Below are 57,671 nucleotides of genomic sequence, written 5' to 3'. Positions count from 1 at the left end.
CGGCAATCTGTTCGCCTCGGTGAATGCGACTTTGCAGGCTTCGCTTGCCGAAACGCACAACCAGAACTACGGCATGTCGATGGCGATCGTCGCGGGTACGGTGGCGGTCGTGATCTCCGTGCTGATCCTGTTCAGCCGCGAGCGACGCGGTATCGACATGACGCAAACCGCCAAACACGTGGCTGCATAAGCGCGCAAGCCAACGATCGAGGCCGTGCCGGGCGAACAGCCTGCACGGCCTTGTTTTTTTGCACGTCGGCTTCAGCCGCCCTGATTCAGCCACGCTGAGAACAGGGAAACTCCGTCTGCCGATCTGGCACACTCCGGTGCATGATGGTCGCGCCACGCGCGCCGCGACCCAACATCACGCCTGACCGGAGACCCAGAATGAGCGAAACGCCACAACCGCCCCGGCCCGAAGCCACGATTGCAGAAGACCGCGCGGCCGACCCGGCGCCTTCAGCCAGCAGCGCGAACGCCGCTCCCAACACCGACGGCATCTGGTACGCCGCCTACCCGAACGGCGTACCGCACGAAGTCGACGTCGCGCAGTACGCCTCGCTCGTGCAGTTCTTCGACGATTGCACCGCGCGCTTTCGCGACCGCGTCGCCTACGTAAGCGCCGGCTCGCCGATGACCTATGGCGCGCTCGCCCGCAAGGCCACCGCGTTCGCCTCATGGCTGCAGGTCGCGGGCGTGCGCGCAGGCGATCGCGTGGCGATCATGCTGCCCAATACGCTGCAGTATCCGGTTGCGCTGTTTGGCGCACTCAAGGCCGGTGCGATCGTCGTCAACGTCAATCCGCTCTACACGGCGCGCGAACTCGCGCATCAACTCAAGGACAGCGGCGCGCAGACCATCGTCGTGTTCGAGAGCTTTGCGAAGACACTCGAAGACGCCCTGCCCGGCACGCCGGTCGAGCGCATCGTCATCACGCAACTCGGCGATCTGCTTGGCGAAGGGCTCAATTTCAAAGGCCGTTTCATCAACTTCATGTTGCGGCATGTGAAGAAGATGGTGCCGGCGTACCGGCTACCGCAGGCGCAGCGTCTGATCGACGTGCTCGAACAAGGCGCGCGCGAGCCGCGGGCGCCCGCCATCCCTCAGCGCGACGATCTCGCCTTTCTGCAATACACGGGTGGCACCACCGGCGTGGCCAAGGGCGCGATGCTCACGCACGGCACTATCCTCGCGAATGTGCTGCAGGCGAAAGCGTGGGTCGCGGGTCAGCTCGACAGCGGCGCCGAAACCGTACTCACGCCGCTGCCGCTCTATCACATCTATTCGCTCACCATCAACGCGCTGATTTTCATGGCGCTGGGCGGACGCAATATTCTCATTGCGAATCCGCGCGACACGAAGCGCGTGATGAAGATTCTGCGCAAGGAGACCTTCAGTTGCATCAGCGCGGTCAACACGCTTTACAACGCCTTCCTCGATAACGAGGAATTCCGCCAGCGCGACTTCTCCGGTCTCAAGCTCGCAATGGCGGGCGGCATGGCGACGCAGAAAGCCATCGCCGATCGCTTTAAATCGGTGACCGGCAAGCCGATCGTCGAAGGTTACGGCCTCACGGAATGCTCGCCGATCGTGACGCTCAATCCCGTCGACGTCGCCCATCTCGCCGATTTCGAAGGCTCGATCGGCCTGCCCGCGCCGTCGACCCAGGTGCGCATGCGCCGCGACGACGGCACGTGGGCCGGCATCGGCGAGCCGGGCGAACTGTGCGTGAAAGGCCCGCAGGTGATGCGCGGCTACTGGAATCGTCCCGATGAAACCGCGCGCGTATTCGTCGACGATGGCTGGCTCGCGACCGGCGATATCGGCATCATGGACGCGCGCGGCTACATCCGCTTGATCGATCGCAAGAAGGACATGATTCTGGTGTCGGGCTTCAACGTCTATCCGAACGAGATCGAGGATGTGATCGCCCAGCATCCGGGCGTGCGCGAGGTGGCGGCGATCGGCGTGCCGGACGTCGTGCAGGGCGAGCGCGTGAAGGTCTTTGTCGTGCGGCGCGATCCCGCGCTCACGGAAGACGCGCTGATCCAGTTCTGCCGCCAGCAGCTCACAGGCTACAAGGTGCCGCGCATCGTCGAGTTTCGCGAGTCGCTGCCGCAAAGCAATATCGGCAAGATTTTGCGCCGCGAGTTGCGCGACGAGGAAATCCGCAAAATCGCGAAGGCAACGACTAATAAGGATGCCGAATAATTCGGCGCGTACGCGGACGCAGCCTCACCACTGCGCCGCGTTGCCGCCGAGATCGCCACACACGTCATAGGCAATCTTGCGCAGACGTCCCTCCGAAGCCGGACCGGAAAGCGCATAGCCCATGCGGTCTGTGCTCCAGTAGAAGGTGCGGCGGCCGCCGTCGCGCAGCAGTTGCACCGCATCGCGCTCGCGCCCCGACGCGCTCACGTACAGCGTCAGTCGTTCGCCCGCGCCGTTCTGGTACATGAACTGCGCGGCCGGTCCCGAGCCGCCCGGCAACAGCCGTCCGCCGACGAGCGTATAGCCGTATTCGCCAAGCGGCGGAATCGTCAACGGCCGGCCGAGCCGCTTCGAAAGCCATGCGACCAGATGCGCTTCATCGGCCGCACCGACTTCGACCGGATGACGCACCTCGGGCGAATACACGGCGTAAGCCACATCGGCGCGGCGCGCGAAGCTTTCCGTATCGCTTGCGAGCAGGGTGTTGTCGTGGCTTTCCACGCCCGCGCGATGCGGCGACCACGCCGATGCAAGCTGTGGCGCGACCTGCGGCACGAGCGAGCCCGCCGCCACCGTGAAACCCGCGCCCACCACCGCCCACGCCGCCGCGATACCGGTGCGCCGCCACCACGGATCGCGCCGACGCAACACACGCCAGGCCAGTGGCGCAGCCTCCTCCCCTGCCGCGCTCAGGGCTTGCAGCGCGGCCTTTTGCGCGCGGTAGTCACCAACGCGCCGCGCGGCCGTCTCGTCGTCGAGCAGCCGTGCCGCCATGGCCGCGCGGGCATCGGGCGGCAGTTCGCCATCCACGAAAGCGCCGAGCGCGGCGAGATCGGCTTGCGCATCCGGCACGGCCGATAGCGCGCCGGGTTTGCGTTCGAGTTCGTCGTCGTTCATCGCGTCGCTCCCCCTGATTTGCCGATTGCCTTGTCGACTTCGTTGCCGACTTCCTTGCCCACGATCCTGAGCGTGGCTGCGTGGCGCGCGGTGTCGTGTTGCGTGTCGTGCGTGCCTTGCTGTTCCGCATCCCGGTCGAGCAGCACGCGTAGATGCTCGCGTGCGCGCGAGAGCCGCGACATCACCGTGCCCGTCGGGACGCCAAGCACCGCGGACGCCTCCTGATAACTCAATTCCTCCACGCCCACCAGCAGCAGCACCTCGCGTTGCGCGGACGGCAACTGATAGAGCGCGCGCTGCAGATCGCGCAGCACGAGGCCGTCGACCTCGCCGTGTGGCGCCTCCAGCGTGCGCCACGGCGCGCTTTCGTCGTCCATCGCGATTTCGCGGCGGCCGCGCAACTGGTCGATATAGATGTTGCGCAGGATCGTCAGCAACCACGCGCGCAGATTGCTGTCGGGCCGGAACGAGGACGCGCGGGACAGCGCGCGCTCGGCGGCGTCCTGTACGAGGTCGTCGGCCCAGGCGGCGTCGCCCGTGAGCGTGCGCGCGTAGCGGCGCATGCGCGGCAGTTGCGCCACGACCTGCGCTTCGAATTCCTGTGAGGGGCGCCCGAACACGATGTGCGCCGCTCAGTAGCCGCCGCCCGATCCGCCGCCGGAGCCGCCGCCATAGCGGCCGGAGGAACTGTTCGACGCTCCGCCGCCCGAATTCATGTCGCTGCACGCGGCCAGGCTCACGCCCGAGAGCGCAGCCGACGCAAGAATGAAGAAACAGAGAACACTGCGAACATGCTTCATGACGATCTCCCGCCCGTGCACACGCCACGGCGCGATGCCGCTGCGATTGCCTGGGATAGCGAATTGCCGATGCCTGCCGATACCTGCGGATACCGCCCGCAACGAACGCATCGACATAGTGTTAAACGGGACTTGTGCGGCGCTTATTCCTGAAGATCGTCATTAGCGCGATTTTTTTCTGCATCGGCTCAGGCACGTGCGCGGCCGCACGGTCCGCGAGCGGCGTACTCGGGCAAAGTCAACGCCATGATCGCGATAAAGAACTACGTAACAAACTGCAACACGCGTGTGACTGGCGTGCTGGCGATCGAAGCATGATTTCCGCCGACAATTGCAGACGATTCGCCGGTGTACCGCGGCAAAATCAGCGTGAATCCGGCGCGCAATCCCGCGCGTCATGCACTACCCTGTTGAACGTACGGGCGTCATCTGCGTCCAACTGTCACAGATCGCGCCCCGCTTTCGTGTATTGTTTCAGAACTGCGCAACATTGCGCCGCGCCCGCGAGCTTCGCTGCGGCGCGCGAGATCGACCATTCGGGTATCGCTGTTTTTTCGCTCGTCATGCACGGGGACGCATCGATGCACACCCGCCGGCAATCTGCCGCGCCGGCCGTGAGCCGGTATAGTTCTGCAGTAAAGTACGTCCACGCACGCGCGCTTCGCCGGCACAAGGTAGAATCCCGGCGAGCAAACGTTTCCAATTGAATTGCGGCATTGAGCCGCCCGGCCAGAATTCGTCCATGCCTTCCGCAGAATCGCACCCGCAAAACGACTTCATGAACGCCGCGCGCAAAGAGCGCAAGCGCGTCGAAATCTATCTGGTCAACGGCATTCGCCTGACTGGATGCATCGAGTCGTTCGATCAGTACCTGGTGATGCTGCGCACGCCTGTTGGCCTGCAAGGCATCTACAAACGCGCCATCTCCACCATTCAGCTCGACACCGGCACGCGTCCGGGTCCGCGCACGCCGCGCCCCGCGCACGGCGAGCACACGAGCCGCGGCCCGCACGGCAGCCACGGTGGTCACGGTCCGCGTGAAAACCGCGAATCGCGCGAGCCGCGTGAACCCAGAGAGCCGCGCGAACCGCGCGAGTCGTGGTCGGCGCCCTCTTCATCCTCGTCGCCTTCCTCGCCCGATCGTTCGTCGCCGTCGCAGGACGGCCCGGTGGTCGTCACGCGTCGCCGTCGTCTGTATGGCGCCGTGAACAACGGCGGCAACGGCCAGGACGGCTCGAACAACAGCTAAGCCGGCTGGCGTTCGCCAGCGAGCGGCGCACCCTGCAGCCGCTTGCTGGATCAACGATGCGCGCTGCCCGCGCGCGTCGCTCCTCTCGCGCGTCCCAGCGCGAAAACACCTTGGCATTCAAGGGTTGAGCGTTTGCGTTATGCTGATTGCGACCGACCTCGCAACCGGAGCACGCCATGAGCGCATCCAAACCGAAGTCCCCGCCGCCCGCGCAGGAAGATCCGCTCGACGAAGCGCTCGAGGAAACCTTCCCGGCCAGCGATCCCATCTCGATCGATCCATCGCCCGCGCCCGCCCCGCCCAAGCACGAAGACAAAGCGAAGAAGGGTCACGACACCCATCGACACGGCAAGCATTGAGCCGGCATGGCGCTCGTCGCTTCGTTCATCGCTACGCGAAATGAAAAAAGGCGGCCCGTCGAAGACGTCCGCCTTTCTGCTACACCTGCACAAGCCGATGCTTTAGTGGACCGGCAAACCGCCTTCCACCTGACGCTGCAGATCGCGCACCTGGCGCTGCACGGCGCGCAGTTGATCCTGCGCGGCCGACTTCTCGGCCTGCAACGCGTTAGCCTGATCGCGCGTCTGCTTCTGCTGATCCGCGACGATCGCCTGCTGTTGCTGCGCGACCTGAAGGTCGGCCTGCAGACGGTTCGCGTGATCCTGCGTCAGCGCAATCATGCGGGTCGTGAACGCCTTTTGCGCATCCAGACGCGTGCGGCGGATCTCGACGTCCGACAGTTGCAGCGTCTTCTGCACGAAATCGCGATAGATCAGCTCGGCGCGCGACTCGTCGCTCGTCTTGATGACGCGCCAGAACGTCTTGTTCTGGAACAGCGCCACGTAGTACGTCATTTCCTTGCCGTAGAACAGCAGGCTCGCGCCATACGTGCCGTTGTAAGTCGTGCGCAGCTCATTGAGCTCCGAGCCGCGGATCATCTGCTGCAGCTCCGCCACATTGCCGGCGGCGCTTTGCTGTGCTTCGGCCGGGGTCAGTGCCGTGGGCGTGCCCGGCAGCGGCGCCGCCTGAGCGGCCTGAGCCTGCTGCACGGATGCGCCGGTGTCCTGCGCCGTGCCTTGAGCCGCCGCGTTTGCAGCGCTATCGGGCATCGGTTGCGCACAACCGGATTCAACACCCCCGATCAACAAAAGCGCGGCCAACGCGACTTGTCGAACTCTCCACTTGTAGTCCATGAAGTCCCTGTTTTGAACAGTTCTATTTTTACGATTTTACAAATCGGCACAATTATTACTCACTTTCGCCAGTTGCGGGTTCCTCGTCGAAAATTTGGTACTTACGGATCTTTTCCCACAACACTTTTCGACTAATTCCGAGGAATTGGGCCGTATCTTTGCGACGCCAACCGTTTGCGTCGAGCGCCGAGAGCAAACGGCCCCGTTCGGCCATATCCCATTTGCTACGGTCGACGATGGGTGCGGCGGGCTCGGTCGCGACCGGTTGCGCACCGCCCGAACCGGCCAGCAGACGGCGCAGCCGCGTGGCGTCCCAACTGCCCATCTGGCGCACCGTGACGCCCACCCGTTCGGCCAGGTTGCGCAGTTCGCGCACGTTGCCGGGAAAGCGCATCGCCGCGACCGAATCCGCCAGCCAGTACGGCAGTTCGGGCAGCGCCTCGAGGCGCTCCTCGCCCACCACGGTCGCGACGAAGGCCTTGAAGAGCGCGATCTTGTCGACCGCGCCGCGCTCCTCCAGCGACGGCACGCTCAGCTCGATCACCGCAAGCCGGTAGTAAAGGTCGGCGCGGAAATTGCCGTCCTTCACGTACTGCGGCAGGTGGCGGTTGGACGCCGCGACCAGGCGGAAATCCACCTTCAGCGGCGTGGACGAGCCGATGCGCGTGACCGTGCCGTCCTCCAGCACGCGCAGCAGCTTGACCTGCTGATACAGCGGCAGATCGCCGATTTCGTCGAGGAACAGCGTGCCGCCGTCGGCCTGCTCGAAATAGCCTTTGTGCGCCACCGCCGCGCCCGTAAACGACCCTTTCGCGTGGCCGAAGAACAGCGATTCGAACAGGCCGTCGGGAATCGCGCCGCAGTTGACCGCGACGAACGGCCCGGTGCCGTAGCGGTTGTTCTTGCGATGCAAAAGCTCGGCGATGCGCTCCTTGCCGGTGCCGGTTTCGCCGTGCACGAGCACGGTGGTCTCGCAGTCGGCGAAGGTGTCCACTTCCCTGAGCAGCGAGCGCATGGTGTCGGATTCGGCCACCAGCACATCGGCGCCCGCCGTCTGCGCGGAGTGCGCGCGCAGTTGCACCACGAGTTTGGAGACGAGCCCGCGCAACTCGGCGCAGGTGAAGTCGAGCGGCAGGATATGCGAGTACTCGGCGGGATAGGAGCCCGGATCGTTGTCGCGGGGCGCGGCGCCCACCCAGATCACGGGCATGCCGTGGGTGGCCTGCCAGTCGCGCAGCACCAGCGCGCCGGTATCGATCACGCTCACGCTGACGACTGCGATCGACGCGCGCGCGGCAATGCGCTGCGGCGAGATGGCGGTATCGTCGGCGCGGATCACTTCGACGTCGAGGCTCGCCATGCAGCGGGCGACGCGTTCGACGATATCGGCTTTGCCTTCCCAGACGTAGAGGTCGAGTTCCTCGATGGGGGTGGTGGTTCGCATCGTGTCTTCTTATTTGACGAGTGTTGCGACGCCGCAGGCGAGCGGATAGTCGGTCACGGTCGCGACGCCGAGCTGGACACCGAGCAGTTGCAGCAAGGGGCCGATCAGCACGGTGTCGAGACCGCTGAGTATGGGGGCGAGGACCGTGGACAGCACGGTGGTAACGATCGGCATGACGATGCCGTCGATGAGCGCGCTCACCGGCGCCAGCAGCAGCGAGCTCAGCACGCTACCGAGCCCACCCGACAGCAAGGTCAGTTGCAGGCCGTTCGAGCTCTCGGTCAGTTGGCTGAGCTGCGTGACCGTCGACTGGAGCGTGTTGTTCAGCACCGCGCCAATCTGGTTCGAGTTCACCGAATTGCCGGCCAGCGGGTTGCCGTTGCCGTCGAATACGAGTGTCGATGTCGTGGGACTGACGACCGGCACCTGCAGCGAAGGCGCACTGACGGTCGCGACGTTCGCGCCGAGCAGCGAGATGCTCGCCAGCGTCCAGCGCGAGTTCGTGCCCGAGCACGAGAAGCCGCTCACCTGATTCGCGGTCACGCCCGCCGCCAGCGGCGTGCCGATACACACGTTGGCCAGCCCGGTCTGCACGCCGATGGTCTGCGTGCTCGCGGCCCGGGTGGCCGCGCACTGCGCGGACTGGAGCCACGCCTGACCCTGCCCCACGACCACGTAGAGCGGCAACTGCACGGTGACGTCAAGGAGATAAGGCAGCAGCAGATAGTAGCCAATGCCCTGGCTCGTCGAGATCGTGGCGTTCACGCCCAGCAGAATCTGCGCGGTCGTCGCCATCGTGCGCCACGTGGTCGTGCCAGCGATATAACCGGGTTCGCCCACCGCAATCGTGGGCGGCGAAATCACCTGCAGCGTCAGATTGGCGCTCACCGGCAGCACACCGCTCAGGCCGGTCAGATCGACGTTGAGGGCGATCGGCGACTTGCCCGCCGCCGCGATTTCCGCGCCGACGATCAGCATCTGCAGCACGTTCACCGTCGCATCGGCGGCATATTGGGCGTTGGCGACGCCCAGTTGCAGCAGCGCCTGCGACCCGCTGATCGACGCGAGCGAAATGGCGTTCGACGAGCCTTGCGGGACCAGCGAGGCAATCGCCGTCAGCGCGTTTTGCGCCGCCGAGACGTTGGCCGTGAGCAGGCCGTCCTTCTGCACCGCCTTGAGCAGGATATTGGCGAGCCCGGTCACGGAAGTCTGCGCCGCCAGCAAGCCGTCATAGGTGCCCGCCGAGGTCGCCACGGCGGCCAGATCCGCAATCTTGATGTTGGCGTTGGCAAGACCGTTCCACGACACCGCATCGAGGGTCACCGACGTGCCGCCCAGCAGCGAGCTGAGCATACCGTTGAGCAGATTCACCTGCACGAGCGAAGTGCCCACCTGGAACGAGCCGACCACCGCCGCCTTGGCGGTCGCGCTGGCCGTCAGCGTGCGCTGCGGCCCGACGAAGAAGTACGGCACGACCTTCGTGACCGTCACCTGCACGCCGTTGAGCGGCGACGTGGCGCCGCTCGTGACGAAGGTCATGCCGCCGCTCGCGCTCGAATCCCAGCGGCCGCACTGCACCGCAAGCGTGCTGCTCGTGCCGCTCACGGTAAAGCCGTTGCTGGACGCATTCGCCTTCGCGGTGGCCAGCGGCTGTACGCAGTTGTCATCCATCTGCTGCACGGCGGCCAGCGCCGCGAGATCGGCGACATTCTGCAGCGCGCGTTTGGACAGATAGAGATTCGCCACGTCGATCACGCCGAGCGCCGCCACGGCCACCACGATGCCGATCACCGCGACGATCGCAAACGAGCCGCGCTGGCGTGACCGCTGCCCGCGCGCGAACGACGACGCACGCCGGCGCGACGCCGGGTGCGCGGGCGCCCCGGGCGTGCTCCGGCGAACCAGCCAGCGGAATTGCCAGGCCATCTCAGTACGCGCCGCCACCCGACGAGCCCGAGCTGCTGCTACCCTGAGCGCCGCCGGACTGCATCGTCGATCCGAAGCTGGCCGGAATCGGCGTTTCGAACGACTTCATGTAGCGCTGCCACGCGTAACCCGCTTCGGCGCCGAGCATCGGCTGCGCGGGCGCGGCTGCGGCGTTGCTGCGCTGGAGTTCGAGCCACGCGTGAGTCGAGTGGCCGATTTCGGTATTCGACACCTTCGCCGCTTCGACCGGCGTGTCTGCCTGTGCTTGCGCCTGCGCCGCCGGGGACATCGCCGCCATCATCGCCACCGCGACGAACATTGCCGCTGCGCCTGCCGTCTTGCCGGAACACACCATGCCGAACGTATTCTCAATGTGGTTTGTTTTCATCATCTCTCCCCGTGTTGCTCGCCGCGCGATGCAGTAGCGCTGTCGCACCGTCACGCGTGCGTCGTCATTGCGCGAAGCGCTCGACCAGACGCGGCTGCACTTCGCTGTTGGGCCAGTTCGCCTGCGCGCTCGCCAGCGCGCGCGGCGCCGGAATGGCCGCGATCTTCGCGACGCGCTGCGCCTGCTTTTCCATCGTTTCGCGTTGCTCGGCGACTTCGCGCGCACGCTGCACGTCGCGCACTTTCTGCGCATCGCTCATGACCGCGGCGCGTGCGACGGCCGGCAAGCCCTGCTGCGTCATCATGGCCTGCGCGTCGGCGTCGCTGCCGCTCGCTTCGAGCAGCAGCGCCACATTGGCGACGATCTTCGCGTTGTGCGAATCCAGTTCGAGTGCCTTGAGCAGCGGCACGCGCGCATGCGCCACATCGCCGTCGCGCAGCAGCGCATAGCCCTGATCGGACAGCGTGGTCGCATCGGTCGGGTCCAGCGCCGACGCCTCGGCCAGTTCCTGCGCCGCCTTGTGGAAGTCGCCCGCAGCGCCCGCCAGCAGACCCAGACCACGATGGCCGCGCGCGGCCAGCGGCGTATCGAGCAACTGCGCGTACGAGAGCGCACTCGCGCTCGCCTGCCCGGTCATGCGCAGGGCGTCGGCGCGCAGCACGATCGAATCGGGCGTCTTGCCGTACTGCCGCTCGAACGCATCGATATGCGCGAGCGAGGCGTAATAGATCCCTTCGGCCTGCATGCGCGCGATCAGGCCGAGGTACATCCCCGGCGTGTCCGGCTTCGCCTCCTTGCTGGAGTCGGCGCGCATCTGCATTTCGGCCTGCGCCTGCGGGCCCACGCCATACCCTTGCTGCGTGCCGCAGGCGGCCAGCGCCATCGCGAGACTCGCGCCCAGCGCAAGGCGAGGCATCCAGGCACGCGCGCGGCGTGTGTGTGTGCGTGTGACCACTGTGAAATTCTTCATGACGATTCCGGCCGTATTCATGGCATTGCGACGTTGGGCCTCAACGATGGATCTGTGACAGCGAATGCAGGACGGCAATCACGCCAGGCCCGGCCGTGACGATCAGCAACGCGGGCAACAGCGTCACCACCATCACGCCGGTCATGCGCACCGTGAGCTTGCCGATGCGCTCGCGCAGCGTCGCCCGGCGCACTTCGCGCAGACGTTCGCCGAACTGTTTGAGCGGTTCCTGCACCGCGCCGCCGTGTTTGTCGACCTGCACCAGCAGGCGGATCACCGCACGCAGGTCTTCGTTTTCGTAGATCGTCGCCATGCGTTGCAGCGATTGCTCGCGCGTACGGCCGGTCACGAACTGGCGCTGCGCGATCTCCATTTCGCTGGCCAGCACCGGCAGCACGAGGCGGAATTCGTTGATCAGCACCTGCAGACTCTGGTCGAGCGACAGCCCGACGCCTTGCAGCAAACGCAGCAGATCGACGAGCATCGGCAATTCGTCGGCGACGGAGTCGAGACGGCGGTGCGCGCGACGGCCAACCACGAACTTCGGCAAAAGAAAGCCAATCAGCAAGCCAAACGCTGCATATGGAATCGCCTTGCTGTCGTGCGCAATGGCGTACGAAGCACCCAGCACGGCAAGCAGCAGCGCACTGGCGATACGAATGACGAAATACAGGCCACGCGAGCGGGCGTCGGCGTAACCGCATTGATCGAGCAGACGCCGGTCTTCCTCGGCGACGATCAGCCGGCCCAGCGAGGTATCGAGCCAACGCACGCCCAGATTGCTGAGCGAATCGACCAGACCGGGTAAGCCGTTGCGCTTGCGGGCGCTAGCCGCCACTTCAGGATTCGCCGATGCGTTGCGCGCCGATCCTGCTGATCCTGCTGATCCTGCTGATCCCGCCGCACCGCCCTGCGCTGCCGCTGCGCCGCCCATGCCGCTAGCCGCGCCGGTGCGTGCGATCGCCTGTTCGAGCGTGCGCGCGCTCTTGCGCGACGCAGCGATCCGCTGGCATGCCAGCACGGCCAGCAACGCACATCCGAGGGCCCCGAGCAGCAAGGCGAGCGTACCGAAAGCCTGCGCGCTCACATCACCCCCCTGATACGGGTGAGGCGATACAGCAGGAACGCGCCGGCGACCTGCAGGCCGACCGCCACATAGACGAGCATGCGCCCCGAGCCGTCGTTCCACATCGCACCGAAATACTTCGGGTTAGTCACGATCAGAAACCCGCCGATAGCGATCGGCAGCAGCGCCAGCACCCAGGCGGAAAGCCGCGTTTCCGCCGACATCGCGACCAGTTCGCGCTGCGCCTGTTCGAGGTCGCGCATGAAGGTCGCCATGCGTTCGAGCATCACGTCCGCGCGGCCGCCGTAACGCACCGACAAACGCAGCACCGCGCCCACGAGTTCGAGTTCGCCGGTTCGATAGACCTGCGAAACCTGGTGCAGCGCGCGGTCGATTTCGACACCCGAGCGCAGCATGCGCGAAACGTGATCGAGACATTCGCGCAGCGGCGCTTCGGTCGTCACGAGCGCGGCCTGGAACGCCGCCGGAACGCTATTACCAAGTACGATCAGCCGCACGATGCCATCGAGAAAGGACGGCAATTGCGCCACGATGCGCGTGCGGCGCCGTTGCATGCGCATCGACAATATGAAGGCGACAAAGACCGTTATCGCCACCAGCATCGCGATGGCAGCCGCCGCGCCGCCGAGAATCAGCGCCCACAACGTCAGCGCGAACGTCACGAAGCCGATGAACGCGAGCGGCTTGCGTGCATCGACGATGCCCGCACGGCTCAAGGTGTGCTGGAACGCGAGCGCCAGACGCAGGCGCCAGCGCTGCAGCGTGGAGACCGGCACCGCTGCCGATGCCGATCCTGCCGATGCCGTCGAGCCCGCACCGCCGCGCGTCGCCACATTGCCGCCGACATAGGCCGCACGCAACGAATCGGCATTCGATGCGCCTTTCGATGCCCCTTTCAAAGCGCCCTTCGCGCCGCCCGCGGCACCACCGGCCGTGGCGCCCGCGAAACCGCCGCTGCTGAATCCTGCGGTGCCCACTACGGCGGTCGCCGCGCCGGGGTTCGCAGCCGCCACGCGGCTATCGACGAAACGCGTCACGCGCTCGCGCGACGTGCGCTGCTGCGCACGCTGCCAGAGCAACAGCCCGGCGCCCGCGCACAACAGCGCGAGCCCCACAGCGAGCGCGATCGCGCTAGACATTGAATCCTCCATCGCGCCCGCCGCCGAAACCGAAGTTCGACGACGCCGACACCGCCTGGCGGAAGCGCGCAAGCTTCGGCGAATGCGGGTGGATGCCGAGCGAATCCCAGCGGTCGACTTCCTCGCCGTCGGGCGTCGTGGCCGGCTCGTAGCGGTACAACTCCTGGGTCGCGATGATGTTGTCGGCGAGACCGGTTACTTCGGTAACCGAAAGAATCCGGCGTCGGCCGTTGGAAAGACGCCCGATCTGCACGATGAAATCGATCGCATTGGCGATCTGGCGGCGCAGGCTGTTTTCCGTGCCCTGAAAACCCGCGAAGCCCGCCAGCATTTCCAGGCGATAAAGGCATTCACGCGGCGACGAAGCATGCACCGTCGCCATCGAACCGTCGTGGCCCGTGTTCATCGCCTGCAGCATTTCCAGCACTTCGCCGCCGCGCACTTCGCCCACGATAATGCGGTCGGGGCGCATCCGCAGCGTATTGCGCAACAGGTCGCGGATCGTCACCACGCCCACGCCGTCGAAACCGCCCGGGCGGCTTTCTAGCCGCACCACATGCGGGTGATTGAGCGAGAGTTCGGCCGTGTCTTCGATCGTCACGACGCGCTCGACATCGGGAATGTAGAACGCCAGCGCGTTGAGCAGCGAGGTCTTGCCCGAGCTGGTGCCGCCCGACACCAGAATATTGCAGCGCGACTGCACGGCCGCTTCGAACAGCGCACCAATCTCCGTGCCAAAGGTGCCGTTGTTGACCAGATCGTCGGGGCGTAGCGGGTCCTTGCGGAACTTGCGGATGGAAACGATCGGCCCCGCCAGCGACAGCGGCTCGATGACCACGTTGATACGGCCGCCATCGGGCAGACGCGCATCGACCATCGGATTCGATTCGTCCAGCCGACGGCCGATGGGCGCAAGAATGCGCCGCACGATCCGCAGCAGATGGGCGTTATCGGAGAAGCGCACCGGAATCTTGGCGAGAATCCCGTGGCGCGACACGTACACGTCGTTATAGCCGTTGATGAGAATGTCTTCGACGGCCGGGTCGGACAGCAGATCCTCGATCGGCCCGAAGCCCGCCAGCTCCTTGGTGAGCGCCTCGGCAATCGCGCGCACCTCGCTTTCGTTGATCGGGATGTGGCGCAGGCGCACGAAGCTGTCAATTTCCAGATCGACGAACTGGTTGATCGCGTGGCGCGACCAGCGGCCGAATTCGGCGCCCAGCTCTTCGATGCGCGTGAGCAGGTGCTCGTGCGCGGCGTTCTTGATGTCCTGGAACTGCTGGCTATGCGCGAACAGCGGCGCGTCGTCGGCAAACTCGATGTTATCCGCCATGGTCTACGAACGCTTCGATGAGTGAGGGAAAAGACCGCGCAACGGGCGCCGCAACGCGTCAAGTTTGTTGGGCGTGCGCGAGCGCATGCCGTCGAGTTGTGCCGCAAGCGCTTCGAGCGCGCGCACGTACGGATCGCGCGGCGAGCTGTCGGCCAGCAACTGGCCGCGATTGGCGGCCTGACACAGCGCCACGCGGCGCGCGGGTAGCGCGCCGGCGAGCTCGATCCCCAGACGCTCGGCGATCTGCGCCGCGCTCAGGTCGATTTCCGCTTCGTACTGGTTGATGACGAGGCGCAGATGATCGTTCTCGACGCCCGCCTCGCGCAGCGTTTCCAGTTGGCGCGACGCCGTGACGATCGAGGCGACGCTCTGGTCGCACACCAGCCAGACCTGGTCCGCCGCCTGCGCCACTTCATGCACGAATTCGCTATTGGTGAAGCCGCCCAGATCGACGATCTGCTGGTCGAAGAACGCACGCAGACGCGTGAGCAACGCCACCGCCGACTGATAGGACACTTCGCGAAACGCACTGAGATCCGATGGCAGCGTGGTCAGCGCAAGCCCGCTCTCGTGACGCGCGAGCGCCGTGTGCACGAAGGTCTGATCGAAGCGATTCAGATTGCGCACTGCATCGACGAAACTGAAACCGTTGCCTGCGTTCAGCAGCAGCGCGCCGTCGCCAGCCGGCAGGCCAAGATCGAGCAAGGCGGCGTGGCGGTTGGTCGGCGCGCCCTTGCGCGCCAGCATGGCGCCCAGGCTCGCGGCCAGCGTCGTCACGCCCATGCCCGAGCGCGCGCCGAGCAGCACCGTGAGACGGCCATGACGGCTCACCGGTTCGACGCGATTGTCGAGAACCTGCTTGACGATTCTTAAGGCATCCTCACCGTCGCCGGCTACATCGACGAAATCGCGCACGCCGGCGCGCAGCGCGGAAAGCGCGCTTTCCGGTTCGCTCAGCGTGCCGAGCGCGACCACCTGCAGACCCGGAAACGCGGCATGCGCGGCGGCGGCGACGGCGCTCGCGACCGCGCCGCGTCCCTGCGAAAAATCCACCAGCAGCAGCGATGGCATGTGCTGGGAAATGCGCTGCGCGACCAGCCCAGGGTCGAGCGCAACCGATTCCACCTTGCCCGCAGAAAAGAGCGTCTGCGCCAACCATCGCGCGTGCGCGTCGTTCGCCGAGGCGAACACGAACGAGTCCGCCACGGTGCGTTCAGTCATCAAGTGCGCTCTCGCATTCATCACTGGCTCCTGTTGAGACGAACCCGGGCGTCAGCACCGAATCCTCTCCTGTGCAACTCAAGGCAAAAATCCCGGCACCGGCTCGCGCGCCGCCGCCCCGCCGATCAGCGCGCGCCATACCGGCGCATTACGCTGTTCGGCCAGCTCGCCCGGCGACGAGGGCAGCTTTGCGCCCTTCGCCATCGGCGACACCAGATGCGGCGTGACCACGATCACCAGTTCTCTCTCGTTCTGCTGATAGCTCAACTGCTTGAAAAACGCGCCGATCACCGGCAGGTCGCCGAGCAGCGGCACCTTGTTCACATTCGAAGCCGTCTCGCGATCGATCAGGCCGCCGATCACGAAACTTTCGCCATCGCCGAGTTCGATCGTCGTCTCCGTGCGGCGCGTGGTGAGCGCGGGCACCGACACGCCGCTGATCGTCACGGCGTTCGTGTAATCGAGCTGGCTCGCCTCCGGCGCCACCTTCAGCGCGATACGTTCGGGCGACAGCACGGTCGGCGTGAGCGACAGCCCAATGCCGTACGGCTTGTATTCGATCGACGTCGACCCCAGCGCCTGCGGCACCGGCACCGGAATCTCGCCGCCTGCGAGGAAGCTCGCGCTCTGGCCTGAAAGCGCCACGAGCGTCGGCTCCGCCAGCACGCGTGCGAGGTTGTTCGTCTCCATCAGGCTCAGGTCGGCGGACAGTCCATGCGAAGCCGACGAAAACACCAGGTTGAATGCCGAGGAAATCGGCAAGCCCGCCGAGATCGACGAACCCGACGAGCCCGTGCTCGACGAACTGACCGACGACGGCGAGAACGTGCCGAACGAAAAACCGTTGTTCTGGCGATAAAAGTTAAAGCCGATTTCCTTCAGGACCGTGCGGCTGAATTCCACGACCCGCACGTCCACCTGCACAACCGCGCGCGTGGCGATCGTCGACGTGTCGAGCACGTTGCCGTCGCCGCTGCCGCCACCGCTCGCATCCTTGCCGCCATTCGCTCCGTTACCGCCGCCACTCTTGCTGCCCTTACCGCTTGCGCCCACCGAGCCCTCGGCCGCATCGACCGCGCGTTGATGGTGCTCCATCGTCGCGGCGCTGCCGGTGATGATCGCCGTGCCGCCCAGCACCTTGACGTCGGGCGTGCCGGGACCGAGCAGCGCGCGCGCCGCATTGGTCGTCACGTTGACGACGAAGGTGCGCTGCACGCCGCTTTCCCACACCATCACATTGGTGGTGCCCGCACCCTTGCCGACCAGCAGCAGACCGCCGCGCCGGTCGCCGCGCACCACCAGCACGTCGGCCACCGACGGGTCGCCCACCGCCACGCGCGTGAGCGCGCCCGTGACCGGCAAGGTGCGCTGCTCGCCCACCGCGATATCGAAGCTCGACGGCAGCGGCTCCGTTGCCGCCGACGCGCCGCGCACAGGCGGCGCAGCCAGCGCGATCGAAGTGGCGAGAGCGAGACCGCCGGCGCAAGCGGACGCGGCCACAGCCACGGCAAAAATCCTCGTAATCGTCATCGTGTTCCTGCTTGTTTTGTCTGCGGCCACGTCATGCGCGGCGCGTTTTTTTCCGCTTACCAGGCGACCGTTTCGGCTCGCCCACCCCGTATCACTTCGAGTCCGCCGCGTGCGGGTGCGCCCGCCTGACGCGGCACGACCGGCGCAACCGGCTTCGGTGCGCTGCCGCCTGCCAGCTGGTCGAGCGCGATCCCCGCTGCGGCGCGCGTCGTGCCTTCCGGCGTGTCTTTCGAAACCACTTTCAGTACGCCCGGCTGCGGACCGAACGCCGTCGGATCGACCTGATCGTCGTCGGTCGGATTGCGCAGCGCGAGGATCAGTTGTCCCTGGCTTTGCGCAAGCGATAGCTGATCGACCTGCGTCACCGGCACGGCGAGCACCGCCGTGCGCGGCACGGCGTTCTGCGCGCCGAAGTTGCTGGTGCGCTGACCGTTGGCCATGCCGTCTTCGGCTTGCGAGCCGAACACCAGCACGCGCGCCTTCGAGATCAGCAGACGCGCCTGGGTGCGGCCCACTTCGCCCGCGCCCGTGCCGCCGCCGTCGCGGCGCAGCGTGAAGAACACGTCGACAAAGTTGCCCGCGTGCAACTGGTTGCCCACCGCGTTGGTTTCATCGACCTTCACGGCCACGGCGCGCTCGCCCGCTGCGAGGCTCGCGGCAAGGCTGGAGGAAAGCTGTTGATCGAGCACCGGCGTATCGGCGGCGATATCGGTCAGCGGCACGCGGCCTGCGACGAGCGCGCTGTCGCCCACCGAGCCGATCGGGTGAATCGGCAGCGGCTGCACGCGCAGCGCGTCGGCGGGAATCGGCTGGCCCGCGCTCAAGGTACGCGTGGCGACCACGACGGGCGTCAGGGCCTGCATGGTGGCCGCGGGCTGCGCGACCGGTTGCGGCGCCGGCGCGCGACGCCACATCATGATTGCGAATATCCCGAGCATGAGCGCGGCAGCGATCAGGAGTCCTGCAGCAATTTTTGTCAGATTGGCCATCAACGATGATTCCAGATGCGTACAGGAAGTGCGGAACGTGCTGCGTGTGGCATAAGGCCGGCAATGTCGGGGACGGGCTTCACAGGATATTTACCGGATCGAGTTGCACCGTGGCCTGGCCCGCGAGCGTGGTCGGCGATATCAATCCCATCAACGGTAACGGCGGCAGCAACGGCTTCGAACTCCACGGATAGGTCAGCGTGATCTGCACACAGTCCATCGCTGTGTTACTGGTACAACCGGCCGGCGCCGTGCTGATGGTCTGCGCGCAGCTCGGCGCCTGCGCCATCCAGCTCACGCTCGCCAGCGCGCGCGTGCAGGCCGCACTGGCCCGACTGGTGAGCGCCGCCGACGTGGTCGTCGCGTACTGGTAGGCGAGCGCCGCACGGGCGCCTTCCGCGGCGGCCGAAGTCAGGCTGTGCTGCACGAGAAACATCATGCTGTACATCACGATCGCGTAGAGGATCACGAAGAACAGCGGAAAAGCGAGCGCGAATTCGATAGCGGCGACTCCGCCCTGCCGATGACGGCCAGCCGCGCGCCCTCGGCGTGCGGCACGTCGATTGCAGCTGTTTTTGCGCAAGCCTTCCTCGCGAGCCTGCTGCGTGAACGCACGCGGACTCATTGCAGGCCTCCAGGCGTCATCTGGATCGCCAGCCACACGAGCGCCGGCACCGTAAGGAATGCGGCATAGGGCGCACCACGCCGTTTTCCCGATGCGCTAGACGTTGCCGACACACCTGACGTAACGGTACGCGAGCGATTTCGTAACATAGTCAGCATGACGAACGAATGAACGAGCGCAACGATGCTTGCAACGACCCACAGATCGACCAGCGCCGGCATCCCGCACCACGCGCCGAGCACCGCAAAGACCTTGACGTCGCCCGCTCCCATCATGCCGAGCACGAAAAACGGCATCAGCGCCGCCAGCCCCACGGCCGCCGCTGCCAGCGCATGAAGAACGCCGAGATGCGCCGGTCCCGCGTGCATGCACGCTGCCGCCAGCGCGGCGCACAAGCCGGCGCCCACGAGCAGGTTCGGCACGCGTCGGGCGCGACAGTCGCAGACAGCGACCGCCACCGCCCACGCCGCGAACACGAGGCTGGAGATCAATGAAGTCATCGCGGATAGACGTGCAGGCACACCGCGCATGCCGGATCAACGGCGCACGTACAGCGCAACTGCTACGTTCAGCTGAATGAATTTGCGCGATCGTCAATAGCAATCACGCCGCGCGCCATTCGTCCGTCCCTGTGTTACGGAACGGAAATCTGCGACGTAATGTAAGTGAATACCGATTCCAGCTTGGTACCCAGACTCGTGACGCTCGCTACGATGACCACGGCAATGAGCCCCGCGATGAGCCCATATTCCAGCGCCGTAACCCCGTCTTCCGACTTGATGAATTGCTTGAACAGCTTGTTCATTTCGGCCCTCTCTCTTTTATAGCGCTCTCACGCTGATCTGCATCGGCGCCTGCGTATGCTATTTGAATAGCGCCGATACATCCGGTCCACGGACTCATGACGGTCCGTCAACAACGATGGCCGAATCGTAAGCATTCCCCTCGGTATTGCCCACGTGCAGCTCTGCTTTGTGTTGTTTTGTGCCAGTGCGTTTTTTATAGCGTAACCCAAAACGTTACGCAATCGTTCGTTACGCAACAGACAGGTCGTAACGTCATTATCGGCATAGCTGTTTTAGCGCTGACTCGGGATAAACCATTACATAACTATTCAGGACTCGAAAACCATTTTTACGCCAAACGTTTAACCGCATAAATGTGTGCGAGCGCCACGATTCATTCACACGCAAGGCGTCTGCCGAGCATGCGATTTCCCAATACGCATAAACGTTGATGTCGTTACCCCCGCCGCGCGTAACACCACGCGCGCCACGTTACGTGACGTAACGCATGCCGCGCCGTTACCCCCCGTTTCGATCCGCTTTATTCGTTTGACGAAACGATCCGTCAAAGGCTTGTCACGCCTTGATTAGACGAAATCCTCAAGACGCGAATGACTCTGTTTTTCAGGTGCGATTTCGAATTGGCACAGCTGTTGCAGTGTAAGAGGCGCAGGTCTGACAAACCGAGCACAAAACACAAGACAACACACACACCATACGAGACGAGGGCACACCATGAACAACCAGCGCATTGCACACGCAGCACGCCTCACGGCCATCGCAGCCACGATCGCCACCCTGCTTTCCCTGACCGCCTGCGGTGGATCGGGATCGCTGAGCAGCGGCACCGGTTCGAGCGGCAGCGGTTCCCTGGAAACCAGCGGCGGCACGAGCGGCACCAGCGGATCGACCAGCAGCGACGGCAGCACCGGCACGAGCGGCAGCACGACCACCGGGGACAGCAGCACCGGCACCACCACCACCGGCGATTCGGGCACCGGCAGCACCACGACCGGCGACAGCGGTTCGGGTAGCGGCTCGGGCGACACCAGCAGCGGCGGCACGGGTACCGGGACCGGCACCGGCACCGCCACTTCGGCCAATGCCGTCGGCCAGGTTGTTGCCAAGACCAGCAGCGTAGTCAGCGATCTGGGCTCGACGGTGACGGGCGTCGGCACCACGATTGCCTCGACCTCGCTGCCCGGCGTCAGTTCGTCGACGACGACGGCCGCAGGCAGCATCGTGCAGAACGTCGGCGACGCAGTCTCGACGCTCGGCACCGGCCTCGCATCGGGTCTTGGCCAGCTCGGCTCGACGAGCGACCCGGTCGGCACCACGCTGTCCAGCACGGGCGGCGTCGTCAGCGACGCAGGCAAGGCGGTCACCAGCACGGGCGCACTCGTCACGAGTCTCGGCAGCGGCACGCTCGCGCCGCTGGCAGCCGTCACGACGCCGCTGGGCACCGCGGTCAGCACGCTCGGCACGGCCGTGACGAACGCCGGCAGCACGCTGACGACCGCGCTCTCGACGGGCCCGGTGCAACAGGTCACGCAAACGCTCAGCTCGGCGATCACGCCGATCACCTCGGTGGTCGCTTCGACGACGCAAACGGTCGGCACGGCCACGGGTCTCGGCACGCCGGTCGCGGGTCTGCTGCAAACGCTCGGTAGCGGCCTGCAGACGGCCGGCTCGCTGGTCGCCTCGTCCAGCACTTCGAACCCGGTCACGACGGGCCTCGGCAACCTCGTCTCCGATACCGGCTCGACGGTCGCGACCGCCGGCAATCTGCTGACGGGCAGCAGCTCGAGCAGCACGAATCCGGTCACCGGCCTCCTGAGCACGCTCACCGGCGGCCTCACGGGCGCAACGAGCAGCTCGACGGGCAGCACCACCACGGTTGGCGTCGGCGCTGGCTTGGGCGTGACGGCCAGCTCGAGCGGCAGCAACCCGCTCGCTCCGGTCACGGGCGCGCTGACGACGGTGACCTCGGCGCTCACCTCGGCCACGGGCGGCAGCACCGGCGCGCTCGCACCGGTTACGAGCCTCGTCTCCGGCGTGGTCGGCACGCTCACGAGCACGGTGAACAGCGTGGGCACGGCAGGCGGTTCGATCGTCGCGGGCGCGGCTGTCGCGGCGGGCACGAAGACCACCAGCACGTCGACTTCGTCCACCTCGACGAGCAGCTCGAGCACGACGCCGGCGCTTTCGCTCAGCTCGCTGACGGGCGGCACCTCGGGCAGCAGCACGACCAGCCCGCTTTCCGGCCTCACGTCGCTCGTAGGCGGCCTGCTCGGCGGCAAGAAGTAAGCGGCCCGCACTCGCCCATCGCACATTACTCAATTCGCATCAACGTCCCCATTCGATCAGGAGACAGCGTCATGTCCAGCCGATTCAACTCGATTACCGCCGCGCGCCGCGCCAGCGAATCGAAGCAAAACGCGAATATCGAAGCCAATATCGAAGACAACAGCGCCCGCGCCGCAGTCGTGCGCACCCTGCGCCTGAGCGCCCTCGCCGCGGCCATCGCCTGCAGCGTCGCGGCCTGCGGCGGCAGCGGCTACACGCCGCCCTCGGCCTCGACGGGCTCGGACGGCAGCACCAGCACGACCGGCTCGACCAGCAGCGGCACCGGCACCAGCGGTTCGACCTCGGGTGGTTCGAGCTCGGGCGGCAGCACCAGCGGCTCGACCGGCACGTCCGGCGTGGTCACCGCCGTCGCCAAGACCACCGACGATCTCGGCAACGCGATCAGCTCGACCACCCTGCCCGGCGGCGTCAGCTCGCAGGTCACCTCGGGCCTCGGCTCGACGGTATCGAGCACCGGTACGGTCGCCAGCGCACTCGCCGACGCCGTCTCGAACGGGCTCGGCCAGACCGGCTCGACGGCCAATCCGGTCGGCACGACCGTCGCCGGTCTCGGCAATGTCGTGAGCGCCACCAGCGGTGTGGTCGAAGGCCTCGGCACGACGGTCAACGGTCTGGGCAGCGGCCCGCTTTCGCCGCTCGCCCCCGTCACCACGCCTGTCGCCAACGTGCTCGACACCACGGCCAGCACCGTCAACGCCACCGGCAAGATGCTCGGCAACGCGCTCTCTTCGGTGCCGGTGCAGGAAATCACGCAGCCGATCAGCACGGCAATCACGCCGATCGTGCTGACCGCCGGCCTCGTCACGCAGCAAGTAGGTACCTCGACGGGCCTGGGCACGCCGGTCTCGGGGCTGCTCGCGCAACTCGGCGGCGCGGTGCAAACGGCCGGCGCGACGATCACCTCGACGGCAAGCACGAGCACGAGCGGCGCGCTCGGACCGCTTTCGCCGGTCGGCGCGGACGTGGGCACGCTCGTCAGCGCACTCGGCAACACTGTCACCAACGCGGGCGGCCTTGTCGATCCGAACGCCGCGAACGGCGCTGCGCCGATTCCCGGTCTGATCACGAGCCTCGTCGGCGGCACCACGGCCGTCGTCGCCAGCGGCACGCCGACCGGCGTTTCCGCCAACGGCCCGCTCGGCCCGCTCAACGCGGTGATTGCGAGCCTCGGCCTCGGCAGCTCGCCGCTCGGCACCATCACGAGCCTGACCGGCACGACCAGCGGCACGAGCGCGCTCACCAGCGGCCTGTCGGGCGTGCCGATCGTCGGCGGCCTGCTTTCGGGTGTGGTGTCGACGGCAGGCTCGGCGACCGGCACGGCAACCAGCGGCACCACGGGCACCACGACCACGAGCGGCGCAGGGGCGCTGCTGCAACCGGTGACGGCGCTCGTCAGCACGGTAACGGGCACGCTCGGTTCGACCACGGGCACGAGTTCTTCAAGCAGTTCTGGCACCACGAGTACATCGGGGGGACTACTGAGCAGCTTGCTCCACAAGCTGCCGTAGCGCGCGCAACAATCATCGGGCAACATGGGCGCTGCGTGGCGCAGGGTCCGGAGAGGGATACCGCGCCGCGTCTGGCCCAGGCATGACAGGGACAGGTCGTACGTAGTACGCAGGAATAAAAAACACAGGCAATCAGGGAGCCACAGATCGCCGCAAAGGCGACAGAAAGAGGCGGCGCGCACCGGATGTTCCAGGGAACCGGTGCGCGTCGTCCGACAAGTCCGAGGGCAGTCCGATGAAAGGCGCAGTCGCAGAATGGGCCGTGCTCGCCGCGTTGGGAGTAATGGCGGGCAGCGGCTTGACGGGGGTGGCAGTAGCACAGCAAAGCAGGCCGGCGTCGGGCGGTAATCCAGCAGCAGGGAACCCGCTCGACGCACTGCCTCAGATCAATGCTCCACAGAAGGCGCCGAATGTCACGGTGCAGGTGGAACAGCAGACGCCGCAGTTGCAGCAGTTACTCGCTACGCATATCACGCCGACCACGTTCAAGGTCGAGGGCGTGAAATCGATTCCATTCGACGAGGTCGCGAAACGCTTCGCGCCGCTCGCCAATCACGACATCACGATCGGCCAGCTCATCGAGACGGCCAACGGCGTGACGAAGCTGTATCAGGAGCGCGGTTATGCGCTCTCGTTCGCGTTCGTGCCCGCGCAGGATTTTGCGGGCGGCGTGGTGCGCATCACCGTGGTCGAAGGTTATGTGAGCGCGGTGAAAGTCACCGGCAAGCCGGGCAAGCTCGAAGACAAGATGCGCGCGATCGCCGCTCATATCGTCGATGACCGGCCGCTGCGCACCGCCACGTTCCAGCGCTATATCAACGTGCTCGGCCTGCTGCCGGGGCTCAAGGTGAAGGCCAACGTGCCGCCGCCCACCAGCACCGACGGCGCGACCACGCTCGAACTGGACGCCACGCAAAAACCCTATGACATCAGCACCGGGATCGATTTCAATCACCCCGGCGTGCAAGGTCTGCTCACGCTGACCGAAAACGGCCTCACGCCCTTCGGCGAGCAGCTGAGTGTTTCAGCGCTGCTGCCCAAGGGACGCGATAACGTGACGTATCTCGCCGCGCACGCATCGGTGCCGATCGCGAGCAACGGCCTCGTGGCGAAAGTGGATGCTTCGCACTACCGAGGAAACCCCACCGACAATCCCGGCTTGCCGAACTACGTCGAGCGCACGGTGATCAGCGACAAGATCACGGGATCATTGTCGTATCCGCTGCTGCTCAGCAATACGCGCAGCGTGGTGGGTACGGTCAGCGCCTACGCGACGCATGACGAAGACCGCTATCACAACACCGTCAACGGGCTGCAGTATGGCTTGACCTCGCAGGTGCGCGTGATCCAGTTGCAGGCCGATTACACCGATGTGCAAACCGGTCAGGTGCGCAAGGCGAGCATTGGCGTGGCGAAGGCGTTCAACATTCTGGGCGCGTCGAAGTCGGCGGATACCAATATTCCGGGGCTTGCGCTGCAAAATCCGGCATCGCTGAATTTCGTGCGCACCAATGCGTCGTTCTCGCAGACCAACGAATGGCCGATGGGCTTTGGCACCACGGTCGCCGCGAACGGCCAGTACAGCCCGGTGTCGTTGCCCACTTCCGAACAGATTTCGTTCGGCGCGCAACGCTTCGCGGCCGGCTATCAGCCAGGCGAAGCATCGGGCGATTCGGGCTGGGCGTATTCGCTCGAATTGAACCGGCCGTTGAAGATCGGCTCCGTGTGGCTGCAGACGATCACGCCGTACGTGTCGTTCGATATGGCGCGCGTTTATCTGCATGCGGGCACGCCCTCGCCTTCGCGGCTTTCGTCGGCGGCGATCGGCTTCCGTCTCACCGACGGGCGCTACTACAGCGTGGATCTCTCCGTTGCAAAGGCGCTCGCCGATGCACCGGTCGAGAGCCCGTCGCGCAGCCCGCGCTTCAACGCGACGTTCTCGTATCAGTTGAACTGATCCGAACCGATCTCACGAGCGGGTATGCGCCGTGCGCCGCGCGGCCGTACCCGCCGACTAGAGTTTCTCCTCGCAAACGCGGGCGGCGCTTTCGCGTATCCTGCCCTGACCGTCGTGCTCACGCGGCCCGACGCGAAGCGGTACATACATAGATAAACATCAGTGGAGGAAGACACATGAAGGCATTCAATCCGGCATTGGCACGCGCAGCGCGTCAGATCGCGCTGGCCGGCGCGCTGCTCGGCGCCGTGGTCGCGGCGCACGCACAAGCAAATTCGCCGGTCGGCGTGTGGCAGACCATCGACGATCATACCGGCCAGCCGAAAGCGCTCGTGCAGATCAGCGACGACGGCAGCGGCGCGCTCTCCGGCAAGGTCATCAAGGGTCTGGGTGCGAACGATCAACCCGATCGCCGCTGCTCCGCCTGTACCGATGCGCGCAAGGATCAACTGATCCTCGGCATGACGATCATCGACGGTATGAAGAAGGCCGGCGACGAATGGGATGGCGGCAACATCCTCGATCCGGAAAACGGCAAGATCTATCGCTGCAAGATGCACACCGAAGACGGCGGCCAGAAACTGGTCGTGCGCGGCTATATGGGCATCTCGCTGCTGGGCCGCTCGCAGACGTGGGTGCGTCAGCAATAACACCGTAAAGCAGACTGCATGGCGCGACTGCACCGCGCAGATAAAAACAACGAGGCCGCCTTGAATGCAAGGCGGCCTCGTTTCATTTCAGGCGGCTATCGAGCGATTGCGCGCGGTATCAAGCCGTATGCCGATACACCGAGCGATAGCCCAGCGACGGCAACACACCTTGCGCCACCGCAGGGCTGAACGGCGAATTGCGCGGCGCCGGCGGCAGACCGTCCTGCACACGCGCCGCGGCTTTTTCCGCGCGGCTCAGATGCTTGCGCATGCGTGCTTCGATGATCTCGCACAGGGCGACGCCTTCTTCGCCGAAAAGCTCGGCCATCACGGTCTTGAGCACGCCTTCGTCGTGCCATGCCTTGAAGCGGCGATGGCAGGTTTGATACGAAGGGTAACGGCGCGGCATGGCCGACCAGGTTGCGCCGCTATACATGACCCACAGGACGCCGTTGAGCACCGAACGGGTGTTGGCGAGTGGCCGGCCGCGCATTTCCGAGCGCGGGCGCAATTCGGGCAGCAGCGGAATGATGCGCTGCCATTCTTCCTCGGTAATATCGCGATGCGGGGTCATGGTCTACTCCTTTGTCAGAACCAGTCCTGACACAAGATATCGACTTGACCGGGCCGCCCATATCAGACGAGTCCGAATCTTGAAAACACGCTTCGAGCACTATTTCGGGATGACAGACCGCTATCGCGCCCCACCCGCCACGCCCGCCAACAATCAGGTCAACGACGTATCGACGATCCGACGCGGCGTTTCCAGATATTCCTTCGACTGCATTTCGACGATACGCGAGACCGTGCGCGTGAATTCGTTCGCCATCGGCCCTTCGGGATAGAGATCCTCGGCCGGCACCGCCGCCGACATCAGCAGCTTGACCTTGTGGTCGTAGAACACGTCGATGAGCCAGGTGAAGCGGCGCGCCTCGGAGGCCATGCGCGGCGACATCTGCGGCACGTCGGAGAGAATGACCGCGTGGAAACGGCTGGCCAGTTCGAGATAGTCGTTCTGCGAGCGCGGGCCGCCGCACAGCGTCGCGAAGTCGAACCACACCACGCCATCGGCTTTTCGCAGCGCCTTCAGTTCGCGCTTTTCGATGCGCAGGATCGGGCTTTCGTCCGGCACCGCAGCCAGATCCGTAAACGAATGACGCAGCGCCTTGTCGGCTGCCGCGCCCAGCGGCGTGTGATAGACCTCGACCTGCGCGAGCGTGCGCTGGCGATAATCGATACCGGCATCGACATTCAGGACATCGAGCTTTTCCTTGATCAACGCGATGGCGGGCAGCATGCGGTCGCGATGCAGGCCATCGGGATACAGCAGATCCGGGTCGTAATTGGAGGTCATCACGAACTGCACGCCGTTCTCGAACAGACGGTCGAGCAGACGATAGAGAATCATCGCGTCCGCGATATCGGAGACGTGGAATTCGTCGAAGCAGATCAGGCGATAGCGCTTCGCAATGCGGCGCGCGAGTTCGTCGAGCGGATCGGACTGGCCTTTGAGTTCTTCGAGTTCGCGATGCACTTCGCGCATGAACTCGTGAAAATGCAGACGCGTCTTGCGCTGCACCGGCACGACCGCATAGAAGCTGTCCATCAGGAAGCTCTTGCCGCGCCCCACGCCGCCCCACATGTACACGCCGCGCGGCAGATCCGGGCGATTGATGAGCTTCCAGAACGCGTTCGAGCGACGCGATTTGTATTCGACCCACTCGTCGTAGCACCGCTGCAGCCGATCGATGGCGACGCGCTGCGCCGCATCCGGTTTATATCCCCGTTTCTGCAGTTCTGATTCGTAGTATTCGGTGACGTTCATTTCGTGGGCCACAAATGAGTAAAGGCGGAGCGGGTTCGAACCCGTCCGCCTCTGTACGTGATGCAAGTACCGCGAGCCGGACGCGGCCTTGCGGCCGTCGCCCTGCCCTGCTGCATTACATGTTGAGCGCGCGCTTGTCGGTAGCGAGTGCGGCTTCGCGCATGACTTCGGACAGCGACGGGTGCGGATGGCAGATGCGGCCGAGGTCTTCGGCGGCAGCCTTGAATTCCATCGCCACCACGGCTTCCGCGATCAGGTCCGATGCGTTCGCCGAGATGATGTGCACGCCGAGCAGCTCGTCGGTCTTCGCGTCGGCGATCATCTTCACAAAGCCGTCGGCCTTGTTAATGCCAAGCGCCCGGCCGTTAGCCATGAACGGGAACTGGCCCGTCTTGATCTCGCGGCCTTCGGCCTTGAGCTGCTGTTCCGTCTTGCCGACCCACGCGATTTCCGGTTCGGTGTAGATCACCCACGGAATGCAGTTGTAGTCGATGTGCGGCTTCTGGCCGTCGATGATTTCGGCAACCAGCACGCCTTCGTCTTCGGCCTTGTGCGCGAGCATCGGACCACGCACCACGTCGCCGATCGCGTACACGTTCGGCACAGCCGTTGCGCAGTGATCGTCGATGTCGATAAAGCCACGCTCGTTGGTCTTCAGACCGATCGCTTCGAGACCGAGGTTATCGGTGTTCGGCACGCGGCCAACCGACACGATCAGGCGGTCGGCTTCGAGCACTTGCGCGTTGCCGTCCTTGTCCGTGTAGTTGATCGTGACGTTCTTGTCGGTGGCCTTGACTTCGCCCACCTTCACGCCGACGTGAATGTCCAGACCCTGCTTCTTGAAAAGCTTGGCCGCTTCCTTCGAGAGCGCCTGGTCAGCCGCGCCGAGGAATTCCGGCAGCGCTTCGAGCACGGTCACTTCCGCGCCCAGACGGCGCCACACCGAACCCAGCTCCAGACCGATCACGCCAGCGCCGATCACGGCCAGCTTCTTCGGCACGGAGTCGAACGAGAGCGCGCCTTCGTTGTCGGCGATGATCTTGTTGTCGACCGGCATGCCCGGCAGATGGCGCGCCTTCGAACCCGTCGCAATGATGACGTTCTTCGCCGTCACGACTTCGGTTTCGCCTTCGCCCGAGACTTCGATCTGCACGCCGGCGTCGTTCTTGCCGGTGAACTTGCCATGGCCCTTGAGCCAGGTGATCTTGTTCTTGCGGAACAGGAATTCGATGCCCTTCGTCATCTTCTCGACGATGGCTTCCTTGCGGCCGAGCATCTTCGACACGTCGATGCTCACGTCGCCGACGCTGATGCCGTGGTCGACCAGGTGATGCTGGGCGTTCTCGAACTCTTCCGACGAAGCGAGCAGCGCCTTCGACGGGATGCAGCCGACGTTCAGGCAAGTGCCGCCGAGCTTCAGCGTGCCGGCCGGGTTCTTCCACTTTTCGATACAGGCAACCGACTTGCCGAGCTGAGCCGCGCGGATCGCCGCGATATAGCCGCCAGGGCCGGCGCCGATCACGACGACGTCAAATTCTTTGGACATGGTCATCCTTTCGATACGTGAGCGCGGCGCGCGGGTTCCGGCTTCCGGAACCCGCGCGCACGCCGCTCAGTGTGAGACTGGATGCGCGAGCAGGACGTGCGCCCCGCTCGCGCTACATCGCATTTACAGGTCGAGCAGCAGGCGCGCCGGATCTTCCAGCGCATCCTTCATGGCGACCAGCGACAGGACGGCTTCGCGGCCGTCGATGATGCGGTGGTCGTACGACATCGCGAGGTAGTTCATCGGACGGATCACGATCTGGCCGTTTTCCACCACAGCGCGTTCCTTGGTCGCGTGCACGCCCAGGATCGCCGACTGCGGCGGGTTGATGATCGGGGTCGAGAGCATCGAGCCGAACACACCGCCGTTCGAGATCGAGAACGTGCCGCCCGTCATTTCTTCGATCGACAGCTTGCCGTCCTTGGCCTTCTGGCCGAATTCGGCAATCTTCTTCTCGATGTCGGCGAGGCTCATCTGGTCTGCGTTGCGCAGGATGGGCACCACCAGACCGCGCGGCGAACCGACAGCGATACCGATGTCGAAGTAGCCGTGATAGACGATGTCGTTACCGTCGATCGAGGCGTTCACGAGCGGGAACTTCTTGAGGGCGTGAACCGCAGCCTTCACGAAGAACGACATGAAGCCCAGCTTCACGCCGTGTTCCTTCTCGAACTTGTCCTTGTACTTGTTGCGCAGGTCCATGACCGGCGCCATGTTCACTTCGTTGAACGTCGTGAGGATGGCGTTGGTTTGCTGCGACTCGAGCAGACGCTCGGCGATACGCGCACGCAGACGCGACATCGGCACGCGCTGTTCCGGGCGATCGTTGAGCCAGTTCGCAGCCGATGCCGGTGCGTTGACTTGCGGCAGCGACGGCTTCGCAGCGGCGGGCTTGCCAGCCGGTGCTGCCGGAGCGGCCTTCGGCGCGCCTGCGCCCAGCACGTCCTGCTTGGTGATGCGGCCATCGCGGCCCGTGCCGGCGACGTCGCCGCCTGCCAGACCCTTCTCTGCCATCAGCTTGGTCGCTGCCGGCGATGCGATGTTGCTGCTCGACGTCGATGCAGCAGCAGCGACGGCCGGAGCGGCAGCCGGTGCAGCGGCAGCAGCCGGAGCGGCGGCGGCTGCAGGCGCTGCAGCGGCGCTCGCCTTGCCTTCCGTATCGATACGGGCGATCACTTGATCTGCGACGACGGTATCGCCGTCATTTGCCACGATCTCGGCCAGCACGCCGGCAGCCGGCGCGGGGACTTCGAGAACGACCTTATCCGTCTCCACTTCGATGAGGATTTCGTCCTGGGCGATCGCTTCGCCCGGCTTCTTCTTCCACTGCAGCATCGTTGCTTCCGAAACCGACTCCGAAAGCTGGGGGACCTTGACTTCAACAATAGCCATTTGATGTTCCTGAATACGTATCTAGGACGAACCGGGTCGCGCACCTGAGCGCGGGAAAGCGCGCGCCTAGGTCACGCGCCTTCCCGGTTCGTTAGCTCACTGTGCTTACTTCGCGACCTGCGCGCCCTTCAGGCGGCCGAATGCACCTTCGATCAGCGCCTTCTGCTGCTCGTAGTGCTTCGCGTAGTAGCCGACAGCCGGCGAGGCCGAAGCCGGACGGCCGCTGTACGCGAGCTTCATGCCTTCCTTCATGCCTTCCTTCAGGTGGTGCTCGATGTAGAACCACGGGCCTTGATTCTGCGGCTCGTCCTGCACCCAGACCACTTCCGTCGCGTTGTCGTACTTCTTCAGCTCCGCTTCGAACTGCTTGTGAGCGAACGGATAGAGCTGTTCGATACGGATGATCGCGGTGTCGTTTGCCTTCGCTTCGCGGCGATGCGCGACGAGGTCGAAGTACACGCGGCCCGAGCAGGCCACCACGCGCTTGACCTTCTTCGCGTCGATGGTTTCGTCCACTTCGCCGATAACCGGCTGGAACGAGCCCTTCGCGAGTTCGGACAGATCCGACACGGCTTCCTTGTGACGCAGCAGCGACTTCGGCGTGAAGATGATCAGCGGCTTGCGGAACAGACGGATCATCTGACGGCGCAGCACGTGGAAGATCTGGGCCGGCGTGGTCGGCTGAACGACCTGCATGTTGTGCTCGGCGCACAGTTGCAGGAAACGCTCGATACGTGCCGACGAGTGCTCCGGACCCTGACCTTCGTAGCCGTGCGGCAGCAGCATCGTGAGACCCGACACGCGGCCCCACTTCACTTCGCCCGACGAGATGAACTGGTCGATCACGACCTGCGCACCGTTGACGAAGTCGCCGAACTGGCCTTCCCACGCGACGAGCGTGTTCGGCTCGGCCGTCGAGTAGCCGTATTCGAAGCCCAGCACCGCTTCTTCCGACAGCACCGAGTCGATCACCGTGAACTGCGCCTGGTTTTCGCCGATGTTCTGCAGCGGAATGTACGTGCCGTCGTTCCAGCGTTCGCGGTTCTGGTCGTGCAGAACAGCGTGACGGTGCGTGAACGTGCCGCGGCCCGAATCCTGACCCGTCAGACGGACCGAGTAGCCCGAAGCGACCAGCGATGCGTACGCGAGGTGTTCGCCCATGCCCCAGTCGAGCTTCGCTTCGCCCTTGCCCATCGTGCGGCGGTCGTTGATGACGCGCTCGACCAGCGGGTGAACCTTGAAGTTTTCCGGGATCGTGGTGATGCGTTCTGCGAGGCGCTTGAGCTCCGCGAGCGGCACGGCCGTATCGGCAGCGTCGGTCCACTTGCGGTTCAGGAACGGCACCCAGTCAACCGCGTACTTGCTCTTGTAGTTCGAGAGCACCGGATCGACCGTGTGGTGGCCTTCGTCCATCGCTGCACGGTAAGCCTTGACGTAGTTGTCGCCGTCTTCCGCCGAGATGACGCCCTGCTGCACGAGCTTTTCTGCGTACAGCGCACGGGTGCCCGGGTGCTTCGCGATCGTCTTGTACATCAGCGGCTGCGTGACCGCCGGGGTGTCCTGCTCGTTGTGACCGAGCTTGCGGAAGCAGATGATGTCGACGACAACATCCTTGTGGTACTGCATGCGGAATTCGACCGCGAGCTGGATCGCCAGCACGACCGCTTCCGGATCGTCGCCGTTCACGTGCAGAACCGGCGCTTCGATCATCTTGACCACGTCCGTGCAATACAGCGTCGAACGCGCGTCGCGCGGGTCCGAAGTCGTAAAGCCGATCTGGTTGTTGATGACGATGTGCAGCGTGCCGTGCGTGCCGTAACCGCGCGTTTGCGCGAGGTTCAGCGTTTCCATCACGACGCCCTGGCCTGCGAAGGCCGCGTCGCCGTGGATCTGCACCGGCAGAACCTGCAGGCCGTCTGCATCGCCGCGGCGATCCATACGAGCCTTCGCCGAACCCTCGACCACCGGGTTGACGATTTCGAGGTGCGACGGGTTGAACGCGAGCGACAGGTGGACCGGGCCGCCTTCGGTGGCGACGTCCGACGAGAAGCCCTTGTGGTACTTCACGTCGCCAGCCGGCAGATCGTCGACGTGCTTGCCTTCGAATTCGGCGAACAGGTCAGCCGGCATCTTGCCGAGCGTATTGACCAGCACATTCAGACGGCCGCGGTGGGCCATGCCGATGACGATTTCCTGCACGCCCTTCGCGCCTGCGTGACGGACGACTTCGTCCATCGCGGCGATGAAGGATTCGCCGCCTTCGAGCGAGAAGCGCTTCTGGCCGACGTACTTGGTGTGCAGGAAGCGCTCGAGACCTTCAGCGGCCGTGAGGCGCTGCAGGATGTGCTTCTTCTTGTCGTTCGTGAAATTGGGCGTCGAGCGGATCGACTCGAGACGCTCCTTCCACCAGCGCTTCTGCTCCGGATCGCTGATGTACATGTACTCGGCGCCGATGGTGCCGCAGTACGTGTCGCGCAGTGCCTTGACGATCTCGCGCAGCGTCGCGCGCTCGAAACCGAAATACAGGTTCGTGGCGCTGAACGTCTGGTCCATATCGGCTTCGGTGAAGTCGTAGAACGCAGGTTCGAGTTCGGGGATAGGCGGACGCTCGCGACGCTTCAGCGGATCCAGGTTCGCCCATTGCGAACCCAGGAAGCGATATGCGCCGATAAGGGACTGAACGTAGACCTGCTTGCGAGCCGTGGCCAGATCTTCGCCGCCGCCCTTGGCGACGAACGCATTGGCTTTCGCGCGCTGCGCAAACGACTCGACGATCGGACCGTGCGCGACATCGCTGTCGGTGGAACCGCTCGTCGACGGCACGTTTTGCAGTGCGTCAAAGTACTCACGCCATTGGTCCGGAACGGACGCAGGGTTGTCAAGATATGCTTCGTATAGCTCTTCGACATACGGAGCATTGCCGCCGAACAGATAGGAGTTCAGCTGGAATTGCTTCATCGTTTCCGACATTTACGCTCACCTTTCTTCGAGTTTCTCGAAAAATAGCGGGTTACTCAACCTTCCGCGCCACGGCCTGACCGTTTAGCGGATTGCGAATCAAGTCTGCTTGGAAGGACCTAAATCATGCATCGGCGGAGCATAGCACATAAGTGATAGTCCCCATAAGATGCAATGCGACACATCATCGCACGCAAACCCTTACAGAATGGGCGTTTGCGACGTTTTGCAACTTCAACAACAGACTCTTCCGGCACCGCAGGGCAATCCCGCCACGCTTGAAAAAGCGCGCAAAAAAGCCGCCCAGACAGCGGCGGCTTTCTTGTTTTCTTACATGCATTGCAGTGCGCGAAAAAGTCTAGACAGCAAACTTATTCGGCTTCGCGGCTTGCGCGGCGACGCTCATGTTCCTTCAGGTGGCGCTTGCGCAGACGGATCGACTGCGGCGTCACTTCCACGAGTTCGTCGTCGTCGATGAATTCGACTGCGTATTCGAGCGACATCTGGACCGGCGGCACCAGGCGCACGGCTTCGTCGGTGCCCGAGGCGCGCACGTTGGTCAGCTGCTTGCCCTTGATCGGGTTCACGACCAGGTCGTTGTCGCGGCTATGGATACCGATGATCATGCCTTCGTACAGCGCGTCGCCCGGCTTCACGAACATTCGGCCGCGATCCTGCAGCTTCCACAGTGCGTAGGCGACAGCTGCGCCGTCGTCCTGCGAAATCAGCACACCGTTACGGCGCTCGCCGAGCGTGCCTTCCTTGATCGGACCGTAAGCGTCGAACACGTGGCTCATCAGGCCCGTGCCGCGCGTGAGCGTCATGAATTCACCCTGGAAACCGATCAGGCCACGTGCCGGAATGCGGTACTCGAGACGCGTACGGCCCTGGCCATCCGACGCCATGTCGATCATTTCGCCCTTGCGGCGGCCCAGTTCTTCCATCACGCCGCCCTGGTTGGCGTCTTCGACGTCAACGGTCAGCATTTCGTACGGCTCCTGCTTCACGCCGTCGACTTCGTGCAGCACCACGCGCGGACGCGACACAGCCAGCTCGTAGCCTTCACGGCGCATGTTTTCGATCAGGATGGTCAGGTGCAGTTCGCCGCGGCCCGACACTTCGAACGTGGTTTCGTCGCCCGTATCCTTCACACGCAACGCGACGTTGTGGTTCAGTTCCTTCGTCAGACGGTCGCGGATCTGGCGGCTCGTCACGAACTTGCCTTCCTTGCCGGCGAGCGGCGACGAGTTCACGAGGAAGTTCATCGTGAGGGTCGGCTCGTCGACCGTGATCATCGGCAGCGCTTCGGGGTTGTCCACCGCACAGATGGTCGCGCCGATACCGATGTCTTCGATACCGTTGATCAGCACGATGTCGCCGGCTTCAGCCGCTTCGACCTGCACGCGCTCCAGGCCGCTGAATGCCAGCACCTGGTTGATCTTGCGGTTCATGACCTGGCCTTCCGGGCCAAAGCGCAGCGCAACCGGTTGACCCGGCTTGATACGACCGCGCTTGATACGGCCCACGCCGATACGGCCAACGTAAGCCGAGTAGTCGAGCGAGGTGATCTGGAGCTGGAGGCCGCCTTCCGGATCGGCATCGCGAACCGGCACGTGTTCGAGCACGGCGTCGAACAGCGGGCGCATATCGCCGTCACGCGCATCCGGCGACAGCGAAGCGTAGCCGTTCAGGCCCGATGCATAGACGATCGGGAAGTCGAGCTGTTCTTCGGTCGCGCCGAGCTTGTCGAACAGGTCGAACGTCTGGTTGATCACCCAGTCGATACGTGCGCCCGGACGGTCGATCTTGTTGATGACGACGATCGGCTTGAGGCCGAGCGCCAGCGCCTTCTTGGTCACGAAGCGCGTTTGCGGCATCGGGCCTTCGACGGCGTCGACGAGCAGCAGCACCGAGTCGACCATCGACAGCACGCGCTCCACTTCACCGCCGAAGTCCGCGTGGCCCGGGGTGTCGACGATGTTGATGTGCGTGCCTTCGTACTCGACCGCGCAGTTCTTCGAAAGAATCGTGATGCCACGTTCTTTTTCGATGTCGTTCGAGTCCATCACGCGCTCGGCGACCTGCTGGTTGTCACGGAACGTGGCGGTCTGACGGAGGAGCTGGTCGACGAGCGTGGTCTTGCCGTGGTCGACGTGGGCAATGATGGCGATGTTGCGAAGGGCGCGGGACATAGGAACCTGGGTACAGTTGAGTGCGTCATGCGGGCCCGACGGCGGGCCACACAAGTGGGGCTCGGACGCCGCCCCGCCCTGCTGCCACGGGCGTCTCGGACGCTTGCGGCGAATTGGGTCACGGGTCGGGGAGGCCGAATCGCGTCAGGGCTGCCATGACGCACTTTTGGGAACCTGAAATTATAGCACGCACAGATGACTTGATCTGCCTCATGCTGGTTTGCGACAGGTTTTGGCGCACTTTGCGGCGCCCGCGCGACAGCTGCGCCCTGCCACGCCCATTTTCTCACGCCGCACGGGGTCCAATTAAGACCCCACTTAGCAAAGCTTTCTCGGCCCTGCGACAATAAATCTTGCCGCGTCAACTAACGAGCCATATAATCCCTGCCTGGTCAACCATTGCAGTTGCAGCAGAACCATGACGGAACCGACTCCCACGCCCCCGCCCGAAGTCCGCGATTACGACCTCGGCGAAAGCGTTGGCTACCTGATTTCGCGCGTGAAATCGTCCATGTCGAACCTGATCACGCAGCGCACCGTGACGGAACTGGGCGTGACGAGCCAGCAGGCCAGCGTGCTGTTCATGGTGGCAAGCGGCAAGTGCGTGCTCGCGGCCGAACTGGCGCGCGAATACGGCATCGACGCGAGCGCGGTGACGCGCCTCGTCGACCGGCTGGAAAAGCGCGGCCTCCTGCGCCGCGTGCGCAGTTCCGAAGACCGCCGCGCCGTGCGCCTCGCGCTCACGCCCGAGGGCGAAGCGATCGCCGCGCGCATGCCGGCGATCTTCACGAGCGTGACGGGCGAACTCTCCAAAGGCTTCACGCCCGAAGAAGTCGGCTTTCTCAAGAGCATGTTGCGGCGGATTCTCGTCAATAGCTGCGAAGCTAGCCAGAATGCCGCGAATGCCGCTGCGGGCCAGACTTCACCCGACGATTGACGCATTACTGAGACACCGCTTGAACGCGTCGACTGGCAACAATCGACGCGCGCAATGGATGACGAGGCAGGCAAATTCGACACCGCCGGACGGGAAAATGGCTGCATCGTCCAGTATCACCACACCTTCTCACGCACCGAGACGAGCAATGAAATCCCTAACCCAGTTTGCGCCAGCGCATACCTGTCGAGCAGCGGTGGCTACCGCGGTCGCGGCGCTCGCGCTTTCGGGCTGCGCAAACTACATCGGCATCAAAAGCGACAAGACCATCGCGCAGCCGCAACAATTCGAAACTTCGCAGAGCATTCCGGCGCAGGGTGGCCAGTGGCCCACGCTCGACTGGGCGCAGCAGTTCGGCGACCCGCAACTGCCGAAGCTGATCGACGAAGCGCTCGAAGGCAATCCGAGCATCGCGCAGGCGCAGGCGCGTATCGCCAAGGCGTCTTCCTATATCGATACGTCGAAGTCGGCGCTCTATCCGAAGGCGAACGCGAGCTATTCGTGGACGCGCGAACTGTACTCGGCCAACGGCCTGTTCCCGCCGCCGTACGGCGGTAGCTGGTACAGCGAGAACAACGCGCTCGCCAGCGCGTCGTGGGATCTGGATCTGTGGGGCAAGAACCGTCAGCGTCTGGCGCAAGCGGTGTCGCAGCAGCGCGCAGCGCAGGCCGATATGGAACAGGCGCGCGTCACGCTCGCCTCCTCGGTTGCCCGCACCTACAACCAGCTTGCGCAGCTTTACGCGTTGCGCGATATCGCCGCGCGCGAAATCGGCAATCGCAAGACCATCGGCACGATTACGAATGGCCGCGTGGTGGCCGGCCTCGACACCAACGTCGAACGTCAGACCGCCAACGGCAATATCGCCACGAGCCAGGCGAACCTTTCGCAACTCGACGGCCAGATCGAAAGCGTGCGCTATCAACTGGGTGCGCTGCTCGGCAAGGGCCCGGATCGCGGTCTGCAGATCGCCAACCCGGTGCTGAATCCGGCCGCGCAGGTCGCGCTGCCCGACAACCTGCCTGCGGATCTGGTCGCGCGTCGTCCCGATATAGTCGCCGCGCGCTGGCAGGTCGAAGCCGCGATGCACGACGTCAAGGAAGCCAAGGCCGAGTTCTATCCCGACGTGAATCTCGCAGCAGGCTTTGGTTTCGATGCCTTCGGCTGGGGCAAATTCCTCAACTTCACGAGCCGTCAGATGAACATCGGCCCGGCCGTGCATCTGCCGATCTTCGACGCGGGCGCACTGCGCGCGCAGTTGAAGGGCCGTTACGCCGACTTCGACCTCGATGTGGCGAACTACAACCAGACGCTGATCAATGCGTTCCAGGATGTCGCCACGACCGTGTCGTCGATCCGCTCGGCGGACAAGCAGCTTGTCGATGCACAGAACGCGCTCGACGCTTCGACCAAGGCGTATCAGCTTGCCGTGATCCGCTACAAGGCCGGTCTGTCGGAGCAGTTGCAGGTGCTCAACGCGGACCAGAACCGTCTCGCGTCCGAGCAGACCGTGACGGCCCTCAAGGCGCAGCGCCGCGACCAGCAGATGGCGCTGATCAAGGCACTGGGCGGCGGCTTCGACGCGCATGACGCGCACGATGTCAATCTCGTGCCGCCGGCGCAGGTCGGCAGCGAAGCGAAGGACGTGAAAGGCCAGAGCGACGTGAACGGCAGCCCGTGGCGCGATGCGCCGTGGTCCGCGCCGGATGCGTCGGCGCATGCCGCCACGGCCGCGAACTGAGCGCCAGAAACACGCAAAAGCGACATACAAGCGACGTACAAGCCAGAAACTGGCTAATAACTGAACGAACAGCACGCAAGAATCCGGAGATCCTTCCATGAGCACCCCTCAGCAACCGGCGGCCAATCCGCAGCCGAACGCGAACAACGGCAAGCGCAAGCGCATGATGACGCTGCTCGTCCTCGTGATCGTGATCGCAGCCATTGCCTACGGCCTCTATTACTTCCTCGTCGCGCGCTTCAGCGAAGGCACCGACGACGCCTACGTCAACGGCAACGTCGTGCAGATCACGCCGCAAGTCACGGGCACGGTGATTGCCGTGAACGCGGACGACACGCAGACCGTCAAGATCGGCGATCCGCTGGTGCAACTCGATCCGGCCGATTCGCGCATCGCCCTGCAGCAGGCCGAAGCGAATCTCGGCCAGACCGTGCGCCAGGTGCGCGGTCTGTTCGCCGACGACAGCCAGTACGAAGCGCAAGTCGCCGTGCGTCAGGCCGACCTCTCGCGCGCGCAGGACGACCTGCGCCGCCGTATGCAGGTTGCGCAGACGGGCGCGGTTTCGCAGGAAGAAATCTCGCACGCACGCGACTCGGTCAAGAGCGCCGAAGCCGCGCTCGACGCCGCGCAGCAGCAACTCGCCGCCAACCGCGCGCTGACCGCCAACACGACCATCGCCAATCATCCGAACGTGATGGCCGCGGCTGCGAAGGTACGCGACGCGTACCTCACGAACGCCCGCAACACGCTGCCCGCGCCGGTCACCGGTTATGTCGCGAAGCGCTCGGTACAGGTTGGCCAGCGTGTTTCGCCGGGTACGCCGCTGATGTCGGTGGTGCCGCTGAACGCCGTGTGGGTCGATGCGAACTTCAAGGAAGTCCAGCTCAAGCACATGCGCATCGGCCAGCCGGTCGAGATGACGGCGGACGTGTACGGTTCGTCAGTGGTGTATCACGGCAAGGTGGTGGGCTTCTCCGCAGGCACGGGCTCGGCGTTCTCGCTGCTGCCGGCGCAGAACGCCACGGGCAACTGGATCAAGGTGGTGCAGCGTCTGCCGGTGCGTATCGCGCTCGATCCGGCCGACCTCGAAAAGCACCCGCTGCGTATCGGCCTGTCGATGCAAGTGGACGTGAATATCAAGGACGATACGGGCAGCCAGCTCGGCAACGCGCAAAACACGGTCTACCAGACCAATGTGTTCGAGAAGTACGGCGACGAAGCCGATGCGGAAATCGCCCGCATCATCACGGAAAACGCAGGCCCGAACGCGAAGCAGGTTTCGTCGGCCAACGTGCGTGCGGCCAAGCCCGCCGCGAAGCTGATGTAAAGACCGCGCGACGTCTACAAGCCGCAATTAGCAGCACATAACAAAGCACTCAATGGCAGCAGCACAACAACCCGTCGTCCATCCGCCGCTGCAAGGCGCGCAACTCGTGTTCGGCACCATCGCGGTCTCGCTCGCGGTGTTCATGAACGTGCTGGACACGTCGATTGCGAACGTGTCGATCCCGTCGATCTCAGGCGACCTTGGCGTCGCCTCGGATCAGGGCACGTGGGTCATCACCTCGTTCGCGGTCGCCAATGCGATCTCGGTGCCGCTCACGGGCTGGCTCACCGAGCGCATCGGTCAGGTGCGCCTGTTCATGGCGTCGATCATCCTGTTCGTGATCTCGTCGTGGCTGTGCGGTCTTGCGCCTACGCTGCCCTTCCTGCTCGCCGCGCGCGTGCTGCAGGGCGCCGTGGCCGGCCCGATGATCCCGCTGTCGCAGACGCTTCTGCTCGCGAGCTATCCACGCGCCAAAGCGCCGATTGCGCTATCGATGTGGTCGATGACCACACTGATCGCGCCGGTCGCGGGTCCGATTCTCGGCGGCTGGATCTCGGACAACATCTCGTGGCCGTGGATCTTTTACGTGAACATTCCGGTGGGTATCGTCGCCGCGATCGCCACGTGGATGATCTTCCGCAACCGCGATTCGGTGATCCGCAAGGCACCGATCGATGGCGTGGGCCTGGGTCTGCTGATTCTCTGGGTCGGCTCGCTGCAGATCATGCTCGACAAGGGCAAGGATCTCGACTGGTTCTCGTCGACGACCATCATCGTGCTGGCGCTGACCGCCGTGATCTCGTTCGCGTTCTTCGTGATCTGGGAATTGACCGCCGAGCATCCGGTCGTCGATCTTTCGCTGTTCGCGCGGCGCAACTTCACGGGCGGCACGATTGCGCTTTCCGTGGGCTACGGGCTCTACTTCGGCAATCTCGTGCTGCTGCCGCTGTGGCTGCAAACCGATCTGGGCTACACCGCCACCGATGCCGGTCTCGTGATGGCGCCCGTGGGCTTCTTCGCGATCCTGCTTTCGCCGATCACGGGCAAAATCCTGCCGCGCACCGATCCGCGCTATATCGCGACGACGGCGTTCATCGTGTTCGCGCTGTGCTTCTGGCTGCGCTCGCAGTACACCACTGGCGTGGACACCTGGGCGCTCACGGTGCCGACGCTGATCCAGGGCATCGGCATGGCGGGTCTGTTCATTCCGCTGGTGTCGATCACGCTTTCGGGCTTGCCGGGCAACCGCATCCCGGCGGCTTCGGGTCTGTCGAACTTCGTGCGGATCATGTGCGGCGGTATCGGCACGTCGATCTTCGAGACCGCCTGGGACCATCGCACGATTTTCCATCACGCGCGTCTGACCGAGCAGGCAACGCCGACCAACCCGGTGTTCAACCAGTCGATGCAGCAGATGCAGAACTCGGTGGGCCTCGATCCGTCGCAGGCGCACGGCATGTTCGATCGCATGGTCACGCAGCAGGCCGCGCAGCTCGGCGTGAACGACCTGTTCTGGATTTCGTCGGTGATCTTTATCGTGCTGATCGCGCTGATCTGGATCACGCGTCCCGAACGCGCTGGCAGTGCGGATGCCGGTGCAGCCGCTTCCGCAGCGCACTAGGCTTTTTCTGATACGCGTGCGTCCCGATCTGCATCCCGATCGGGCGCACCAACAAAAACGGCACGTCCGGTTCATCACCGGCGTGCCGTTTTCTATTGCTGACGCGGATCAACGCGTCGCGCGTTCAGACCGCCCCGCTCACCACCAGGCGTTCCGGCGCGAGCACGCCGTTCGCGGCTTTCGCCACGCCCAGCAGCACACCGGCCTGGTCGTACACGCGCACGCGATCCGCGGCTTCGCAGGCCGGGCGATCGAGCACCAGCGCGTTGAGCGGCAGGCGCTGACCATGCGTGAAGCGGCGCGCCGATTCGGCGTCGAGCGTCACGACCGGGAACGTCGAAAGCAGCGCATCCACCGGCTGAAGCCAGCTATCGCGCGCCGCTTCGTCGAGCGCCGTCAGCGCATCGAGCGTCACCGCATGTTCGAGCGTGAGCGCGCCCACGCCCGTGCGACGCAGCATCACCAGATGCGCGCCGCAGCCGAGCGCCTCGCCGATATCCTCGGCGAGCGTGCGCACATACGTGCCCTTGGTGCAGGTCACGCGGAACGTCACGTCGGGCAACGCGCACGCGAGCATGTCGAGCGCGAGAATCGTCACATTGCGCCCTTCGCGCTCGACCGTCTGGCCCGCGCGCGCGTATTCGTAGAGCGGTTTGCCGTCGCGCTTGAGTGCCGAATACATCGGCGGAATCTGCACGATATCGCCCAGAAAACGCGCCATCGCGGCGCGAACCGCGGCCTCGTCGCAGGTGACTTCGCGCGTGTCGACCGCTTCGCCTTCCGCATCGCCCGTGGTCGTGCGGATGCCCAGACGCATAGTCGCCTCGTAGGTCTTGTCCGCTTCGAGCAGATCCTGCGAGAACTTGGTCGCTTCGCCGAAGCACAGCGGCAAGAGGCCCGAAGCCAGCGGATCGAGCGTGCCGGTATGACCCGCCTTCTTCACACGATAAAGACGCTTGGCGCGGATCAGCGCATCGTTGCTCGACAGACCGATGGGCTTGTCCAGCAGCAGCACGCCGTCGAGCAGACGGCGCGGCACTTTAGGACGTTGCTCGCCCTGACTCTTCTTCGATGATGCAGTCATGCTGGCGCGATCAGTCTTCCTTGGCACGCGAGGCGTTCGCCTCGTCGATCAGACGCGACATCGCCACGCCCTTCTCGACCGACTGGTCGTAGTGGAAATGCAGCGTCGGCACCGTATGGATATGCAGGCGCTTGAACAACTGGTTATGCAGATGACCGGCCGCGTGATTGAGCGCGTCCTGAGTCTGCTGCGGATCGCCCGTGAGCGTCGTGAAAAAGACCTTGGCGTGGGCGTAGTCCGGCGTCAGTTCGACGCTCTGGATCGTCACGAGACCCACACGCGGGTCCTTCACTTCGCGCATCAGTTCGGAAAGATCGCGCTGGATCTGATCGGCGATCTGCACATTGCGATTCGGGGAAGAACGTTTTTTCGGCATGATGATTCCACCTCTCTGGCGGCATTCGTTGCAGCGCGCTGCCATGCTGGCGCGCGGCTGCGCAAAAACTGTCTGACAAAAAACAAAGGGCGGGGCCGGCTAGCGCCCGCCCCGCCCCTTTTCGGGTAAGCCCGCGAGCCGCCTGAACCCTCCAGGCTGCCCGCGTGCGCCGCTGTCTTACAGCGTACGCGCGACTTCCGTGATCTCGAACACTTCGAACTGGTCGCCTTCGGCGATGTCGTGGAAGTTCTTGATCGACATACCGCACTCGAAGCCTTGCTTGACTTCCTTGACGTCGTCCTTGAAGCGCTTGAGCGAGTCGAGTTCGCCGGTATGGATGACCACGTTGTTGCGGATCACACGCACCGACGAGGAGCGCTTGACGAAACCGTCCGTGACCATACAGCCCGCGACCAGACCAACCTTCGGCACGCGGATCACCTGGCGCACTTCGACCGTACCCGTCACCGTCTCGCGCTTCTCCGGCGCGAGCATGCCCGACATGGCTGCCTTCACCTCATCCACTGCGTCATAGATGATGTTGTAGTAGCGGATGTCGATGCCGTTCGACTCGGCAACCTTACGCGCCTGTGCATCTGCACGCGTATTGAAGCCGATGATGACTGCCTTCGAAGCCGTTGCCAGGTTGACGTCCGACTCGCTGATCGCACCGACCGCGCTGTGCACGATCTGCACGCGCACTTCGCTGGTCGACAGCTTGAGCAGCGACTGCACCAGTGCTTCCTGCGAACCTTGCACGTCGGCCTTGACGATAAGCGGCAGGTTTTGCACTTCGCCTTCCGCCATCTGCTCGAGCATGTTTTCGAGCTTCGCGGCCTGCTGCTTCGCCAGCTTGACGTCGCGGAACTTGCCTTGACGGAACAGCGCGATTTCGCGCGCCTTGCGCTCGTCCGGCAGCACGATGACTTCTTCGCCTGCGCCCGGCACTTCCGACAGACCCTGGATTTCGACCGGGATCGACGGACCGGCTTCCTTGGTCGCCTTGCCGGTTTCGTCGAGCATTGCACGCACGCGGCCATAGGCGCTGCCTGCCAGCACGACGTCGCCACGGTTGAGCGTACCCGACTGGACGAGGATCGTTGCAACCGGACCCTTACCCTTGTCGAGCTTCGCTTCGATGACGAGACCCTTGGCCGGCGCTGCGACCGGAGCCTTCAGTTCCAGCACTTCGGCCTGCAGCGAGACGTTTTCGAGCAGATCGTCGATGCCCGTACCGGTCTTTGCCGACACCGGCACGAACGGCGAATCGCCACCGTATTCTTCCGGCACGACGCCTTCGGCGACGAGTTCCTGCTTGACGCGCTCAGGATTCGCATCCGGCTTGTCGATCTTGTTGATCGCCACGACGAGCGGCACACCGGCCGCCTTGGCGTGGGCGATCGCTTCCTTCGTCTGCGGCATCACGCCGTCGTCGGCTGCGACCACCAGAATGACGATGTCGGTTGCCTTCGCACCGCGAGCACGCATGGCCGTGAAGGCCTCGTGACCCGGCGTGTCGAGGAACGTGATGACGCCACGCGGCGTATCGACGTGATAAGCGCCGATGTGCTGCGTAATGCCGCCGGCTTCGCCCGCTGCAACCTTCGCGCGGCGGATGTAGTCGAGCAGCGAGGTCTTGCCGTGGTCGACGTGACCCATGACGGTGACGACCGGCGGACGCGGCAGTTGCTCTGCGTCCGTGGTGGTCGTTTGACCTTCGACCAGCAGCGCTTCCGGATCGTCGAGCTTGGCCGCGACGGCACGGTGGCCCAGTTCTTCGACGATGATCATCGCCGTTTCCTGGTCCAGCATCTGGTTGATGGTGACCATCTGGCCCATCTTCATCATCACCTTGATGACTTCCGACGCCTTCACGGACATCTTGTGCGCGAGGTCAGCCACGGTGATGGTTTCCGGCACGTGCACTTCGCGCACGATCGGCTCGGTCGGCGCCTGGAACGTCGAGGAGTTGTCCTGGTGACGGCCACGGCCCTTCGGACCGCCGCGCCAGCCGCGGTCAACGCCGCCCGACGAGTCGCCACGCGTCTTGATGCCGCGGCGCTTCGAGGCGTCGTCCTGCCAGCCGCCCTTGCCTGCGCCCGGCTTCTTGTTGCGGTCGCCCGCGCCAGCACCCGGCGCGCTCGTCGAAGGCGCTGCCGTCGTGGCAGGCTTCTTCGCACCAGCAGCACCGGCGGCCGGACGCGCAGCACCTTCCGGACGCGCCGGCTTGTGCAGCGTGCCCTTGGCTTCGGCAGGCTTGGCCGGCTCGACGGGCTTCGGCGGTTCGACCGCCTTGACCTGCGCCTTGCGCGGCGTGTTCATCATTTCGCGGATCGCGCGCGCTTCGGCTTCTGCAGCCGCACGGCGGCGAGCGATCTCTTCCTGTTCTTTCTGCGCCTTGTCGGCGGCTTCGCGCGCGGCTACTTCAGCCTTTTGCGCAGCTTCACGCTGCGCTGCGCGCTCGGCGGCGGCGCGTTCGTCGTCTTGCTGTTGCTTCACGTCCTTCGCTTCTGCTTCGGCATTGCGCTGGGCAGCGACGGCCTGTGCGGCCAGTTCGCGTGCAGCGGCATCTGCCGCGGCCTTCTTATGTGCGGCCTCTTCTTCGGCACGGCGGCGTTGTGCTTCAGCAGCTTCTTCGCGTTCGCGGCGCTCGGCCTCTTCACGCGCGAGAAGCTCCTGACGCTCCTTGAGTTCCTGAGCCTGACGCTCGAGGAGTTCCGCCTCGCGGCGGGCTTCCTCTTCGCGGCGCTGCAGTTCCGCGTCTTCGGCGGCTGCGGCTACGGCGTCGGTGTCATGATTCGATGCCTCCGCCTGTTCGGCGGATTCGTCGCGGCGGACGAAAGTGCGCTTTTTACGCACCTCGACCTGAATGGTGCGAGCCTTACCCGTCGCATCGGACTGTTTGATTTCCGACGTATGCCGTTTCGTCAGCGTGATCTTGCGCTTGTCTGCATCAGTCGAGCCGTGAGACTTGCGCAAGTGATCGAGCAGACGTGCCTTGTCCGTTTCGGACAAAGCGTCGGCTTCGCTCGCTTTAGTGACGCCCGCCGCCTGCAGCTGCTCGAGCAGCACGCCGGCAGGCATTTTCAGTTCCGCGGCAAATTGGGCTACGTTGTTACTCGCCATTCATTCCTCTTAATGCAAGGACAGATTCCTTGCGGTTGACATCGGGTCATGCGGCACCGATTGCCCTGCGCTCATACAGCTAGCTGCGGGGCGGCCGCGTCAGTTCAGTGGGTCATGGTCGCTTCCTGCTCGTCACGCCCTGGTGAATCACCGTGGGGGATGGCTCCCCCGCAGGTCATTCGAACCAGTGCTCACGTGCCTTCATGATCAACGCCTTGGCGGCGTCCTCTTCCATTCCCGTCATTTCGGTCAGTTCGTCCACGGCCAGCTCGGCGAGCTCGTCGCGGGTGTGAACTTCGTGCTGCGCCAGCTTCGCGAGCAGCTCCGGGTCGATGCCGTCCAGACTCTTGAGGTCCAGCGCGGCGCTTTCCACCTTTTCCTCGTTCGCGATAGCCTGCGTGAGCAGGGCGTCGCGCGCGCGGTTGCGCAGCTCGTGCACGGTGTCCTCGTCGAACGCTTCGATTTCCAGCATTTCGTTGAGGGGCACGTAGGCGATCTCTTCGAGGCTCGTGAAGCCTTCGTCGATCAGGATGTCGGCGACTTCCTCATCGACGTCGAGACGCGCCATGAACAGGTCGCGCAGCACCGTGCGCTCCTGGTTCTGCTTCTGCGCGGATTCGTCCGGCGTCATGATGTTGATCTGCCAGCCAGTCAACTCGCCGGCAAGACGCACGTTCTGGCCGCTGCGGCCGATGGCGACCGCAAGCTCGCTTTCGTCGACGACGACGTCCATCGAGTGCTTTTCTTCGTCGACCACGATCGACTGCACGGCAGCCGGCGCGAGCGCGCCGATCACGAACTGGGCGGGATCTTCCGACCATAGCACGATGTCGACGTTTTCGCCACCGAGCTCGTTGCGCACAGCCTGCACGCGCGAGCCGCGGATACCGACGCAGGTGCCGATCGGATCGATGCGCTTGTCGTAAGCCACCACGCCGATCTTGGCGCGAACGCCCGGATCACGCGCTGCCGCCTTGATCTCGAGAAGGCCTTGCTCGATTTCCGGCACTTCCATCTCGAACAGCTTCATCAGGAACTCGGGCGCCGTGCGCGAGAGTTCGATCTGCGGGCCGCGCGCGGTGCGGTCGACCTTGCCGATCCAGGCGCGCACGCGGTCGCCCACGCGCAGGTTTTCCTTCGGAATCAGCTGGTCGCGGCGCAGCAGCGCTTCGACACGGCCCGATTCGACGATGAAATTACCCTTGTCCATGCGCTTGACCGTGCCGGTCATGATGCTTTCGCCGCGCTCGAGGAAATCGTTCAGGATCTGCTCGCGCTCGGCGTCACGCACCTTCTGCAGGATGACCTGCTTGGCAGCCTGCGCGCCGATACGGCCGAACTCGACCGACGGCACCGGTTGCTCGATGAATTCGTCGATCTGTGCTTCGGCGTTCTGCTCGCGAGCTTCGAACAGGAGAATTTCCTGATCCGGCTCCTGCAGGCCCGCCTCGTCCGGCACGACGCGCCAGCGACGAAACGTTTCGTGCTCGCCGCTTTCACGGTCGATATGCACGCGGATGTCCGCATCTTCGTCGAAGAGTTTCTTGGAGGCCGACGCAAGCGCCGCTTCAAGGGCGGCAAACACCACGTCCTTGTCGACATTCTTCTCGCGTGCCAGCGCATCCACCAGCATCAACACTTCGCGACTCATTGTTTGCGGCTCCTAAAGTCAACTTTGGGGATCAGGCGGGCTTTATCGATGTCCGCGAGCGTGAAATCGAGCATCGCAGGCCCAGCCTTCCCTTCGAATTCCAGACCGATGGTCTCGCCTTCCGGGGCATGCACGATGCCGCGGTACGATTTCCGTCCGTCCAATGGCTTTTTCAACGTGATGACCGCTTCGCAGCCCGCGAAGCGGTCGAAGTCCGCCAGTTTCTTCAGCGGACGGTCGAGGCCGGGCGACGAGACCTCAAGACGTTCGTAGTCGATGTTTTCGACGAACAGAACGTGTTGCAGCTGACGCGTGACCTTCTCGCAGTCCTCGATCGCGATACCCGCGGGCTGATCGATGTAGATGGCCAGCATGCCGCGCCCGGTGCGCTCGAGGTCGACCAGCTCGTAACCGAGCCCGGTGACCGTGGTTTCAATCAGTTCCGTCAGTTGCACAATGCCCACTCCAGATGTTCGCGCAGCGAGCCGGCAACTTCCTGTGATTCGGGATTCGCGGGCCGCGCGCCAGGTGAGCGCGCGCTCTTGCACTTCAACCCAGATGGGCGAGCCAGACCTGCCGTGAACGGTTGCACTGCGCGACTGCCACCGATACCCCAAAAAACGCGGGGAACGATCACAATCGGCCGAACCAAAAAAAAATGGGCGAAACGCCCATCTTCTCACTTAGCCAGGTGGTCGCACCTGGGACGCAAATAAAAGCCGCACGCCCAGCGACTTCGAGATTGTAGCCTTTTTTCGCTTTTAAGGCAAACCGCGAGGCGCCCGCGCAACAGCGCCTACAGCCGGATCGGCCCGCGCTGAAAGCGTTTTCAAGGCCGGCTCGAACTGAGCTAAAGGTCAGCTCCAGCAGCGATCGCGCGTGGTGACGGCAGATCGCCGCAGCGAGCGCCGGTCGACCCGGAACGCTCGCTGATTCGGCACCTTAATGGCCGCGCGTACGGTTGCGCGGCGTGCCGCGCTGACCGGTGCGGTTACCGCCACCGCCGCCTGCCGGGCGATTGCCGCCCGCGTTGCCGCCGGCGTTATTGCCCGGGCCACGGCGATTACCGCCGCCCGCATTGCCGCCAGCACGCTTGCCAGCGGACGGCGCACGGTTACCGTCGACGTCGCCGCGAGCGCCGCCGCTGCGGCCGTTACCGCCATTGCCGCCAAAGCCACCACGACCGCCGTTGCCGCCGCCATTGGCGCCGTTGCTGCGATTACCGCGATTGCCACCGGCGTTGCCGCCCATGCCGCCGCCGAAACCGCCGCCTGCGCCAAAGCCGCCTGCCTGCGCACCGCGACGGCCTGCGCCAGCGCCGCCACCGCCACGCTGCTGACGCGGCTGCCCCATCGCGCCGTGCGAGCTCAGCACCGGTTCACGGTTGATGAAGCCCATCGACGTCTGCATCGGGTCCGGCTGGCGACGTTCTTCCTTGCCGCCACGGCCGCCCTTCTCTTCGCTCGGCGCCTTCAGGCCGACCGCTGCCATCAGCGCGCGCACCTGGTTGTCTTCGAGCTCTTCCCAGCGACCGCGCTTGAGGCCCTTGGGCAGCGCGATCGGGCCGTGACGCGTACGGATCAGGCGGCTCACCATCAGGCCGACCGCTTCGAACATACGGCGCACTTCACGGTTGCGGCCTTCGGCCAGCGCGACGTGATACCAGTGGTTCGTGCCTTCGCCGCCGCCATCGCGGATGCGCAGGAAGCTCGCCGGGCCGTCATCGAGCTCGACGCCCTTGAGCAGCTTCTGGCGATTGCCTTCGGGCAACTCGCCGACCACGCGCACCGCGTATTCACGCTCCACGCTGTAGCGCGGGTGCATGAAGCGGTTCGCCAGATCGCCCGAAGTCGTCAGCATCAGCAGACCTTCGGTGTTGAAGTCCAGACGGCCGACTGCCAGCCACTTCGCCGTTTTCATCGACGGCAGGCGGTCGAACACCGAGGGACGACCTTCCGGATCGGCATGGCTGACGATCTCGCCGGTCGGCTTGTGATAGATCAGCACGCGCGGCGGCTTGTTCTGCAGCTTGCGGCGGATCGGCTTGCCGTTGATGCGAACCTGGTCGGTCGGCAGAATGCGCTGGCCGATGTGCGCAGGTTCGCCGTTCACCGAGACACGCCCGGCGATGATCAGCTCTTCCATGTCGCGGCGCGAACCCATGCCCGCATCCGCGAGAACCTTGTGCAGCTTCGGTGCGTCGTCGTCCGGGCTCAGCACGCGCTTGGGTTGTGCGGCGGCGCGGCCGCGGCGCAGCATCGGCCCATTCACGCCTGCGTTGGCCTCGTTATCGGCATCGAATGCCGGCGACGAGACGTACAGGAACAGGTCGTCCTGCGTTTCGCCTGCGGCGGCCGGCGCCTGCGCACGGCCCTTGCCGCCACGCACGCCCTTCGCGGGCTTGCCAGCGGCTGCGGCGTTCGCGCCTTCCGCTGCGCTCGCAGCGTTGGTGCGGCGGCCCGGGCCGCGCTTCACGCCAGCACCTGCACCAGCACCGTTGCCGACGGCAGCAGCAGCGCCCTTGTCCTTGCGCGGCGCGCGCGGCTTCGCGACGACCGCGCCGTCCGGCGGCGTGTCGGTCACATCGGAGGCTTCCGGCGCGCCTGCGCCTTCGGTCTTGCCCTTCGCACCAGCGCGGCGGCGCGCGATCAGGCTGCGCGGGCCACGGCGCAGGCCGCGGCGCGGACGGTCGTCACCCTCGCCGGCGTGCTCGCCAGCCTGCGGGCCAGCACCTTCGCCGCCATTCTGGGCGGCGCGCGAGTCGTCATCGCGCGCGGAGGACGCGCGACGCGAGGATTCGGGCGCGTCGCCCGAATCGGTGTCGTGGATATCAGTCAAAACAACCTCGAAATGTCAGGTTGCGCGCCCGGTTGCGAGGGGCGCGTCAGTGTGTTTGTTGCTTCAGATGCCGCGTCGGGCGGCGTCGTCGTCCGTCGTCGAGACGGGGTCGTCCTGCGCCGCGTCGCGGCGGTCTTCGTGTTCTTCTGCGGGCTCGCCGGCAACGTGGCCAGCCAGCTCCGTTGCGCCCGCATCGACGCGCCCAGCGTCGAAGTCCTGCGCGAGGGCGGCTTCGGCGTTGGCGTCTTCGGCGTGCGCCGGTGTTGCTGCGGACGGCGTTGCATCCGGTACTTCGGCGGATGGCGGCGCGTCGTTTTCATGCGAGCCATGGACCGCTTCGGCGATGGTTTCATCGTCCGCATCGGCCGTGCCTGTGGCGTCGACGGCGGAATCGACCGCCGCCTCAACAGCCGCATCAACCGCCGCATCGAGAGCTTCGAGACTCGCCTGCGTGCCTTCGGCGATCAACTGCGCCACTTCGCTTTCCGGGAATTCGATCGCATGCTGGGCCAGCAACTGCTCGCCCAACTGGTTCGACGGATCGTCGAGCGGCGGCAGTTCGTCGAGCGATCTCAAGCCGAGATCGTCGAGAAACTGGCGCGTCGTGGCATACAAAGCCGGGCGTCCCGGCACGTCCCGATGACCGATGACCTCGATCCAGTTACGGTCCTCGAGCTGCTTGACGACCTGCGTGTTGACCGTCACCCCGCGAATTTCCTCGATGTCGCCACGCGTGACCGGCTGCCGGTACGCGATGATCGCGAGCGTTTCAAGCACGGCGCGCGAATAGCGCGGCGGCTTTTCGGGATGCAGGCGATCGAGATACGTGCGCATGGCCGGCTTGCTCTGGAAGCGCCAGCCTGATGCGAGGCCTACCAGTTCCACGCCGCGCCCCGACCATTCCTGGCGCAGGTCTTCGAGCAGGTTACGGACTGTGTCGGCCGAAATGTCGTCGGCAAACAGCTTGCGCAGTTCGCCGATCTTCAGCGGCTCCTGCGTGCAGATCAATGCAGTCTCGAGGACGATCTTCGCCTCTTGGGTATTCATGCAGCCAGGTCAGACCCTAAGTAAGGTAAATCAGGTTCAAGGAACCGGATCAGACAGACGAAAGACGATGTGGAACTGGAGACGCGCTCGCCCGATTCTGATCGGTCATATTGATGGGAGCACGCACCGGGGGGCCGCTTTACGGTACTTTGCGATGCTTGAGCAGACAAAGTGCCAGACCCAGCCGGACGGAGCAGCGAAATTCCCGCAGGGAATCGCGTGACTGAGCGCCATCTTACGCAAAAACGCCGGGGGCGTAAAGTCGCCTCCGGGCGTGTTTTAGACCGATTCCGTCAATGGCGTATTGATTGCGCATCGATCGTCGAATGTTCGTCGCTCGATCGCCATTCGCTCACCATCCGATCGATGCGAACGGCATCGCAACGACGTCACTCAGCGCCCGCCATGGTCCGCCAGATAGCCGGCAAGACGCGCCACCCCCGCATCGAGCCGCGCCGGATCGCAGGCATAGCACCAGCGCACGAAGCCCTCGCCTTCCGGGCCGAACGCGCTGCCCGGCGCGAGTCCGAGCCCCGCTTCGCGCACCAGCGCCTTGCAGAGTTCGAGGCTGTTCTGCGCGCCTGCGAGACGGAAGAACAGATACATGGCGCCATGCGGCACCTTGACGTCGACGCCTGGCAACTGCGCCAGCGCCGCGGCCAGGTGATCGCGCGAAGTACGCAGATCGCCCACCAGCGTCTGCGTGGACGCCTCGCCCTGTTCGACCGCCACCACGCCGGCCTGCTGCACGAACGACGGCGCACAAGAGGTGTTGTATTCGACCAGCTTGCTCAAGTCGTCCATCAGCGCGCGCGGCGCGACCATCCAGCCCAGCCGCCAGCCGGTCATGAGCCAGGCCTTCGAGAACGAATTCACACAGATCAGCCGTTCGTCGCGCGCGGCCAGATCGAGAAACGACGGCGCGGCGCGCTCGCCGGCTGCGCCGTAGTAAAGCCGCTCGTAGACTTCGTCGGCGACGATCCAGATGCCGTGGCGACGGCAATGCTCCAGCACGGTGCGCTGTTCGTCGCGGGTCATCACCCAGCCAGTCGGATTGTTCGGCGAGTTGATCATGAGCAGCTTCGTGCCCGGCGTGAGCGCGGCCAGCAGGCGATCGAGATCGAGCGTCCAGCCGCGCGCACCGTAATCGAGCGCGACCGTCGCCACGCTGGCGCCCAGAATCTTTGGAATCTCGACGAGATTCGGCCACAGCGGCGTCACCGCCACGACGCGGTCGCCCGCGCCGGTGACGAGTTGCGCGGCCAGCATCAGCGCGTTCACGCCGGCACTCGTCACCGCGATGCTCTCCATCGGCGTCGGGCCGTGCAGATCGCTCACATAGCGCGACAGCGCCTCGCGCAGCGGCGAGATACCCAGGTTGTGGGTGTAGAACGTGTCGCCGCGCGTGAGCGCCGCAGCGGCGGCTTCGCGGATAAAGGCCGGCGTCACGCGATCGGATTCACCGAACCAGAACGGCAGCACGTCCGCCACGCCAAAGCCCGCATTCGCCACTTCGCGGATCTGCGACGCGCGCAGCGCCTGCACCGCTTCGCGCGCCATGCCAGGCGCGGCGAGAACCGCTTGCGTAGTGTTCAACGACGGACTAACGGACGAGGACAGATCGAGATCGCGCATCGGGGGATTCCGTGAAGGGTGACGGTGAAGTGACGGTCGAATGACATCCGATTCCGACCGTCAGTTTAGCGCCACAAAACCCGCACAACACCTCCACAGCCGCGCTCAGCGCTGCCCGCCCAGTTCGCGGATCAGCGTCCAGACGGCCTCGGCAGCCGGCGAAAGCGAACGATCGCGCCGTCGCACAAGCTCGACCGTGCGTTCGGCGCGCGGCACCAGCGAGCGCGCCAGCAGCGACGACCCGGCCGGCACCGGCAAGGCCAGCCAAGGCAGCACGCTTACCCCCACGCCCGCTTCGACCAGCCCGAACACCGTGGCCGGATGCCCCAGTTCCTGCACGATGCGCGCGCTCACGCCCTGCTCCTGCATCACCGCGTCGATCAGCGGACGACTGCCCGACGCATGATCGAGCATCACCAGCCGCTCGCCGTCGAGCGCCGTCCACGGCACCTCGTCGCGGCTCGCGAGCGGATGATCGCCGCGCACCACCACGCAGAAAGAATCGGTGGCCAGCAACTCGGTCTCCAGATCCTCGGCGGCCGCCGCGCCCACGAAGGGCCCGATCACGACGCCGAAATCCACCTCGCCCGAACGAACCTTGCGCACCACATCGCTTTGCACGTCGTCGCGCAGGCCGAGCGTGACGTACGGAAACTGCCGCCCGCACGCAGCCACCACTTCGGGCATCAGCCGGCAGGCGACGGTCGGACTGGCCGCCACCACCACGCGCCCGCGCCGCTGCTCGCCGATTTCGCGGATCTCGCGCAGCGCGTCGTCCAGATCGCCGATCAGACGCGGAATCGTCGCGATCAGATTCGCGCCCACGTCGGTCAGCTGCACCTCGCGCGTGGTGCGATCGACGAGCTTCACGCCCATCTCGGTTTCCAGCTCGCGCACGCAACGGCTCACCGCCGACTGCGTGAGACCGATTTCATCGCCCGCGCGGCTGAAGCTCTGCAAACGCGCGACTTCGATGAACACCCGCAATTGCCGCAACGTCACATTCATCCATTCGCCTCATGAATCACTTTGTTTGATGCAATTTTAATCGCTTGCTGGATCGTTACAGCGGAGTGAATCGCACCGGTCATTGTTCGCCGCAGTGCAGCAATGCAGCTAAAACGCACGCCTGGCGGGCCTGTTTGCACAAGATTGGTGATTGTCCCGATTTCCCGGCCATGCGTTTTCGAGTCTCATACGCCCCTGGCAAGCACCCGCGCGGGCTTGATGCCACGCGGCTTCGAGACGAAAGCGTGTGAGCTGGCACGCTTCTCGCATTAAGGCAGACACAGGATCGGCGGACGGTCCGATGTTTGAAAGAGACTGGCCCGTCCCAACCGATTCCGCCTGGTACTCCGCCAACCGGTCGGGGTACATGAAGAGTGCGCAGCGCGGGGCAGCGCACCGGAGATAGCTTCGCTGAGGTGAAACATGATGCTGTTCGACGATTTGAGAGATAACGAATGGGCCCTGGTCGAGGCGTTGTTCTGTGCGGAACCCGCACGGAGCGAGCGCCGTGGACGGCCTCGCGTCGAAGCGCGTGCTGTGGTCAACGCAGTGCTGTGGGTGCTGTCGACGGGTGAAGGCTGGTCCAAGCTGCCGGGCCGCTACCCTTCGCCGCCCACCTGCCGCCGCCGCTTCGACGAATGGCAGGCTGACGGCACGCTCGCCGAAATCGTGAAGCGCCTGGGCACGAGCGGCCGCGAAATTTCGCTGCGCGGACGCATCGGCGCCACCGCCACCAAGCCGCCGGCACCGCCGAGCCGCGACCGTCTGCGCGGCGCATTCTGGACCAACCCGGAATCGTGGCGCGCGCCCGTCAAGATGGCCTGAACCTGCTGGCCGGCAACAGATTCACGTTCACTTCTCGCACTTTGCGCCGGGCGCCTTTCGCGTCCGGCGATTTCCCTCGCGGCGCTCGCCGCCAGCCACCGAGGCTTTGAGCCTTTCCGGGCGTTGTCTGCCTGCCACATCGAGCTCACTCGAAGGCACGCGCAGACAGGCGCTGGTGCGCTTCCTCTAATTTCGTCAAACGGCGTTAAACCTCGCCGGATTGGGCCTGCGCACGCCCGATCGATGCGCGCGAAACATCTCTTTACCAATATTTACAGCATGCTTTCGCGCACGACCGTACCTTAGAGGCATGTTCACTCAAGTCCAAAACCCGCTCTGACGGGAGGCTGCCATGAGATCCATGACTCTGCACAATCGGGGCATCATGGTTTCGCTGTCCGCCCTCGCCCTGCTCGCGTCGCTTGCCCTGCCCACCGTGGTGGCGTCATGGCTCTCGAACGATGCGACGGCCCAGCCGCCCCAGTCCAGCGCACCGCATTGGCCCATCGCCCGCACGGGCGCGCATGCCTGGCCGTCCGCAGGCGCTCGCCCCGCCGACAATGCCCAGCCGGTGCCGCGCGGCGATCTGCGCAGCGATATCGTCGATAACGCGCGCCGCACCCCGCCGCCGCGATCCGAGCCGCCGCGCGCACGCCACTAGCGCAGCGCGCTCAAGGCGGAACGATCGCCGGAGCGGCCGTGCGAAGCTCCGGTCTGCGAAATGAATCAACGCGAAATAAATGCGAAACGAATAATTACGCGCTGTAATCGTGTCGATGGCGTGACGAAGACGGGAACCACCGCGCGAGCGCGCGGTCTATCCCTTTGCCATTAAGCACAGCGTGGCAGCAGTAATACCGGTAAGCCCGTATCTTTCGATACGGGCTTTTTTTTGGCTGGCTATAAAGCGGTGGAGCCCGCTTCGTCGGAAGACTGGGCGAGCGCTTCGGCCACGTAGTCGACCGTACGCTGGTCGGTCCACTGGAGAGAACGTTCGTCGCGGGCAAGGCGCGCGAATTCCGCGCGGCCGCGCTCGGTCAGCACGGCGATATCGACGGGAGCATGGAAGCCGGGAGCAGGAGCCACGGTGCGCTGCCTGACGGTATCCATCAGGCCGAGATTGCGCAGATATTGGAAAACTCTGGGACTACGCGCCCACGGGACCTGCCGATACTGCACCCGCCGCAAGGCTTCGAGTACTGCTTCGTTGGAATACGTGGTCATCTCACATCTTTCTTAAAATGCAGTCTCGCTGCCATTCCGCCTGATAGGGCGCAAGGCCGGCAAGCGCTACGCAGCCGTTCGCCGCGCGCCTTGCGCTGTCCTGCGCCGTGGCACGGACTGCAGGTTATTCGGGCCCCCGCGAAAGCACCGGACGCCGCGCAGAACGACAGCCGCTCGTTGTGGAGCGCTTCGCCGCGCAAGGTCGTCGCTTCCGGCATGATCATCGCGGTGGCCATTGGCGGCCGATTCACGCGCGACATGCTTCATCCCGAAAAACAATACGTTACCTCATTCAAATTGATTCTATTCGGAATATTTGCGCTATTTTTTGCGCTATTCGTGCTGTGGCGCCGTCAACGCCGGGCGGTGGCGTTTGGTGCTGTCATCTTTTTCTGGCTGCTCGCGGCAGGGTGGCTGACAAAGCCGCTGCTCGATCTGGCCCAGCCGCTGTCCTATCGTACTCCCTACGATCCCGCTTCGCCGAACGCCGCCTCGTTCGGTCCGCGCACCGCCATCGTGATGCTGGGCGGCGGCACCGACGTCATGGACGACGGCTCGCTAGCGCCGCAGCACGACGTCTATGCGCGCATCCGGCTGTCGGCTGCGCTGCACCAGCGCTGCGTTGCCGCCGGAGGACTCTGCAAGGTGATCGTGAGCGGCGGCAATCCGCAGCATCACGCCGCCAGCGAAGCCGATACCTATGCGCCCTGGCTGTTGCGCGCCGGCATCACCCGCGACGATCTCATCCTCGAAAACACCAGTCTCACGACCTGGCAGAACGCCCGCGACGTCGCGCCGATCGTGCACGCCCAGCGCGCCGATACGCTCTTCGTCGTAACCTCGTCGTATCACATGGCACGCGCGATGCTGGATTTCGGGCGCTTCGGCATGCACCCGGTGGCGGCCATATCCGAGGTACGGCATGTGCGCCTTGGCCTCTGGCCGCGCCGCGGCAACCTGCGCAGCGCAGAAACCGCGCTGCACGAATTGATCGGGATTGCGCAGTTTCACGTTTACGTCATGCTTGGCTGGTTCTAGTCACGGTCCAG

Annotated in this window: 47 protein-coding genes and 1 pseudogene (1 of these 48 running past the window's edge); 15 read left to right on the top strand and 33 right to left on the bottom strand. The window is 64.7% G+C overall.

The window, feature by feature from the left end; translation table 11 throughout:
• Together U5A67_RS21330 and U5A67_RS21325 are read left to right on the top strand one after the other, a co-directional pair.
• Window positions 1-190 carry the end of an MFS transporter gene (locus U5A67_RS21330; protein ID WP_321815783.1) on the top strand. It extends 1,025 nt beyond the left edge of the window, so the window shows 190 of its 1,215 coding nt (coding positions 1,026-1,215); the start codon falls outside the window, past its left edge; the stop codon is at window positions 188-190.
• A 197-nt stretch (window positions 191-387) separates the two neighbouring features.
• The gene (locus U5A67_RS21325; RefSeq protein WP_321815782.1) at window positions 388-2,211 is read left to right on the top strand and encodes an AMP-binding protein; all 1,824 of its coding nucleotides are present in this window, start codon (window positions 388-390) and stop codon (window positions 2,209-2,211) included.
• Between the two features lie 24 nt (window positions 2,212-2,235).
• Here the strand turns inward: U5A67_RS21325 and U5A67_RS21320 are convergent, their stop codons facing one another.
• From U5A67_RS21320 to U5A67_RS21310, 3 genes are all read right to left on the bottom strand, one after another.
• Window positions 2,236-3,108, bottom strand: coding sequence for an anti-sigma factor (locus U5A67_RS21320; RefSeq protein ID WP_321815781.1), 873 nt, complete (start codon window positions 3,106-3,108; stop codon window positions 2,236-2,238).
• On the bottom strand, window positions 3,105-3,671 hold the full coding sequence (locus U5A67_RS21315; protein ID WP_415767898.1) for a sigma-70 family RNA polymerase sigma factor: 567 nt from the start codon (window positions 3,669-3,671) through the stop codon (window positions 3,105-3,107). The genes U5A67_RS21320 and U5A67_RS21315 overlap by 4 nt, the downstream gene beginning before the upstream one ends.
• Window positions 3,672-3,740: 69 nt before the next feature.
• Entirely contained in the window at window positions 3,741-3,908 is a 168-nt protein-coding gene (locus U5A67_RS21310) for a hypothetical protein (RefSeq protein WP_321815779.1), read from the bottom strand.
• A gap of 742 nt (window positions 3,909-4,650) precedes the next feature.
• Between U5A67_RS21310 and hfq the strand changes: the two genes are divergently transcribed.
• The gene (gene hfq, locus U5A67_RS21305; RefSeq protein ID WP_321815778.1) at window positions 4,651-5,157 is read left to right on the top strand and encodes an RNA chaperone Hfq; all 507 of its coding nucleotides are present in this window, start codon (window positions 4,651-4,653) and stop codon (window positions 5,155-5,157) included.
• A 176-nt stretch (window positions 5,158-5,333) separates the two neighbouring features.
• The gene (locus tag U5A67_RS21300) at window positions 5,334-5,516 is read left to right on the top strand and encodes a hypothetical protein (protein WP_321815777.1); all 183 of its coding nucleotides are present in this window, start codon (window positions 5,334-5,336) and stop codon (window positions 5,514-5,516) included.
• A 102-nt stretch (window positions 5,517-5,618) separates the two neighbouring features.
• Here U5A67_RS21300 and U5A67_RS21295 read toward each other — a convergent pair whose 3' ends face one another.
• From U5A67_RS21295 to U5A67_RS21230, 14 genes are all read right to left on the bottom strand, one after another.
• The gene (locus tag U5A67_RS21295; protein WP_321815776.1) at window positions 5,619-6,350 is read right to left on the bottom strand and encodes a DUF2968 domain-containing protein; all 732 of its coding nucleotides are present in this window, start codon (window positions 6,348-6,350) and stop codon (window positions 5,619-5,621) included.
• A 55-nt stretch (window positions 6,351-6,405) separates the two neighbouring features.
• Complete coding sequence (locus U5A67_RS21290) at window positions 6,406-7,794, bottom strand: sigma 54-interacting transcriptional regulator (RefSeq protein ID WP_205983851.1); 1,389 nt, start codon at window positions 7,792-7,794, stop codon at window positions 6,406-6,408.
• 9 nt (window positions 7,795-7,803) lie between these two features.
• Window positions 7,804-9,720, bottom strand: a complete 1,917-nt coding sequence (locus U5A67_RS21285) for a TadG family pilus assembly protein (RefSeq protein WP_321815775.1) — start codon at window positions 9,718-9,720, stop codon at window positions 7,804-7,806.
• A 1-nt stretch (window position 9,721) separates the two neighbouring features.
• Window positions 9,722-10,108 (bottom strand): DUF3613 domain-containing protein, encoded by a 387-nt coding sequence (locus U5A67_RS21280; RefSeq protein ID WP_321815774.1) that lies wholly within the window; start codon window positions 10,106-10,108, stop codon window positions 9,722-9,724.
• Between the two features lie 64 nt (window positions 10,109-10,172).
• Window positions 10,173-11,078 carry a pilus assembly protein gene (locus U5A67_RS21275; RefSeq protein ID WP_321815773.1) on the bottom strand — a complete coding sequence of 302 codons (906 nt, stop codon included), beginning with the start codon at window positions 11,076-11,078 and terminating at the stop codon, window positions 10,173-10,175.
• A 40-nt stretch (window positions 11,079-11,118) separates the two neighbouring features.
• On the bottom strand, window positions 11,119-12,165 hold the full coding sequence (locus tag U5A67_RS21270; protein WP_321815772.1) for a type II secretion system F family protein: 1,047 nt from the start codon (window positions 12,163-12,165) through the stop codon (window positions 11,119-11,121).
• Window positions 12,162-13,304 carry a type II secretion system F family protein gene (locus U5A67_RS21265; protein WP_321815771.1) on the bottom strand — a complete coding sequence of 381 codons (1,143 nt, stop codon included), beginning with the start codon at window positions 13,302-13,304 and terminating at the stop codon, window positions 12,162-12,164. The genes U5A67_RS21270 and U5A67_RS21265 overlap by 4 nt, the downstream gene beginning before the upstream one ends.
• A complete protein-coding gene (locus tag U5A67_RS21260; protein ID WP_205983846.1) occupies window positions 13,297-14,637 on the bottom strand; it encodes a CpaF family protein in 1,341 nt (446 codons plus the stop codon). Before U5A67_RS21260 ends, U5A67_RS21265 begins: the two co-directional genes overlap by 8 nt.
• 3 nt (window positions 14,638-14,640) lie before the next feature.
• Window positions 14,641-15,879: a fimbrial protein gene (locus U5A67_RS21255; protein WP_205983845.1), complete on the bottom strand. Its 1,239-nt coding sequence runs from the start codon at window positions 15,877-15,879 to the stop codon at window positions 14,641-14,643.
• A 57-nt stretch (window positions 15,880-15,936) separates the two neighbouring features.
• Window positions 15,937-17,388 (bottom strand): type II and III secretion system protein family protein, encoded by a 1,452-nt coding sequence (locus U5A67_RS21250; protein ID WP_321815770.1) that lies wholly within the window; start codon window positions 17,386-17,388, stop codon window positions 15,937-15,939.
• Between the two features lie 56 nt (window positions 17,389-17,444).
• Complete coding sequence (cpaB, locus tag U5A67_RS21245; RefSeq protein WP_205983843.1) at window positions 17,445-18,377, bottom strand: Flp pilus assembly protein CpaB; 933 nt, start codon at window positions 18,375-18,377, stop codon at window positions 17,445-17,447.
• Between the two features lie 79 nt (window positions 18,378-18,456).
• Window positions 18,457-19,002 (bottom strand): TadE/TadG family type IV pilus assembly protein, encoded by a 546-nt coding sequence (locus U5A67_RS21240; RefSeq protein WP_321815769.1) that lies wholly within the window; start codon window positions 19,000-19,002, stop codon window positions 18,457-18,459.
• On the bottom strand, window positions 18,999-19,502 hold the full coding sequence (locus U5A67_RS21235; RefSeq protein WP_321815768.1) for a prepilin peptidase: 504 nt from the start codon (window positions 19,500-19,502) through the stop codon (window positions 18,999-19,001). Before U5A67_RS21235 ends, U5A67_RS21240 begins: the two co-directional genes overlap by 4 nt.
• A 134-nt stretch (window positions 19,503-19,636) precedes the next feature.
• A complete protein-coding gene (locus U5A67_RS21230) occupies window positions 19,637-19,807 on the bottom strand; it encodes a Flp family type IVb pilin (RefSeq protein ID WP_205983840.1) in 171 nt (56 codons plus the stop codon).
• Window positions 19,808-20,522: 715 nt separating this feature from the next.
• Here U5A67_RS21230 and U5A67_RS21225 point away from each other — a divergent pair.
• The 4 genes from U5A67_RS21225 (at window position 20,523) to U5A67_RS21210 (ending at window position 26,269) form a co-directional block, all read left to right on the top strand.
• A complete protein-coding gene (locus U5A67_RS21225; protein WP_321815767.1) occupies window positions 20,523-22,094 on the top strand; it encodes a collagen-like triple helix repeat-containing protein in 1,572 nt (523 codons plus the stop codon).
• Window positions 22,095-22,165: 71 nt separating this feature from the next.
• Window positions 22,166-23,662: a collagen-like triple helix repeat-containing protein gene (locus tag U5A67_RS21220; protein WP_321815766.1), complete on the top strand. Its 1,497-nt coding sequence runs from the start codon at window positions 22,166-22,168 to the stop codon at window positions 23,660-23,662.
• Window positions 23,663-23,897: 235 nt separating this feature from the next.
• Complete coding sequence (locus U5A67_RS21215; protein ID WP_415767891.1) at window positions 23,898-25,619, top strand: ShlB/FhaC/HecB family hemolysin secretion/activation protein; 1,722 nt, start codon at window positions 23,898-23,900, stop codon at window positions 25,617-25,619.
• Window positions 25,620-25,795: 176 nt separating this feature from the next.
• Window positions 25,796-26,269 carry a DUF2147 domain-containing protein gene (locus tag U5A67_RS21210; protein ID WP_205983836.1) on the top strand — a complete coding sequence of 158 codons (474 nt, stop codon included), beginning with the start codon at window positions 25,796-25,798 and terminating at the stop codon, window positions 26,267-26,269.
• A gap of 118 nt (window positions 26,270-26,387) precedes the next feature.
• On the opposite strand, the gene U5A67_RS21205 is transcribed toward U5A67_RS21210, so the two are convergent.
• The 6 genes from U5A67_RS21205 to typA all read right to left on the bottom strand — a co-directional run bounded on the left by U5A67_RS21205 (window position 26,388) and on the right by typA (window position 36,182).
• On the bottom strand, window positions 26,388-26,843 hold the full coding sequence (locus U5A67_RS21205) for a transposase (protein WP_205983835.1): 456 nt from the start codon (window positions 26,841-26,843) through the stop codon (window positions 26,388-26,390).
• A 153-nt stretch (window positions 26,844-26,996) separates the two neighbouring features.
• Window positions 26,997-28,094 carry a cell division protein ZapE gene (zapE, locus tag U5A67_RS21200; RefSeq protein ID WP_205983834.1) on the bottom strand — a complete coding sequence of 366 codons (1,098 nt, stop codon included), beginning with the start codon at window positions 28,092-28,094 and terminating at the stop codon, window positions 26,997-26,999.
• A gap of 115 nt (window positions 28,095-28,209) precedes the next feature.
• A complete protein-coding gene (gene lpdA, locus U5A67_RS21195) occupies window positions 28,210-29,640 on the bottom strand; it encodes a dihydrolipoyl dehydrogenase (protein WP_027818255.1) in 1,431 nt (476 codons plus the stop codon).
• Between the two features lie 123 nt (window positions 29,641-29,763).
• Window positions 29,764-31,032: a 2-oxoglutarate dehydrogenase complex dihydrolipoyllysine-residue succinyltransferase gene (gene odhB / locus U5A67_RS21190; protein ID WP_321815765.1), complete on the bottom strand. Its 1,269-nt coding sequence runs from the start codon at window positions 31,030-31,032 to the stop codon at window positions 29,764-29,766.
• Window positions 31,033-31,137: 105 nt separating this feature from the next.
• On the bottom strand, window positions 31,138-34,002 hold the full coding sequence (locus U5A67_RS21185; RefSeq protein ID WP_321815764.1) for a 2-oxoglutarate dehydrogenase E1 component: 2,865 nt from the start codon (window positions 34,000-34,002) through the stop codon (window positions 31,138-31,140).
• A gap of 359 nt (window positions 34,003-34,361) precedes the next feature.
• Window positions 34,362-36,182 (bottom strand): translational GTPase TypA, encoded by a 1,821-nt coding sequence (typA, locus tag U5A67_RS21180; protein WP_205983831.1) that lies wholly within the window; start codon window positions 36,180-36,182, stop codon window positions 34,362-34,364.
• A gap of 418 nt (window positions 36,183-36,600) precedes the next feature.
• Here typA and U5A67_RS21175 point away from each other — a divergent pair, with 418 nt between their 5' ends.
• The 4 genes from U5A67_RS21175 (at window position 36,601) to U5A67_RS21160 (ending at window position 41,808) form a co-directional block, all read left to right on the top strand.
• Window positions 36,601-37,119 carry a MarR family transcriptional regulator gene (locus tag U5A67_RS21175; RefSeq protein WP_321815763.1) on the top strand — a complete coding sequence of 173 codons (519 nt, stop codon included), beginning with the start codon at window positions 36,601-36,603 and terminating at the stop codon, window positions 37,117-37,119.
• Between the two features lie 148 nt (window positions 37,120-37,267).
• Window positions 37,268-38,860: an efflux transporter outer membrane subunit gene (locus tag U5A67_RS21170; protein WP_205983829.1), complete on the top strand. Its 1,593-nt coding sequence runs from the start codon at window positions 37,268-37,270 to the stop codon at window positions 38,858-38,860.
• A 97-nt stretch (window positions 38,861-38,957) separates the two neighbouring features.
• Entirely contained in the window at window positions 38,958-40,187 is a 1,230-nt protein-coding gene (locus U5A67_RS21165; RefSeq protein WP_205983828.1) for an EmrA/EmrK family multidrug efflux transporter periplasmic adaptor subunit, read from the top strand.
• A 52-nt stretch (window positions 40,188-40,239) separates the two neighbouring features.
• Window positions 40,240-41,808: a DHA2 family efflux MFS transporter permease subunit gene (locus U5A67_RS21160; RefSeq protein ID WP_321815762.1), complete on the top strand. Its 1,569-nt coding sequence runs from the start codon at window positions 40,240-40,242 to the stop codon at window positions 41,806-41,808.
• A 124-nt stretch (window positions 41,809-41,932) separates the two neighbouring features.
• On the opposite strand, the gene truB is transcribed toward U5A67_RS21160, so the two are convergent.
• The 9 genes from truB to U5A67_RS21115 all read right to left on the bottom strand — a co-directional run bounded on the left by truB (window position 41,933) and on the right by U5A67_RS21115 (window position 54,573).
• Window positions 41,933-42,892, bottom strand: coding sequence for a tRNA pseudouridine(55) synthase TruB (gene truB / locus U5A67_RS21155; protein ID WP_321815761.1), 960 nt, complete (start codon window positions 42,890-42,892; stop codon window positions 41,933-41,935).
• 10 nt (window positions 42,893-42,902) lie between these two features.
• Entirely contained in the window at window positions 42,903-43,268 is a 366-nt protein-coding gene (rbfA, locus tag U5A67_RS21150; protein ID WP_205983825.1) for a 30S ribosome-binding factor RbfA, read from the bottom strand.
• A 177-nt stretch (window positions 43,269-43,445) separates the two neighbouring features.
• The gene (gene infB, locus U5A67_RS21145) at window positions 43,446-46,394 is read right to left on the bottom strand and encodes a translation initiation factor IF-2 (protein WP_205983824.1); all 2,949 of its coding nucleotides are present in this window, start codon (window positions 46,392-46,394) and stop codon (window positions 43,446-43,448) included.
• 175 nt (window positions 46,395-46,569) lie between these two features.
• The gene (gene nusA / locus U5A67_RS21140; RefSeq protein WP_205983823.1) at window positions 46,570-48,045 is read right to left on the bottom strand and encodes a transcription termination factor NusA; all 1,476 of its coding nucleotides are present in this window, start codon (window positions 48,043-48,045) and stop codon (window positions 46,570-46,572) included.
• Window positions 48,042-48,500 carry a ribosome maturation factor RimP gene (rimP, locus tag U5A67_RS21135; protein ID WP_321815760.1) on the bottom strand — a complete coding sequence of 153 codons (459 nt, stop codon included), beginning with the start codon at window positions 48,498-48,500 and terminating at the stop codon, window positions 48,042-48,044. Before rimP ends, nusA begins: the two co-directional genes overlap by 4 nt.
• Before the next feature lie 487 nt (window positions 48,501-48,987).
• Complete coding sequence (gene rluB, locus U5A67_RS21130) at window positions 48,988-50,883, bottom strand: 23S rRNA pseudouridine(2605) synthase RluB (protein WP_321815759.1); 1,896 nt, start codon at window positions 50,881-50,883, stop codon at window positions 48,988-48,990.
• Between the two features lie 63 nt (window positions 50,884-50,946).
• Window positions 50,947-51,930, bottom strand: coding sequence for an SMC-Scp complex subunit ScpB (gene scpB / locus U5A67_RS21125; RefSeq protein WP_321815758.1), 984 nt, complete (start codon window positions 51,928-51,930; stop codon window positions 50,947-50,949).
• A 393-nt stretch (window positions 51,931-52,323) separates the two neighbouring features.
• Window positions 52,324-53,490, bottom strand: coding sequence for a pyridoxal phosphate-dependent aminotransferase (locus U5A67_RS21120; protein WP_321815857.1), 1,167 nt, complete (start codon window positions 53,488-53,490; stop codon window positions 52,324-52,326).
• Between the two features lie 180 nt (window positions 53,491-53,670).
• Complete coding sequence (locus tag U5A67_RS21115) at window positions 53,671-54,573, bottom strand: LysR family transcriptional regulator (RefSeq protein ID WP_205986498.1); 903 nt, start codon at window positions 54,571-54,573, stop codon at window positions 53,671-53,673.
• Between the two features lie 426 nt (window positions 54,574-54,999).
• On the opposite strand from U5A67_RS21115, the pseudogene U5A67_RS21110 reads away from it, so the two are divergent.
• Window positions 55,000-55,395: pseudogene (locus U5A67_RS21110) on the top strand (transposase); the annotation flags it as partial.
• 355 nt (window positions 55,396-55,750) lie between these two features.
• Window positions 55,751-56,059, top strand: a complete 309-nt coding sequence (locus U5A67_RS21105) for a hypothetical protein (protein WP_321815757.1) — start codon at window positions 55,751-55,753, stop codon at window positions 56,057-56,059.
• A 239-nt stretch (window positions 56,060-56,298) separates the two neighbouring features.
• Here the strand turns inward: U5A67_RS21105 and U5A67_RS21100 are convergent, their stop codons facing one another.
• Entirely contained in the window at window positions 56,299-56,622 is a 324-nt protein-coding gene (locus tag U5A67_RS21100; protein ID WP_321815756.1) for a hypothetical protein, read from the bottom strand.
• Window positions 56,623-56,961: 339 nt separating this feature from the next.
• Here U5A67_RS21100 and U5A67_RS21095 point away from each other — a divergent pair, with 339 nt between their 5' ends.
• Window positions 56,962-57,660, top strand: a complete 699-nt coding sequence (locus tag U5A67_RS21095) for a YdcF family protein (protein WP_415767890.1) — start codon at window positions 56,962-56,964, stop codon at window positions 57,658-57,660.
• Window positions 57,661-57,671 lie beyond the last annotated feature (11 nt).

Origin of the sequence: Paraburkholderia sp. J69-1 (assembly GCF_905220255.1) — a bacterium.
GTDB lineage: Bacteria > Pseudomonadota > Gammaproteobacteria > Burkholderiales > Burkholderiaceae > Paraburkholderia.
The sequence above is the reverse complement of the archived record's forward strand: the minus strand, read 5'-3'. Positions and strand labels throughout refer to the sequence as shown.

Bases quoted from the DNA above. Each gene is read 5' to 3' on its own strand.
- U5A67_RS21275 (WP_321815773.1), bottom strand. From the start codon at position 11,078: ATGAAGAATTTCACAGTGGTCACACGCACACACACACGCCGCGCGCGT.
- U5A67_RS21160 (WP_321815762.1), top strand. From the start codon at position 40,240: ATGGCAGCAGCACAACAACCCGTCGTCCATCCGCCGCTGCAAGGCGCG.
- U5A67_RS21225 (WP_321815767.1), top strand. From the start codon at position 20,523: ATGAACAACCAGCGCATTGCACACGCAGCACGCCTCACGGCCATCGCA.
- U5A67_RS21255 (WP_205983845.1), bottom strand. From the start codon at position 15,879: ATGAATGCGAGAGCGCACTTGATGACTGAACGCACCGTGGCGGACTCG.
- truB (WP_321815761.1), bottom strand. From the start codon at position 42,892: ATGACTGCATCATCGAAGAAGAGTCAGGGCGAGCAACGTCCTAAAGTG.
- U5A67_RS21320 (WP_321815781.1), bottom strand. From the start codon at position 3,108: ATGAACGACGACGAACTCGAACGCAAACCCGGCGCGCTATCGGCCGTG.
- U5A67_RS21285 (WP_321815775.1), bottom strand. From the start codon at position 9,720: ATGGCCTGGCAATTCCGCTGGCTGGTTCGCCGGAGCACGCCCGGGGCG.
- U5A67_RS21215 (WP_415767891.1), top strand. From the start codon at position 23,898: ATGAAAGGCGCAGTCGCAGAATGGGCCGTGCTCGCCGCGTTGGGAGTA.
- U5A67_RS21250 (WP_321815770.1), bottom strand. From the start codon at position 17,388: ATGACGATTACGAGGATTTTTGCCGTGGCTGTGGCCGCGTCCGCTTGC.
- nusA (WP_205983823.1), bottom strand. From the start codon at position 48,045: ATGAGTCGCGAAGTGTTGATGCTGGTGGATGCGCTGGCACGCGAGAAG.
- hfq (WP_321815778.1), top strand. From the start codon at position 4,651: ATGCCTTCCGCAGAATCGCACCCGCAAAACGACTTCATGAACGCCGCG.
- U5A67_RS21170 (WP_205983829.1), top strand. From the start codon at position 37,268: ATGAAATCCCTAACCCAGTTTGCGCCAGCGCATACCTGTCGAGCAGCG.
- U5A67_RS21265 (WP_321815771.1), bottom strand. From the start codon at position 13,304: ATGTCTAGCGCGATCGCGCTCGCTGTGGGGCTCGCGCTGTTGTGCGCG.
- lpdA (WP_027818255.1), bottom strand. From the start codon at position 29,640: ATGTCCAAAGAATTTGACGTCGTCGTGATCGGCGCCGGCCCTGGCGGC.
- U5A67_RS21120 (WP_321815857.1), bottom strand. From the start codon at position 53,490: ATGGCGCGCGAAGCGGTGCAGGCGCTGCGCGCGTCGCAGATCCGCGAA.
- U5A67_RS21260 (WP_205983846.1), bottom strand. From the start codon at position 14,637: ATGGCGGATAACATCGAGTTTGCCGACGACGCGCCGCTGTTCGCGCAT.
- rbfA (WP_205983825.1), bottom strand. From the start codon at position 43,268: ATGCCGAAAAAACGTTCTTCCCCGAATCGCAATGTGCAGATCGCCGAT.
- U5A67_RS21310 (WP_321815779.1), bottom strand. From the start codon at position 3,908: ATGAAGCATGTTCGCAGTGTTCTCTGTTTCTTCATTCTTGCGTCGGCT.
- U5A67_RS21315 (WP_415767898.1), bottom strand. From the start codon at position 3,671: ATGCGCCGCTACGCGCGCACGCTCACGGGCGACGCCGCCTGGGCCGAC.
- U5A67_RS21220 (WP_321815766.1), top strand. From the start codon at position 22,166: ATGTCCAGCCGATTCAACTCGATTACCGCCGCGCGCCGCGCCAGCGAA.
- U5A67_RS21235 (WP_321815768.1), bottom strand. From the start codon at position 19,502: ATGACTTCATTGATCTCCAGCCTCGTGTTCGCGGCGTGGGCGGTGGCG.
- U5A67_RS21280 (WP_321815774.1), bottom strand. From the start codon at position 10,108: ATGAAAACAAACCACATTGAGAATACGTTCGGCATGGTGTGTTCCGGC.
- U5A67_RS21290 (WP_205983851.1), bottom strand. From the start codon at position 7,794: ATGCGAACCACCACCCCCATCGAGGAACTCGACCTCTACGTCTGGGAA.
- U5A67_RS21105 (WP_321815757.1), top strand. From the start codon at position 55,751: ATGAGATCCATGACTCTGCACAATCGGGGCATCATGGTTTCGCTGTCC.
- U5A67_RS21240 (WP_321815769.1), bottom strand. From the start codon at position 19,002: ATGAGTCCGCGTGCGTTCACGCAGCAGGCTCGCGAGGAAGGCTTGCGC.
- U5A67_RS21205 (WP_205983835.1), bottom strand. From the start codon at position 26,843: ATGACCCCGCATCGCGATATTACCGAGGAAGAATGGCAGCGCATCATT.
- U5A67_RS21175 (WP_321815763.1), top strand. From the start codon at position 36,601: ATGACGGAACCGACTCCCACGCCCCCGCCCGAAGTCCGCGATTACGAC.
- cpaB (WP_205983843.1), bottom strand. From the start codon at position 18,377: ATGGCCAATCTGACAAAAATTGCTGCAGGACTCCTGATCGCTGCCGCG.
- infB (WP_205983824.1), bottom strand. From the start codon at position 46,394: ATGGCGAGTAACAACGTAGCCCAATTTGCCGCGGAACTGAAAATGCCT.
- U5A67_RS21210 (WP_205983836.1), top strand. From the start codon at position 25,796: ATGAAGGCATTCAATCCGGCATTGGCACGCGCAGCGCGTCAGATCGCG.
- typA (WP_205983831.1), bottom strand. From the start codon at position 36,182: ATGTCCCGCGCCCTTCGCAACATCGCCATCATTGCCCACGTCGACCAC.
- U5A67_RS21230 (WP_205983840.1), bottom strand. From the start codon at position 19,807: ATGAACAAGCTGTTCAAGCAATTCATCAAGTCGGAAGACGGGGTTACG.
- U5A67_RS21325 (WP_321815782.1), top strand. From the start codon at position 388: ATGAGCGAAACGCCACAACCGCCCCGGCCCGAAGCCACGATTGCAGAA.
- U5A67_RS21165 (WP_205983828.1), top strand. From the start codon at position 38,958: ATGAGCACCCCTCAGCAACCGGCGGCCAATCCGCAGCCGAACGCGAAC.
- odhB (WP_321815765.1), bottom strand. From the start codon at position 31,032: ATGGCTATTGTTGAAGTCAAGGTCCCCCAGCTTTCGGAGTCGGTTTCG.
- U5A67_RS21300 (WP_321815777.1), top strand. From the start codon at position 5,334: ATGAGCGCATCCAAACCGAAGTCCCCGCCGCCCGCGCAGGAAGATCCG.
- U5A67_RS21295 (WP_321815776.1), bottom strand. From the start codon at position 6,350: ATGGACTACAAGTGGAGAGTTCGACAAGTCGCGTTGGCCGCGCTTTTG.
- U5A67_RS21100 (WP_321815756.1), bottom strand. From the start codon at position 56,622: ATGACCACGTATTCCAACGAAGCAGTACTCGAAGCCTTGCGGCGGGTG.
- U5A67_RS21185 (WP_321815764.1), bottom strand. From the start codon at position 34,002: ATGTCGGAAACGATGAAGCAATTCCAGCTGAACTCCTATCTGTTCGGC.
- U5A67_RS21115 (WP_205986498.1), bottom strand. From the start codon at position 54,573: ATGAATGTGACGTTGCGGCAATTGCGGGTGTTCATCGAAGTCGCGCGT.
- zapE (WP_205983834.1), bottom strand. From the start codon at position 28,094: ATGAACGTCACCGAATACTACGAATCAGAACTGCAGAAACGGGGATAT.
- scpB (WP_321815758.1), bottom strand. From the start codon at position 51,930: ATGAATACCCAAGAGGCGAAGATCGTCCTCGAGACTGCATTGATCTGC.